The organism is Serratia sp. NCCP-200 (assembly GCF_059697885.1).
In genome coordinates, this window is record NZ_BAAKUJ010000010.1 from 1 (window position 1) to 57,671 (window position 57,671).

Genomic DNA, 57,671 nt, shown 5'->3' on the forward strand with positions numbered 1-57,671 from the left:
GGGCGATCGGGTGGATCTGAAAACTCGGTGACGCTCCTTGGATAAGTGGGCGATCGGGTGGATCTGAAAACTCGGTGACGCTCCTTGGATAAGTGGGCGACCGGGTGGATCTGAAAACTCGGTGACGCTCCTTGGATAAGTGGGCGATCGGGTGGATCTGAAAACTCGGTGACGCTCCTTGGATAAGTGGGCGATCGAGTTTGCTGAGATTACCTCTTTATTGCCAAAAGAGTAGGAGCTAACAGCTCCCTCTCCCTGTGGGAGAGGGTTGGGGTGAGGGGTAATTAATATAAGTCTCAAATTTTAAATTTATATAAATCATTACTTATCAGGAGCGAACTCTATGTCTACCAAGGCAAAAGCATGGGTATGGATGTTATTGGTCATCTTCTCCGAGACCTCGGCCACCTCAACCTTAAAAATGTTTGATAACAGCGAAGGTACCACCAAGACGTTATTACTCGGCTTGATCGTCGTGTTGTACTGCGTTTGTTATTACTCGTTATCTAACGCGGTGAAATACATTCCTGTCGGCCTGGCTTACGCCACCTGGTCAGGCACCGGGATTTTACTGGTCTCAAGCCTGGGTATGGTGTTTTACGGCCAGCACCCTGATATGCCAGCCATTATCGGCATGATCGTGATTGCCAGCGGCATCGTGATCATGAACCTCTTCTCCAAAATGGGCTCCTCCGAAGAATAAGGGTATCAACTATGTTTAATATTGGCTTCTTGTGGCTGGCTCTGTCGATCGGTTCAGAAATCACCGGGACCTCGATGATCAAAAAAACCAACAACTTTAAAAAGCTGGGGCCTTCGGTGCTGGTGATTAGCGCTTACTGCCTGTGCTATTTCGCCCTGACCAAGGCGATGGGGTTTATCCCGGTGGGCGTCGCCTACTCGCTGTGGTGCGGCTTTGGCATTGTCGGGGTGACCTTCGTTTCCATGCTGCTCTACAAGCAGAAACCGGATCTCCCTGCCATCTTCGCCATGGCGCTGATCATCGGCGGTGGCGTCATTATGAATATCTTCTCGCAGATGTAAGATCTTAGCCCCCAACAGCGCAGCGGCAACGTTGCGCTTTTTTTTTGATGCGCTATAGTTATGCGCATAAATTATGCTTAGGAGGTACTATGGGTGCCGTTTCAGTAATAAAAAAACGCAATACTAACGTATACTTGCGTGTCGACCTGATTGAACAGGCTAAAGCATTAGACCTAAACTTATCGGCTACACTAAACCACGCATTAGAACTCGCAGTGAAGAAGGGGCAACGTGAACGTTGGTTAGCGGAAAATCGTGCTGGTCTTGAAGCATTGAATGGCTTCGTTGAGGAGAACGGCCTTTTTTCTGATGATGCTGACTTTGGTGTCCTGTAATGAAACAATTTTCTGTTTATAAAAATCAATCTAAAAACAAAAAAAACTATCCTTTCTTTATCGTTGTTCAGTCCGATTTACTCGATCACCTTAGCACTCGTTTGGTCATGCCCTTGGCTTTAAAGCATGCAACAAACTCACAGGTCAAAGCACTGACTCCTGTTTTGTCTGTGGACCAACAAGATTACGTGATCCTTACTAGTTTACTGACGACTACGGATGTCAAAAATCTTAATGCAGATTGCCTGGTTACCAATGCAGCCCATCTGCGTGATGAGCTGGTTGCGGCCATCGACCTGTTAGTTTTGGGCATTTGAAAAACTGCCCCACTGACTATGAACAAATTGGGCCTGTTCAACAAAGAGGTGGAAGCAACCGTTATTTCTGTTTCAGCAACAGGCCTGAAAGCAACGCCCCAAGATCGGCGGCATGCTGAATAGAGGTATATGCAGGCTAATGATTTGATACCGCATAATCCTGTCATGTAACAGTTGCGGCAACGTATTTTGCAAGACAATATCTAATTTCGGAACGCCGTTTCATTATTAGGGATAAATCATGCAAAGAAATATCAAGTCATTATCAGCTATGGCGATTTTTCTGCTGGCCCTGACGGGTTGTGATAACTCGGATGGTAGTATCGCCTCTCCTGTTGAGCCAGTTAAACCCGTTGTTCCCCCCGCAACTGAGAAACCTGTCGCTGACCGCAGTGGTGCCTGGCCAGCCTCTGCCCTTAACGATCCCGAATTGGCCGGGAAAGAACCGGTAATGCCTGAAGTCTGCCAAACACTCTCAGCCGAACTGAACCAGAATGCCAAAGGGCTACTGGATGAAGCCATTGATGCTGACGTGAATAATTCCCAACCCGATACCCAACGTATTCAAGCCGCGATCGACGCCTGCACCACCGGTGCCGTTAAACTGGTCGCTGGCAGTAACGAAGAGAATGCGTTCTTGAGCGGCCCACTTACACTAAAAAGTGGCGTCACGCTCTGGGTAGATCAAGGGATCACCCTGTTTGCCTCACGTAGCCCAGTGGATTACCAGATTGCCGGTAAGAATAACTGCGGCGAAACCGCCAGTGCCGATAATGGCTGTAACGCATTGATTACCGCCACCGATACAATAAACAGCGGCGTGATTGGCGAAGGTATCATCGACGGACGGGGGGGAGCAGTGCTCACCAGCGGAAAATATGCCGATATCCTAACCTGGTGGGATGTGGGCGCATTAACCAAAACCGTTTCCGGCGCCAATCAGAACAACCCGCGGCTAATTCAGGTCACCAACAAGAATTCCGCCAAGCCGACCAGCCAGAACTTCACGCTGTATAAGATCACCTTACAGAATGCACCCAAATTCCACTTTGTCCCCAGTGGGGTCAATGGAGTGGTCGTCTGGGGCGTGAAGGTGTTAACGCCTTCACTGGCCTATACGGTTCCAGGCTATGATTGCCCGAAAGGGACAACCCCTGCGACATCGGGTTCCCCTAACTATACCCGGGCAAGCACCTGCTTTACCCCGGATACGACCAAGAACACCGACGCGATCGATCCTGGCCAATCGCAGAATGTCCTGATTGCCTATAACCACATCAGTACCGGTGATGACGGTATTGCCATCAAAGCCCATAGCAGCAATGCCTGTGTCCCACCGATTGCCGAAAAGTATGCAGGGCAGTTGCCTATTTATACCGTCAGCAACGTCAAAATTCTGCATAACCGCCTCTACTTCACCCATGGTATGTCAATCGGCAGTGAAACCGACTGCGCGGTCAAAGACGTGGAAATTCGGGATATGAGCATTGACGGCCATGATGCTGACTTTGCCGTCGGCGTGCGTATCAAAACCGACATGAGCGTTGGAGGAGAAGTGAGGAACATCAACTATGATGGCATTTGTATCCGCCGCGCTCAGGAAGCGCTGACCATTGATACCTACTACAGCAAAAAAACCGGCCAGGCCTACCCCGATATTCAAGATGTCACCATCAAGAATTACCACTATGTGGATACGCCAGACTCCATTTATAACGGAGATAACGTTCGGGTCACCTTACGCGGCTTCAGCTCTGATGGCCAGGATCTGCCATTAAGAAATATTGTGCTCGATAACACCGTGTTTGACAGCTCACCACAGTTGGCTAGCAAAGCCTCGGCAACAATCCCTGCCGCGCCTTCTTATGCCCAGATCCTGATGGGACCTGGCCCGGTATCCTTGGCGGATCTGCTGTTGGAAGCCGCGGACAACGGTGCCGCAGAGTTTGAAGTGCTGGATAACCGTAATGGATCCGAAGAGCCTTACGATTGCAGCGAAGCCTTTGCACTGTTCCCTTCTAGCGCCTCTGCACTCTAAGCGAAAAACGGGTAGGATCTCTCCCACCCGTCTTTCCTCTGCTGCGGTGACTAACACATCGCGGCTTTGATTTGCATACAGGCCCAGTCTATTGGGCCTGACTATTTCCGCTTCAGCAGCAAAACAAGGCTGATCAACAGGAACAGCAAGCTTGGCAACAGGGCACCCAGAATTGGCGGCATGCTGTACACCATGCTCAGCGGGCCGAAAATCTGATCCAGCACGTAGAACAGGAAGCCGAAGCTGATACCGATCACCACTCGCACGCCCATCGGCACGCTACGCAGCGGGCCAAAGATAAACGACAGCGCCATCAGCATCATCACCGCCACCGACAGCGGCGAGAAGATCTTGCTCCACATATTCAGCTGATAACGGCTGGCCTCTTGGCCACTCTGCTTGAGGTACTTCACATAGTTGTGCAAGCCGCTGATGGAAAGCGAATCCGGATCCAACGCCACCACGCCCAGCTTGTCCGGGGTCAGGTTGGTTTTCCACACCCCGGTCAGCGTCTGGGTACTGGTGACCTGATTCGGATTGGTCAGATCGGAAGTATCCACCTGCGAAAGCTGCCACGCGCCGTCTTCAAAATCTGCGGTACCGGCATAGCGAACCGTCTCTAACCGGCGCTGATCGTTGAAGTGGTAAATGTTGACGCCAGCCAGCTCTTTTTCACCCGCCACCCGTTCGATGTAGATAAAGTCGTTGCCGTCCTTCGCCCACAGGCCGCTCTTGGTAGAGAGCAGCGAGCCACCGTACATCTGCTGCGCACGGTAGTTACGCGCCATCTGTTCGCCCTGCGGTGCCACCCATTCGCCGATTGCCATCGTCAGCAAGACCAGCGGAATAGCGGTTTTCATCACCGACCCAGCAATCTGCAGCCGAGTGAAGCCAGAAGCTTGCATTACCACCAGTTCGCTACGCGTAGCCAGGGTGCCCAAACCGAGCAATGCCCCTAGCAGGGCCGCCATCGGGAAGAAGATCTCAATATCCTTTGGCACGCTGAGCAGGGTATAAACCCCTGCGCCCAGCGCCGAGTATTCACCCTGCCCGACTTTACGCAACTGATCGACAAACTTGATGATGCCGGAAAGCGAAACCAGCATGAACAGCGTCATCATGATGGTGTTGAAAATCGTTTTACCGATATAACGGTCCAGTACACCAAACATCAGGCCGCTCCTCTCAGGCGTGCACGCAGTTTGCGCATCGGCACGGTATCCCACAGGTTAAGTGCCAGAGCAATCGCGAAGTACGCCAGGTTCACCAGCCACATCCACACCAGCGGATCCAGCTTGCCCTTACCGGCATTGGAACGCAGCGAGGTCTGCAGCAGGAAGAAGATCAGATACAGCAGCATCGCTGGCAACATGCTCAGCACACGGCCTTGGCGCGGGTTGACCACGCTAAGCGGCACCACCAGCAGCGCCATCAGCACCACGGAAACGACCAGCGTCAAACGCCAATGGAATTCGGCGCGCGCATCCGGTTCATTCGATTCCCAAAGCGTGCGCATCGACATCTGCTCGGACTGGGTATTATCGATAGTGACCGACTGATGGCCGATAACCGCTTTATAGTCTGTGAAGTCGGTAATGCGGAAATCACGCAGCAATGCGGTGCCTTCAAACCGGGTGCCTTTGTCCAGCGTGACAACCTGCGATCCGTCGCGGCCCTGATTGATCATTCCATGCTCGGCCACCACCACCGAAGGGCGTTGGTTACCGTTCGGGCGTAGCTGCGCCAGGAACACGTCGTTGAAGGTGTTGCCCTTTACGCTGCCGACAAACAGCACGGCGTTACCATCCTGTGAGGGCTGGAACTGCCCTTCAGCCAGCCCGGCAATGCTGGGGTTGGCTTTGGCTTCGGCAATCACTTCGTCCTGATGGCTGGCCGCCCATGGCCCGACCCAGAAGACGTTTACCGCAGCCACCGCCGAGGTAAAGATCGCCAACACCATAGCGGCAATGATCAGGGTCCGTTTCCCCAGACCGCAGGCGTGCATAACGGTGATTTCGCTTTCGGTATACAACCGCCCAAGCGTCATCAAGAGGCCAAGAAACAGGCTTAAGGGCAAGATTAGCTGCGCCATCTTCGGCACACCCAATGCAAGCAGGGATAAGACTAAATTTGTCGGGATATTGCCGTCGACCGCATCACCTAACACCCTGACCAGGTTCTGACAAAAGAAGATCAGAAGCAGGATAAACAGGATGGCAATTTGGCTCTTCAGCGTTTCCCGTACCAGATATCTAATGATGATCACGCTTATTACGCCTGTGAAAACTTGTCTTTTTGCAGGAAAATCGATAGTTTCATCGCTAATCCGCCATTTTTTCTCATCATGTGGCAACCTTCACAGCTAAAATAGTATTAGAACATCAAGCTGTTTGGCCTTCCTATAGGAACAGACCTATAGTAGCCAAAACAGAACGTTTACGCCGTTCAGGTTAACCTAGTTAGTTAACTCAATGACGGAAGATCTTGGCGGAGCAGATCATTCTAGCCGTAGCTTTCGTCGTTGTCTTTAAGATTCAGGAGAGTGCATGGAGTTCAGTGTAAAAAGCGGTAGCCCGGAAAAACAGCGCAGCGCCTGTATTGTAGTTGGTGTTTTCGAACCACGCCGCCTGTCACCTATCGCAGAACAGCTCGACAAAATCAGTGATGGTTATATCAGCGCACTACTGCGCCGGGGCGAACTGGAAGGCAAAGTCGGGCAGACGTTACTGCTGCACCATGTGCCGAACATTCTCTCCGAACGCATCTTGCTGATTGGCTGTGGCAAAGAGCGCGAGCTCGATGAACGCCAGTACAAGCAGGTGATCCAGAAAACCATCAATACCCTTAACGACACCGGTTCCATGGAGGCCGTATGCTTCCTGACCGAGCTGCACGTCAAAGGCCGCAATACTTACTGGAAAGTGCGCCAGGCGGTAGAAACCGCCAAAGAAACGCTCTACACCTTCGATCAGTTGAAGAGCAACAAGGTGGAGCCACGTCGCCCGCTGCGTAAAATGGTGTTCAACGTGCCAACCCGCCGCGAACTGACCAGCGGTGAACGCGCCATCCAGCACGGCCTGGCCGTGGCTTCTGGCATCAAGGCCGCCAAAGATCTCGGCAATATGCCACCAAACATCTGTAACGCCGGTTATCTGGCCTCACAGGCACGTCAGTTGGCCGATGCCTTCAGCACCCACATCACCACCCGCGTCATCGGCGAACAGCAGATGAAAGAGCTGGGGATGAACGCCTATCTGGCGGTCGGTGCCGGTTCGCAAAATGAATCGCTGATGTCGGTGATGGAATATAAGGGAAATCCTAACCCGGACGCTAAGCCGATCGTGCTGGTAGGTAAAGGGCTGACCTTCGATTCCGGCGGCATCTCGATCAAACCGGCCGACGGCATGGACGAGATGAAATACGACATGTGCGGTGCGGCAACCGTATACGGCGTCATGCGTGTGGTGGCAGAACTGAACCTGCCGCTGAACGTGATCGGCGTGCTGGCTGGCTGCGAAAACATGCCGGGCGGACGTGCCTATCGCCCAGGCGATGTGTTGACCACCATGTCGGGCCAGACGGTAGAAGTGCTGAACACCGACGCCGAAGGCCGCCTGGTGCTGTGCGATACCCTCACCTACGTGGAACGTTTCGAGCCAGAGCTGGTGATTGATATCGCCACACTGACCGGTGCCTGCGTGATCGCACTGGGCCACCACATCACCGGCCTGATGTCGAACCACAACCCGCTGGCTCACGAGCTGATCGGCGCTTCCGAGCAATCGGGTGACCGTGCGTGGCGCTTGCCGATGGCCGACGAGTATTACGAGCAGTTGGATTCCAACTTTGCGGATATGGCCAACATCGGCGGCCGCCCAGGTGGTGCCATCACCGCCGCGTGCTTCCTTTCACGCTTTACCCGCAAGTACAGCTGGGCGCACCTGGACATCGCCGGTACCGCCTGGCGCTCCGGCAAGGCCAAAGGGGCCACTGGCCGCCCGGTAGCCCTGCTGGCGCAGTTCCTGCTCAATCGTGCTGGTCTAAACGGCGACGATTAAATCCGCGCGGTAATTCAGGTATAATCACCGAGGGCACAGCACGCTGTGCCCTTACATTTTTTGGCCACGGTGAATTTAATCATGAAACAGGCAACGTTCTACCTTCTTGAACACGCAGAACCCGCTGGTGCGCTCAGTGCACACGAGGCTGTGGCCTGTGCCGTTGCCGCCGAAAGATGGCGCGCTGGCAAGCGGGTGCTGATCGCCTGTGAAAGCCAGGAGCAAGCCCAGCGGCTGGACGAAGCCCTGTGGCAACGTGAGCCACACCAATTTGTACCGCACAACCTGGCAGGCGAAGGGCCAAACTTTGGCGCCCCGGTCGAGCTGTGCTGGCCAGGTAAACGCGGCAATGCCCCGCGCGATCTGCTGATCGCCCTGCTGCCGCAGTTTGCAGATTTTGCTACTGCTTTCCATGAAGTGGTAGACTTCGTCCCTTACGAAGACACCTTGAAACAGTTGGCGCGCGAACGTTACAAAGCCTATCGCAGCGTCGGCTTCCATTTGACCACGGCCACGCCGCCAACTAACTGAACCTTGAAATAAAAATGGAAAAGACCAACACCGATCTCGATACCGCCTATGACCCAACCCAGATCGAACAGAAGCTGTACGATCACTGGGAAAGCCAGGGCTATTTCAAACCGAATGGCGATACCAGCCAGGAAAGTTTCTGCATCATGATCCCGCCGCCGAACGTCACCGGCAGCCTGCATATGGGCCACGCGTTCCAGCAGACCATCATGGACACCATGACCCGCTACCAGCGCATGCAGGGTAAAAATACCCTGTGGCAAGCCGGTACCGACCATGCCGGTATCGCGACCCAGATGGTGGTTGAGCGCAAAATCGCCGCAGAAGAAAATAAAACTCGCCATGATTATGGCCGCGACGCGTTTATCGACAAAATCTGGCAGTGGAAGGACGAGTCCGGCGGCACCATCACCCGCCAGATGCGCCGTCTGGGCAACTCCGTGGATTGGGAGCGCGAGCGCTTCACCATGGATGAAGGCCTGTCCAACGCGGTGAAAGAAGTGTTTGTCCGCCTGTACAAAGAAGACCTGATCTACCGTGGCAAACGCCTGGTGAACTGGGATCCAAAACTGCGCACCGCCATCTCCGATCTGGAAGTGGAAAACCGCGAGTCCAAAGGTTCCATGTGGCACCTGCGCTATCCGCTGGCCGATGGGGCAAAAACGGCGGAAGGCAAAGACTACCTGGTGGTTGCCACCACCCGTCCGGAAACCGTGCTGGGTGATACCGGCGTAGCGGTAAACCCGGAAGATCCACGCTACAAGGATCTGATTGGCAAAGAGATCATTCTGCCGTTGGTGGGCCGCCGCATCCGCATCGTGGGTGACGAGCACGCCGATATGGAGAAAGGCACCGGCTGCGTGAAAATCACCCCGGCGCACGACTTCAACGACTATGAGGTGGGTAAGCGTCACGGCCTGCCGATGATCAACATCCTGAGCTTCGACGGTGACATCCTCGAAGTGGCAGAGGTGTTCGACACCCTGGGCGAAGCCAGCACCGCCTACAGCGGCGAGCTGCCAGCCCAGTTCCGTGGCCTGGAGCGCTTTGCTGCGCGTAAAGCCGTGGTTGCCGCCTTTGACGAACTCGGCCTGCTGGAAGAGATCAAACCTCACGATCTGACCGTGCCTTACGGCGACCGTGGCGGCGTGGTTATCGAGCCAATGCTGACCGACCAATGGTACGTGCGTACCGCACCGCTGGCGAAAGTCGCGGTGGAAGCGGTTGAGCAAGGTGAGATCCAGTTCGTGCCCAAGCAGTACGAAAACATGTACTTCAGCTGGATGCGCGATATCCAGGACTGGTGTATCTCCCGTCAGCTGTGGTGGGGCCACCGCATCCCGGCCTGGTACGACGCCGAAGGCAAAGTCTACGTTGGCCGCACCGAAGAAGAAGTGCGCCGCGAAAACAACCTGGGTGCCGACGTGGCCCTGAACCAGGACGAAGACGTGCTGGATACCTGGTTCTCCTCCGGCCTGTGGACCTTCTCGACCCTGGGTTGGCCAGAGCAAACCCCGGATCTGAAGACCTTCCACCCGACCAGCGTGCTGGTCAGCGGCTTCGACATCATCTTCTTCTGGATTGCCCGCATGATCATGCTGACCATGCACTTCGTCAAAGATGAAAATGGCAAACCGCAGGTTCCGTTCAAGACCGTGTACATGACCGGCCTGATCCGCGACGACGAAGGGCAGAAGATGTCCAAGTCGAAGGGTAACGTCATCGATCCGCTGGATATGGTTGACGGTATCTCGCTGGAAGACCTGCTGGAGAAACGTACCGGCAACATGATGCAGCCGCAGCTGGCAGAGAAAATCCGCAAGCGCACCGAGAAGCAGTTCCCGAACGGCATCGAACCGCACGGCACCGACGCCCTGCGCTTCACCCTGGCAGCACTGGCCTCTACTGGCCGTGACATCAACTGGGACATGAAGCGCCTGGAAGGCTACCGCAACTTCTGTAACAAGCTGTGGAACGCCAGCCGCTTTGTGCTGATGAACACTGAAGCGCACGACTGCGGCTTCAACGGTGGCGAAATGCAGCTCTCCTTGGCCGACCGCTGGATCCTGGCCGAATTCAACCGCACGGTGAAAGCCTACCGTGAGGCGCTGGACACCTATCGCTTCGATATCGCGGCGGGCATCCTGTACGAATTCACCTGGAACCAGTTCTGCGACTGGTATCTGGAATTGACCAAACCGGTCGTGATCAACGGTAGCGAAGCGGAACAGCGTGGCACACGTAATACGCTGATCACCGTGCTGGAAGCGTTGCTGCGCCTGGCGCACCCAATCATTCCATTTATCACCGAAACCATCTGGCAGCGCGTCAAGCCTCTGACCGGTGAAACCGCAGACACCATCATGCTGCAGCCGTTCCCGGCCTTCGACGCCGCGCTGGAAGACCAGCAGGCATTGAACGATCTGGAGTGGATCAAGCAGGCGATCATCGCGGTGCGTAACATCCGCGCCGAGATGAACATCGCGCCAAGCAAACAGCTGGAAGTGCTGCTGCGTAACGCCAATGGTGATGCCCAACGCCGCGTACAGGAAAACCAGAGCTTTATCGAACGCCTGGCACGCCTGAGCTCTATCACCCTGCTGCCTGCGGGCGAGAAAGGCCCGGTTTCGGTCACCAAGCTGGTGGACGGTGCCGAGTTGCTGATCCCGATGGCTGGCTTTATCGACAAGGATGCGGAAATCGCGCGCCTGTCGAAAGAGATGGGCAAGCTGGATGGTGAGATCGCGTCTATCGAAGGCAAGCTGTCCAACGAAGGCTTTGTGGCTCGCGCTCCGGAAGCGGTAGTGGCCAAAGAGCGTGAGCGCCTGGCAGCCTGCAAAGAAGGCAAGCTGAAGCTGCAGGAACAGCAGGCGACTATCGCCGCGCTGTAATCTACGAGCTACCGATCAAAAACAGCGGGTGATTTTTCCCCGCTGTTTTTTTATCGGCATTGCCAAGAGCCAGGCTTAAGTGTTATTACAAAGTAATATTGATGCAGTGCATTCCGTAATAACAACGAAATTCCGGGGCCCTTCAGGTTCCCTTTGATGGTGAGTGTAAACATGACAACAGCCACCCCAGTGCGTCTTCTGGTACGCCCAATCACGGCCGACGACAACGCCGCGATTGCGCACGTCATTCGCGAAGTCTCCGCCGAGCATGGCCTGACGGCGGATAAAGGCTATACCGTTTCCGATCCCAATCTGGACGCCTTGTTCCAACTCTATAGCCAACCGCGCAGTGCCTACTGGGTGGTGGAGATAGACGGTCAGATTGCCGGTGGTGGTGGCGTTGCGCCGCTGCAGGGCGGTGAGATCGACGTCTGCGAATTACAGAAAATGTATTTCCTGCCGGTGCTGCGTGGCAAAGGTTTGGCAAAACGCCTGGCGCTGCAGGCGCTGGAGTTTGCCCGCCAGCAGGGGTTCAGCCGTTGTTATCTGGAAACCACCGCCACGTTGCAGCAGGCAATTGGTCTGTATGAGCATCTTGGTTTTGAGCATATCGACTGTGCCATGGGTAATACCGGCCACGGCGACTGCGAAGTCACCATGCTGAAAGCGCTTTAACATTAGCAATCTACATACCCCTCACCCTAACCCTCTCCCACAGGGAGAGGGGACCGAATGTGCCACAACTTAATTACGGTATACACCCTCGATATCCCCCCTGTTACCAATTAACTTCTTTACCTGACAACTGCGCCTATCGGCTCCCTCTCCTTGGGGAGAGGGTTGGGGTGAGGGAGAGAGCACATCACTCACAGATAAAATTATTAATATCTACATCATTCGAAAAATTACACGGTAATTCTATATTTCAACCAGTTAAACTGATTCACTCAAGCAAAGTGTAAATTTATTGTGACATTCATTAATAAATTAACGATCGCAAATTGACCTACTATTCTTCTGAGTTACTCTGCCATGACAGTCTCTAACCATCACGCACAGGGAACGGTCATGTCAGAAAATAACTTCGATTACATCATTGTTGGCGCAGGCTCGGCGGGTTGCGTGTTGGCAGCCCAGCTCATCCGCCGTACCCAGGCCCGCATCCTGCTGCTGGAAGCCGGCGGCGACGACAATAATCTGTTTATCAAAATGCCCGCTGGGGTAGCCAAGATCATCGCCAAGAAAAGCTGGCCGTATGAAACCGAACCAGAGCCGCACGCCAATAATCGCCGCATGCAGATCGCCCAGGGCAAGGTGCTGGGGGGCAGCAGCTCGGTCAACGGTATGATCTATCTGCGCGGCCAACCGCAGGATTACGACGACTGGGCGCATCAATATGGCTGTTCCGGCTGGAGCTATCAGGACGTGCTGCCCTACTTCAAACGCGCCGAAGCCAATGAAAGCCTGGCGGATGAGTATCACGGCAACGAAGGGCTGCTGCCGGTCAGCGAGAACCGCTACCGCCATCCGCTCAGCATGGCGTTTATCCGCGCGGGCCAGGAGTTGGATCTGCCCTACCGCAACGACTTTAATGGTGAAAATCAGCATGGTGTAGGTTTCTACCAAACCACCACTCACAATGGCGAACGCGCCAGCACCTCCCGCACCTATCTGCAAGCCGTGCGCGATAACTCGCGGCTAGTGGTGAAACTCAACGCACTGGTGCATCGAGTCACCTTCGAAAACAACGTGGCAACTGGAGTGGTCTACAGCCTGAACGGTGGCAATGAGATCGCCGCCCGCGCCAGCCAGGAAGTGATCCTCAGCGCCGGGGCGGTTGGCTCACCAAAGATCCTGATGCTGTCCGGCATCGGCCCGCGCGAACATCTGGAGCAGTTAGGCATTACGCCGCTGGCCGATCTGCCGGTGGGCAAAAACTTCCACGATCACCTGCATATGTCGATTAACGTCAGCACCCGCGAACCTGTCAGCCTGTTCGGTGCCGACCGGGGATTACAGGCGCTACGCCACGGTGCAGAGTGGCTGGCGTTTCGCAGCGGCGTATTGACCTCTAACGTACTGGAGGGGGCCGCCTTTGCAGACTCCCTGGGTAATGGCAGGCCAGACGTGCAGGTACATTTCCTGCCGATTCTGGACAGTTGGGACGACGTGCCCGGCGAACCGCTACCGGCGATCCACGGCGTGTCGCTCAAGGTCGGTTATCTACAACCCAAAGCACGCGGCCAGGTGCAATTACGCAGCCGTAATCCCGCCGATCCCGTCAAGCTCCAGGCCAACTACCTTGGTCATCCAGACGATCTGGCAGGCAGCATTCGCGCGGTGAAATTTGGCCTGCGCTTCCTGGAAACCGCCTCTCTCAAGCCGTTGATTAAAGATCTGCTGATGCCACAACCGGCGTGGGTGAACGATGAAGCGCAGATGGAGGAGTTTGTACGTAACTTCTGCAAGACGGTCTATCACCCAGTGGGTAGTTGCCGGATGGGGAAAAATACGGATGACTCGGTGACCGACTTGCAGCTACGAGTGCATGGCTTTGAGCACCTGCGGGTGGTCGACTGTTCGGTGATGCCGCAGGTCACCAGCGGCAACACCAATGCCCCCACCATTATGCTGGCCGAAAAGGCAGTGGATTTGATATTGGGCCAATAGCCAAATAGACGGCAAGCCGATGTTGGCTTGCTGTCAGCTAACCATTGCTGCAAATCACGTTAAAAAATCCCCCCTGTTTACCTCCCGCCATATTCACCAACAACCAGAAAAAATGTGATTGCGCTCATTAATCCAGCAAAAAGGGTTGAATGAAGGATGAAACACGGCCAATATAATCACAATAGCGAACGCGATCCGAATATGCGGACAAAAAGGATAACTAATGAACAGCTTTATCTTCAACAACCCTGTCAAACTTCACGTTGGTCCAGGCAAATTTGCACTGCTTGGTAGCATCGCTCAACAGTACGGGAAGAAAGCACTGTTGGTCGTTTCCGATAACACCAAGTCCACAGGCCTACTCGCTCGGGCGCAGGAAACCCTGGCTGCCGCCGGGGTGGCATTTGCCGTCTATGACAAATTTATGCAAAACCCGCTCTCCACACTGGTGGAAGCCGGTGCTGAAATGGCACGCCAGGAACAATGCGATCTGGTGATTGGTATTGGTGGTGGCAGCGCAATGGATATGGCCAAAGGCATCGCGTTTTGTGCCTGCAATCCAGGCAGCATCTGGGATTATGTGTTTGGCAAAACCCAGGCACAGAACGCGCTGCCAAATATCCTGGTGCCGACCACCGCTGGCACCGGCAGCGAGGCTAACCGTACCGCCGTGTTCACCAACCCGGAAACCCATGATAAAAAAGGCTTGGTTAACCCGTTAATCTACCCGGTCGCCTCGATTGTTGACCCCGAACTGATGCTCACGCTGCCAAAACGCGTGATCGCCGGGCCAGGTGCCGACGTCTTGTTCCATGCCCTGGAGTCATATATCTCCCGGAATGCCCACCCAATCAGTGAAATGCTCTCGCTGCGTGCGATTACCCTGCTGACACAGAACCTGCCACGCGTGTATGCCAATGTGACCGATTTGGCGGCATGGGAACAGGTTTGCGTGGCGAGTACGCTTGCCGGAATGGCCATCGACTGTGCCGGTACGGCGCTGCCACATGCTCTGCAACATCCAATGGGCGGACTGCTGGACGTCGTACACGCTGAAGGGATCGCCGCGGTTTATCCTGCTTTTATGGAATACACCTGGTCGGCCGCTCCTGAAAAATTTGCCGCCATTGCCTACGCCATGGGGGTGGATACTCGCGATATGAGCCTTGAAGAAGCCGCTTACAGCAGCGTACAGGCCGTCACGTCATTACTGTCATCAGTCAATATGCTCCCTTCCTTGACTGAACTGGGGGTGAAAGAAGAGCACTTCGACTGGATCATCAATAACGTGCAAACCACCATGAAAGTGGTGCTGGAGAATAATCCGCGAGTGCCGGATGCCGACACCTTGCGTGACATTTTACAACGTAGCCTTTAATGAAAAACATCAGCCTCAACTGCGCTATTTAAAGGAGTGAGCATGTTTATTGTCATTGATTCAGGTTCGTCCACGACACGTATTTATCTGCTGGCATTCACCGACAATAAGATTATTGACAAGATCACAATCGGCGAAGGGGTCAACTCCACCGTCACTCATGGAAATAATAATCTATTACGTCAGGCGATGGTGCGTGGCGTAACCGAATTGTTGGCAAGAAACGGTAAGGCTCAGCAGGATATCACCTTTATTATTGCCTCAGGCATGATCACGTCAAACCTGGGTTTGCATGAGGTTCCCCATCTGGTTGCACCGGTCGGGATTGACGAATTGGCACGGCATACTGTGCCATTTGCTGCCAATGAACTCCTGGCGTTGGATATTCCCGTCATGCTGATACCTGGCGTTCGTAACCAGACGACTCCCTCATGGGAAAATCTCAGCGGTATTGACCTGATGCGGGGTGAAGAGACTCAGGCTGTCGGGTTGCTGTTGGGCTATCAGCCCAAGCTCCCCTGTATCCTGATCGAGCTGGGTTCCACCACCAAACTGATTTCGATTAATCAACAGGGGAAAATTGCCGGCAGTATTACCTCCTTAAGCGGCCAGGTGTATGCAGCAATCCTGAAGCAGACCTTTGTCGCAGCCAGTGTTGCCACCACGCCAGAAGAAGAGGCGCAGGCAAAAATAGAACCGCAGATTATTGATGCCGCCTGCCAGGCCGTGCAGGAGAGCGGTTTATTACGCACAATATTAATGAGCCGATTCTTACAATTCGCGTTTCCGACCACTGCGCCGCAACGCAAACTGTTCCTTGAAAGCGCCATGGCAGGCGACGATATCAACGTTTTCATCAATGCCCAACACCAGGGGTTTAATTTCCATGGCGAGATATTTTTAATTGGCCATGCGAAACGTTGTGAGATTTACCAGCACGTTATTCGACAGCAGTTAAAAATAGATAGCCCACAGCGAATAATTTCCGATGAACAGCAAATAGATCTGTTAGCGATAACCGGCGCCAGCGCTATTGCTAATACACTCCGCACCCTACGCTGATAATAATAACGAGAATGATATGTATATAATCACTATCGATACCGGCACCACCAACACCAGGGTATGTGCCTGGCAAGACGAACGGCTGTTGGCAGAAGCGGCACGCCCCATCGGCGTACGCGATACCGCCATCTCTGGCAGTACTGCAACGCTGATGAATGGCGTCCGCGAAGCCGTTCAGGAAGCCAAAAATCTGGCCGCGATACCGGCGGCTGAACGCGTGGTTTACCTATCATCGGGTATGATCACCTCCAACGTGGGATTATGCGAAATTCCGCATTTGTTGGCACCTGCCGGGCTTGGCGAACTGGCCCAAGGCATGGTCTGCGCCAATCTGCCAGAGATCGCCGAGGAACCTATCTGGTTTGTACCAGGCGTTCGCAATCATGATTCTGCCGTCACGCTGGGTAATGCCGAGCAGATGGACATGATGCGTGGCGAAGAGACGGAAGCTATCGGTGTACTCGCCAGCCTGGACATCCACGGTCCGGCGCTGATCGTGTTGCCGGGTTCGCACTCTAAGTTCGTCAAGATAGATGCGCAGGACCGCATCGAAGGTTGTGTCACAACTCTCGGGGGTGAACTGCTGGACGTGATTACCCGGCATACGATCCTGGCCAACTCCCTGGATCGGCAATTCGCCCAAGAGATTGAGGCCCCAGCCCTGCTGCAAGGGGCGAACCAATGTCGGCAAACGGGTTTGTCCCGCACCTGTTTCTCTGTACGCGTTCTGGATATGTTCAGCCAACTTACGCTCAACCAGAAAGCCAATGTCCTGTTAGGAGCCGTGCTACAAGATGACCTGCAGGCGGTCAAAAATAGCGAGGCCTTTACGGTTACCCCGGATACTCACGTCGTGGTATGCGGCAAAGACACGCTTAAATTCGCCTTCGCTACCCTCATTGAAAATGACCCGTGGTTTAACGGGGAAGTTACCCTGGCATCGGTAGATCGTTCACTTTCCAGTTCTGGATTATTTGCCCTGGCTCACCACCGACAGATTATTTAATTCCTTTGTATCCTACACAAAATTAAAAGGTCTGATTATGAACACCATCGTTAATGAAAAAGTTATAACAAAAAAACGAGGAAATAAGCGCTGGTTTGTTGTATTCCTCTTATTGATTGGCGGTATTGTCAACTACCTCGATCGTGCCAGCCTCTCCATTGCTGCGCCCGACATGATGAAAGAACTTGAATTATCGAATACGGATATCGGATTGCTGGGCTCGGTCTTTGCGCTGATCTACGCGCTTTGCCAACTCCCGGCCGGTTGGCTGGTTGACCGCTTCGGCCCGAAAAAAGTGTACGGTTGGGCCGTCGGCTTATGGAGCGGTGCCACCATGCTAACCGGTGCATGTAGCAGTATGGTGACGCTGATTTTTGCCCGTGGACTGTTGGGGATCACCGAAGCCCCATGCTGGCCGGGTGCGGCAAAAATTACCGCCTCATGGTTCCCAAAAAGTGAACGTGCGTTGGCAACCGGGTTCTGGGATGCCGCGTCCAAATGGGGGCCAGCCATCGCTCCGCCGATCCTGGTCGCTATTATTGTGCCATTCGGTTGGCGTGCGCTGTTTTATATTGCCGGAGCAATAGGTTTTGTTTTCGTTGTGTTTTTTATCTTCGCCTATCACCAGCCAGAGCGGCACCCAAACATTACCAAAGAAGAGCTGGATTATATTAAAGAAGGCGGCGGCGGCACAGCACAAAAACTGACGGGTGATGCTGAAAAAATCAGCTGGGGCGGCCTGTTTAAATATCGCTGTATCTGGGGAATGATTTTAGGTTGGTTCTGTTATGTGTGGATGATGAATATTTTCACCACCTTCTTACCGCTCTATTTAATGAAAACCCAAAATATCCAGTTCAAGGAATTAGGCATCTACGCCAGTATTCCCTATTTCGGTGGGATTGTCGGTGCCATTGCCGGTGGTTACATCTCCAAATGGCTGGTGGATAAACAGATTTTCACCGAATCCTTAAAAGCCAAGCGCGTCACCATCAGCGTCTCTGCACTGCTGGCCGGCGTCGCTGTTATTGCGGTGCCAATGGTGGATAGCCTTTCTGCCACCCTGACCTTGCTGGTGATTGCCATGGCGCTGCTCTCTTCACTTTCTGCCACTGGCTGGGCATTACCTGGCGATGTCGCCCCGGCGTCCATGGTGGCTTCGGTTGGCAGCATCCAGAACTTCGGTGGCTATTTTGCCGGATCGTTATCACCGCTGGTGACCGGGCTGATTGCCGATGTCACTGGCTCATACACCCTGGCCTTTGTCAGCGGTGGGATTATCGCAGCCTGTGCTGCACTGTGTTATTGGTTCATCGTCAAAGAACCGGTGACCGTAACGGATTGATGTCATCAGGGGGCCCGCTCCCTGATATTTCCCAAGAGGTTATCCATGATTAAACAACGCGTGATCCGCGCCATAGAAGAAACCGGCATGATTGCCATCGTTCGTGGCGTCGCGCCCGAGGGCATTATCCCCCTTGCCAATGCACTGTATGACGGCGGCATCCGAGTCATTGAGGTCACTTGTAACTCGACCCGGCACCTGGAAAGCATCAGCGCGCTTAAGCAGGAGATGGGAGACAGAATGTGTGTAGGCGCGGGGACGGTATTAAACCCGGTAATGGCACAGTTGGTGCTGGACGCCGGTGCCGACTTTGTCCTCTCCCCCGATTTCAACCCCGATGTGGTGATGATGGTGCACGAAAAGCAACGCCTGATGATCCCTGCGGTGATGACCCCATCAGAGATTTTGCAGGCCTGCCGCCTGGGGGTAGATCTGTTAAAACTGTTCCCAGCCAATAGCCTCGGCGTTGACTATATGAAAGAGGTGTTAGGGCCGTTGGATAACCTATCGATGATCCCGGTTGGCGGGATTACGCTTGAAAATACCCGCAAATTTGCCAAGGCCGGTGCGTTTGCAATGGGGGTGGGGAGCGCACTGACTAATAAACAATGGATTGAGGCAGGCAACTGGGCGGCCATCACCCAACAGGCACAAGCCTTTATCCAGGCATTTCATGAGGGAAAACGGTCCTGACATCAGGGCAGACAAGCTACGGTGAACAGCCGTAGCTTGGTTATTATTTAGCAGATCTGTATTCACCCTCGCTACCTCGTTATACTGCCAGCTATAACAATAACGGTGAGGTAAGCCCGTGTCTGAAAAGATAAATCGTTCGGTTGCCCGGGCGTTGGATATGCTGGAGTTGGTCGCAGCAAGCAAAAGCGAACTGACCATTACCGAAATCAGCAAGCAACTGGGCATCCCCAAGAGCACCACCTTTGATATTCTCTACACCCTGCTCGATAAAGGTTATCTGGAGCAAGCCAACGAAAAGCAGAAGTCGTTCAAGCTGGGCGTAAAACTGTTCCAGACAGGGGCCTGTTACCTGGAGCAAACGCCTTTCCACAACGTCGCACATGCAATGCTGGAAAAGCTCGCCGAAATCGCGGGGGAAACCGTGTTTCTGGCGTTGCTCAATAACGATGAGTTGGTTTATTTCGATAAAGTGGAAAGCCCCAACTCCGTCAGAACCTCCGCCAGAATTGGTTCGAACAACCCGCTGTACTGCACCGGGCTGGGTAAAGCGATCCTGGCAACCTTGCCTGACGATGAGGTTAAAACCATTCTGGCCCGCACCGGCGGGTTGCAGGCGATTACGCCATATACCGTGACTGATGAAGCGAAATTTTTCGCAATTTTAAATCAGGCACGCCAGCAGGGTTATGCCGTTGACGATCGCGAACATAATGCCGAGGTGTTCTGCCTTGCCGCTCCAGTCTATAACTTTCGGGGCAAGGTCTACGCCGCTATCAGCGTCGCCAGCCTGTTTAACAAAATTAACCAGCAACCCGAAAAAATCGCCGCATTGGGGCAAATGATCTCTGACACCGCGCTGGAGCTCTCACAACGTATTGGCTACCGTGGCCAGCAGTTGTACTCCGATTTTCGGTAGTAACCTGACCGGCCTCGCCTCTAGATGGGAAGGGCCGGATCGTGAGACTTTACGCCACCGGCACGCCGCTGTGGAAGCGGAACTCGGTGTCCGGTGAGCGGATCAGTTCCGCCTCCAACTGGCCAAAAAAAGCCACGCGTTCGCTGATATCGCCGCCGGCAATTTGCTCTGCCAGCGTCAGGTAATCCTGATAATGGCGGGCTTCGGAACGCAGCAGCGAGACGTAAAACCGGTTCAGCTCATCGTCCAGGAACGGGGCCAGCTTGGCGAAGCGTTCGCAGGAGCGGGCTTCGATATACGCGCCGCAGATCAGCTTATCGATCAGGGTAGCCGGATCGTGAGTGCGCACCTCGCGGATCATGCTTTTGGCATAGCGGCTGGCGGTGATCTTTCTATAAGGGATCTGCCGGGCCTGCATGATCTCCAGCACCTGCGAGAAGTGATGCAGCTCTTCTTTGATCAACAACACCATCTTGTCGACCAGATCCTGGCCATAGGCCGAGCCATTCTTCGGCAGGATCTTCCTGGTAAACGCGCTCTGGCGGAACAGCTCTTCTGGTACTTCCTGCGCCTCGTGCACAAACGCCTCATAGGGCCTGAGCAGTGCCAGCAGGGCATCTCCACTCTCTTTGTCTGCCACATAGCGGCGGATCAGCCACATGCCGGTCTGCGCCGCTTTCAGCTCGCATACCAGGTGGTCAGTTAGCAACAGTGGCAGGTTTTCCGGGCGACGGGCCGCTTCGATCCATCCATCCGGGGTTTCGCAGTGCAGGAAGTTTAAAATCGGGGATAACAGTGATTGGTATTTCATCGGGTTCTATCAGGGGCCAGCTTGCGCCAGCCCGCAGGATTTAATTAATGACGTTTGCCGTCGTCGTCTTCATCGATAAAGTCGCCGTCTTCTTCGTCGTCGCCTTCTTCACCGTTCGGATCTTCATAGTAGGTGCCCCAACCGTCGTAATTGACACCGCATTTTTCTGCCAGTGCCACCAGTTGTTCTACCTGGCTGTCGATCAGCTCGGCATTCAGCGCAACTTCGCTGATCACGTCACAGCACATCACCATGGAGCCATCTTCCACTTCCAGCTCTTCGGCATCGGTCACTTCGTAGCCCAACTTGAAGGCTTCCACGGCGGCCTGCTCCAAAACTTCAAACTTTTCGGCAGAGAAATGGTGCTCGATGGTGTAGAGCGCATCCGGATCGCTGCCGTCTTCCAGCAGTTCTTCGATGATCAGGCGGGTCTCTTCACGTTGTTCTTCCAGCAATTCGCGGTTTGCCATGCCTCTATCCTCAATAAAATGGGCTTCGTTACTTCTATTTTCACACACCGCTGTCACCGCTGCCACGATAAACGTGAAAGATTTCTGCCTTGGGGTTGAAATTGAATATTCATACATATAAAGTGAATTTAAATTCAATCAAAACGATAGGGATTTACGGAGATGAGCCAGATGAACCCGTTCTACAGTCGTCACTTTTTGAGATTAATGGATTTTACCCCCAGTGAGATCCAGTCTTTGCTGCAGTTGGCCGCCGATTTGAAGCAGGCCAAAAAGCAAGGCCAGGAAACCCGCCATCTGCAAGGCAAGAACATTGCGCTCATCTTCGAAAAAGACTCCACCCGTACCCGATGCTCTTTCGAAGTTGCCGCATTCGATCAGGGCGCTCAGGTGACCTACCTTGGCCCAAGTGGCAGCCAGATCGGCCATAAAGAGTCGATGAAAGACACCGCCCGCGTGCTGGGCCGGATGTACGACGGTATTCAATATCGCGGTTTTGGCCAGTGCCTGGTGGAAACCTTGGCAGAACACGCTGGCGTGCCGGTGTGGAATGGCCTGACCAATGAGTTCCACCCAACTCAGTTGCTGGCGGATCTGCTCACCGTGCGTGAACACCTGCCGGGGAAAGCGTTGAGCGAGGTGAAATTCGCCTACATTGGCGATGCACGTAACAATATGGGCAACACCCTGTTGGAAGCCGCCGCGCTGGTGGGTATGGATCTGCGGTTGGTCGCGCCAAAAGCCTGTTGGCCGCAGGCCGAGCTGGTCGCAGAATGCCAGGCGCTGGCGCAGCAGACCGGCGGTAAAATCACCCTGACGGAAGATATTGCCGAAGGTGTGCAAGGTGCCGATTTCCTGTATACCGACGTTTGGGTTTCCATGGGAGAAGCCAAAGAAGTCTGGCAGGAGCGGATTGCCCTGCTCAGGCCGTATCAGGTGAATATGGCGATGGTGAAACTGACCGGCAACCCACAGGTGAAGTTCCTGCACTGCCTGCCAGCATTCCATGACGATCAAACCACTCTGGGTAAACAGATGGCCGAGCAGTATGGCATGCACGGCGGTATGGAAGTGACCAACGAGGTGTTCGAGTCGGAGCACAGCATCGTGTTCGATCAGGCAGAGAACCGCCTGCACACCATTAAGGCCGTGATGGTCGCCACGCTGAGCAAAACCCTGTAAATCGCCCTCTCCAAAAACCCTTCTTATTGAAGGGTTTTTTCTGGTTAATCCCCCCTTCTGGCTCTATAGTCTTTTTCGTTATTGTTAATAACTTATTGGCCTTTGCCTGTTTTTTACCAACGTTCTACCGTGGCATTCTGGCGGCGGAAATGCCGTAAAAAACTAATGAGAACAACCTCTTCTCCGTTCTGGTTTACCGGCACATTTAAGGGAAAACGTCTATGAAAGCCAAAGTCTTGCCGCTGTTTATTCTTGCCGCCCTCTCCACCACTGCACTGGCCGCCACGCCGCCGAATACGCTGGTGGTAGTGCAATCACTGGATGATATTGTCAGCCTGGATCCGGCGGAGGCCAATGAGCTCTCCAGCATCCAGACCGTACCCAGCCTCTATCAGCGTCTGGTGCAGGCCGATCGTGATAATCCAGCCAAAGTGATCCCGGTGCTGGCCGAAAGCTGGCAGGATGATGCCGCCGCCAAGACTCTGACGATCAAGCTGCGCCCACAGGCAGCGTTTTCCTCCGGTAACCCGCTGACCGCCGACGACGTGATTTTCTCTTATACCCGCGCGGTAAAGATGAACAAGTCACCAGCGTTTATTCTCAACGTGCTCGGCTGGCAACCGGACAACATCGAACAACAGCTGAAAAAGATCGACGACCATACCGTACAACTGAGCTGGACGGCAGACGTCAGCCCGGCGGTGGCCCTGAATATCCTCTCGACGCCGATCGCCTCAATCGTCGACAGCAAAGCCGTGCAGCCTAACGTGAAGGGTGACGACTTCGGCAACGCCTGGTTGAAGATGCACTCTGCGGGCAGCGGCCCGTTCAAGATGCGGGTTTACCAGCCGCACCAGGCGATCGTGCTGGATGCCAACCCAACTTCACCGGGCGATAAGCCACTGCTAAGCAACATCATTATCAAAAACGTGCCAGACCCAAGCGCGCGCCGCCTGCTGATCCAGCAAGGGGATGCCGACGTGGCGCGTGAACTCGGCCCGGATCAAACCGCCGCGCTGAAAAGCCTGGCGGGTGTGAAGGTGCTGGAAATCCCTTCCGCCGAGCAGAACTATCTGGTGTTCAACACCGGAAATACCGCCAACCCGCTGCTGAAGAACCCGGCCTTCTGGGAAGCGGCCCGCTATCTGGTGGATTATCAGGGCATCACCAAGGATCTGCTGAAAGGGCAATACTTCGTCCATCAAAGCTTCCTGCCGGTCGGCCTGCCGGGAGCGCTGGAAGATAACCCGTTCAGTTTCGATCCGGCCAAAGCCAGGGCGATCCTGGAAAAAGCCGGGATCACCAACGCCAGCCTGACGCTGGACGTGGAAAACAAACCGCCGTTCATCACCATCGCCCAGTCGCTACAAGCCAGCTTTGCCCAAGGCGGCGTGAAGCTCGATCTATTGCCCGCAGCCGGTAGCCAGGTCTATGCCCGCGTACGCGCCAAGCAGCATCAGGCAGCGATCCGCTTGTGGATCCCGGATTACTTCGATGCGCACTCCAACGCCAGCGCCTTCGCCTATAACGATGGCAAAAGCAGCACGGTAGCCGGGCTGAACAGCTGGCAGATCCCTGAGTTGAGCAAACAAACTCTGGCAGCAGTCGCAGAAGCCGATCCGGCCAAACGCACCGCGCTCTATACCGCGATGCAGCAGGAATTGCAGCGTAGCTCACCGTATGTGTTTATCGATCAGGCTAAAACGCAGGTGGTGCTGCGCGATAACGTCAAAGGCTATCAACAGGGCCTGAATGCGGATATGGTCTATTACGATCGCGTTAGCAAATAATCAGGATTGCCATGTCGGTAGCAATAAAATCCACGCCGGGAAGCCGTTCCCGGCGTCGTCTTTGGGGATTGGCTCAGGGGCTGCTCACGCTGGCGCTGACCCTATTCGGCCTGTTGTTGATCACCTTCTTACTGTCTGCGCTGTCGCCGGTGGATCGCGTGTTGCAGATCGTCGGCGATCACGCCAGCGCCGCCACCTATGAGCAGGTAAAACAGCAGCTTGGCCTGGATCGCTCTTTGCCGGTGCAGTTCTGGCACTATCTGGAACGACTGGCCCATGGCGATCTCGGCACCGCCAGCGCCACCGGCCAGCCAGTGTTGCTGGATTTGCTGCATGCCTTCCCGGCCACGTTGGAACTGGCCACGCTCTCGTTGGTGATTGGTGCCCCGCTCGGCGTGCTGGCTGGCATCTTGTGTGCGCGTTTTGCCGGCAGCAAGCTGGATATCGGCGTGCGCTTTATTACCCTCCTCGGCAACTCGGTACCCATCTTCTGGCTGGGGCTGCTGATGCTGTTGCTGTTCTACGCCAAGCTACAGTGGAGCGCTGGGCCGGGCCGGTTAGACGATATCTACCAATACACCGTGGAGGCCAAAACCGGCTTCGCGCTGATTGATACCTGGCTTTCCGGCGATGCGGGGGCCGTGCGCAATGCGTTGGCACATCTGGTGCTGCCGGTTTGCCTGCTGGCTTATTATTCGTTAGCCAGCATTACCCGCCTGACCCGTTCCGCCTGCCTGAGCGAACTGAATAAAGAGTACATCACCCTGGCGCGCGCCAAAGGGGCCAGCGAAATGCGCATCATGTTCCGCCACGTGCTGCCCAATATCAGCGGCACCCTGCTGACGGTGATCGCTCTTGCCTATACCAGCATGCTGGAGGGGGCGGTATTGACCGAAACCGTGTTCTCCTGGCCGGGTATTGGCCGCTATCTGACCACTGCGCTGTTTGCCGGGGACACCACCGCCATCATGGGCGGCACGCTGCTGATTGGCCTGTGCTTTGTGATTATCAACAACCTCACCGACCTGCTGGTGCGTGTGCTTGATCCGAGGGCGCGCCAATGACTATGACACTACTTAAACGTTCGCCTTCCGCCACCTGCGGAGCCACCATTCTGCTGTTACTGGTGCTGATAGCGCTCTTCGCGCCTTGGTTGGCACCTGTTGATCCCAACTGGCAAAACGCTGCCAACCGCCTATTGCCGCCAGGAGCTGGCCACTGGCTTGGCACCGACAGCTATGGCCGCGACGTGCTTTCCCGCCTGATCTACGGCACCCGACCAACCCTTGGGCTGGTGCTGTTGGTCACGGCCATCACCCTGCCGCTCGGCCTGCTTATTGGCGTGCTATCCGGCTATTACGGCGGCTGGCTGGAGCGCGTGCTGATGCGTTTTACCGACGTGGTGATGTCGATGCCACGGCTGATCCTGGCCTTCGCCTTTGTGGCGATGCTCGGCCCTGGGCTGGTCAACGGTGCGCTGGCGTTAGCACTCACCACCTGGCCCGCCTATGCCCGCCAAGCCAGAGCCGAGATCCAACTGCTGCGTAAAAGCGACTACCTGGCCGCCGCTGAGATGATGGGCATTCAGGGGCCGCGCCTGCTGTGGGGCCATATTCTACCCATGTGCCTGCCCTCTGCCGTCGTCCGGCTAGCACTGGATCTGGCAGGGATTATTCTGGCCGCCGCCGGGCTGGGATTCCTAGGGCTAGGTGCCCGGCCGCCGATGGCGGAATGGGGATCGATGGTGGCCGATGGTATGCAGGTGATCTTCGATCAGTGGTGGATCGCCGCGATCCCTGGCTGTGCGATCCTGATCAGCAGCCTGGCGTTTAACCTGCTGGGCGACGGCCTGCGCGACTTACTGGATCCGCATCATGACTGAACCACTGCTGACAGCACAGAACCTGAGTATCGAATTTAACGGCCACAAGGTGGTAGATAGCCTTTCTTTCAGCATTGGCCGGGAGAAAGTGGCGCTGGTGGGGGAGTCCGGCTCTGGCAAATCCATGACCGCCCGCGCCCTGATGGGGCTGGTGCGTAAACCGGGCATAGTCACCGCCGATAAGCTGCACTATCGTGAGAACGATTTACTGAAGCTGCAGCCACGCCAATGGAACAAGGTACGCGGCGCCAAAATCGCCATGGTGCTGCAAGATCCACGCTACGCATTGAATCCGGTTCGCAGCATTGGTAAGCAGATCGAAGAATCGCTGGTGCTGCACAACGCACTAACCCGGGCCGATCGCCATGAGCGTGTGCTGAACTCACTGGCCGCCGTCGGCTTGCCGGAGAGCCTCTATCACAGCTACCCCGGCCAGCTTTCCGGCGGCATGGGGCAACGTGCGATGTTGGCGATTGCGCTGGTCAACGATCCGCAACTGCTGATTGCCGATGAGCCAACCTCGGCGCTGGATGCCAGATTGCGTAATCAGATCCTCGATCTGATCGTCGAACAAACCACGCGCCGTAACATGGGGCTGTTGCTGATCAGCCACGATCTGCCGCTGGTGGCCGAGCGCTGCGATCGGGTGTTGGTGATGTATCAGGGCAAGCTGGTGGATCAAGGGATCGCGGCCAACCTGCCGCTAGCCACCCATCCTTACACCCGCACACTGTGGGCCTGCCGCCCCAATGCCAGCACCTACGGCCAGGATCTGCCAGTGCTGGATCGCAGCATCGATTTTACCCGGAGCGAACATGGCGCTGATTGAAATTGAAAACTTGCAGGTCAGCTTCCCCCAGGGCAACGGCCATAAGATCGCCGTGGAGTCGGTAAGCTTTGGCGTCGAGGCCGGGGAAACCTTCAGCCTGATTGGCGCTTCCGGCTGTGGCAAGTCTACCGTGCTGCGCGTGCTGGCCGGTTTGCAACGTGAATGGCGTGGAGAAATACGCTTGCTCGGCCAGCCTCTGCAACCACAGCAACGCTTCACCGGCCAATTACGCCGCGACGTGCAGATGGTGTTCCAGGATCCCTATGCTTCGTTACATCCGCAACATCAGATTGCCCGTACGCTGGGTGAACCGTTGAAGATCCACGGTGAAAAACACATTGCAGCGCGGATCGACGAAGCCTTGCGGCAGGTAGGGCTGAGCGCGGCCACGGCACAACGCTATCCCCACCAGCTTTCCGGTGGCCAGCGCCAGCGCGTCGCTATCGCCCGTGCCTTGCTGCTGCGGCCTAAGCTTCTGCTGTTGGATGAGCCCACCTCGGCGCTGGATATGTCGGTGCAGACGGAGATCCTCAACCTGCTCAACCACCTGAAACGCGAGCATGGCATGACCTATCTGCTGGTCAGCCACGACGGTGACGTGATCGCCCATATGTCCGAACGCGCCGCCCTGATGGAGAACGGCCACATCGTGCAGCATTACGACCGGGCTGCCTTACAGGCCGGTGAGCATATGCGGGATTAAGCGCTACCGGCAACATGGTCAAACAACCTGACACCGAGTTCTACTCGCAGCGGTAATCGCCAAGCCAATCGATTGCGAAATCGCAAAAAGTGGTGTTTTTACCCTTGCAGAGAAAAAAAGCGCGAGTATAATGCGCGACAATTTGCCAGGAGAAAGCATGAAAAACGACCTTTGTTTTGTTCGCCACACTCGACAAAACCGCCAGCCAATCGGCGGGCAACTGCCGTTATTTCCCCTGTTGCATGAACCATCATTTAAAGCCCCTCGTTGAGGGGCTTTTTTTTGTCCAAAGCATTGCTATTACATTGAAAAGCCCCGCGCCAAGGGCACGAGTCGAGGAGAGTGAACATGGCCAATCCGCTGTATCGCAAGAACATCATCTCTATTAACGATCTCAGCCGTGAAGATCTGGAGCTGGTGCTCAGCACCGCCGCCAGCCTGAAAGCTAACCCGCAGCCGGAGCTGCTCAAACACCTGGTGATCGCCAGCTGCTTCTTTGAAGCGTCTACGCGTACCCGCCTGTCGTTTGAGACCGCCATCCAGCGCCTGGGGGCTTCGGTGGTCGGCTTCTCCGACAGCAGCAACACCTCCCTCGGCAAAAAGGGCGAAACGCTGGCCGATACCATCTCGGTGATCAGCACCTACGTTGATGCCATCGTGATGCGTCATCCGCAGGAAGGCGCTTCCCGTCTGGCCGCTGAATTCTCTGGCGGTATCCCGGTGTTGAATGCCGGTGACGGCTCGAACCAGCATCCGACCCAAACGCTGCTGGATCTGTTCACCATCCAGGAAACCCAGGGCCGACTGAGCAATATCAATATCGCCATGGTCGGCGACCTGAAATATGGCCGCACCGTGCATTCACTCACCCAGGCGCTGGCAAAATATGAAGGGAACCACTTCTTCTTCATCGCGCCAGACGCCCTGGCAATGCCGAGCTATATCCTGAAGATGCTGGACGAGAAAGGCATCTCCTACAGCCGCCACAACAGCATTGAAGAAGTGGTGCCGGAACTGGATATTCTGTATATGACCCGCGTGCAGAAAGAGCGCCTGGATCCTTCCGAATACGCCAACGTGAAGGCGCAGTTCATCCTGCGTGCGTCTGACTTGGCCGGTGCTCGTGACAACATGAAGGTGCTGCATCCGCTGCCGCGCATCGATGAGATTGCCATTGAGGTGGACAAGACACCGTATGCCCACTATTTCCAACAGGCAGGCAACGGTATTTACGCCCGTCAGGCGCTGTTGGCACTGGTTTTAAACGCAGAATTGGCTCTTTAAAGGGGGAACCGTCATGACTCACGATAACAAACTCCAGGTTGAAGCGATTAAGTGCGGCACGGTGATCGACCATATTCCGGCGCAAATCGGCTTTAAGCTGCTCTCGCTGTTCAAACTGACCGCCACCGATCAGCGCATCACCATCGGCCTGAACCTGCCCTCCAAAGAGCTGGGCCGCAAGGATCTGATCAAGATCGAGAACACCTTCCTGACCGAGCAGCAGGCCAACCAGTTGGCGATGTACGCGCCCAAGGCTACCGTCAATCGTATCGATAACTATGAAGTGGTGCGCAAGCTGACGCTCAGCCTGCCGGATCATATCGACGGCGTACTGACCTGCCCGAACAGCAACTGCATCAGCCGCAGCGAGCCGGTAGCCTCCAGTTTCAGCGTCAAATCCCATGCCGGGGAAGTGCACCTGAAGTGCCGTTACTGCGAGAAAGAGTTCGATCATCAGGTGGTGTTACAGACGGACTAAAATTGGGGTGGTGGCGCTGTCAATCTGGCGGGCACCCTTTATAATGGTGCGTCGTAGGGGCGCTGCATGCTGCGTCCATGTGAGTTTACGGCGGGCCGACTCGCCGTTTGAACAACAACAGGATATCAGGAGAAAAAATGTCACGTAATATCAGCACTGAACTCGCGCCAGCCGCCATTGGTCCTTACGTGCAGGGCGTTGACCTGGGCAGCATGATCATCACCTCCGGCCAGATCCCGGTCGATCCGAAAACCGGTGCCGTACCCGATGACGTAGCCGCTCAGGCGCGCCAGTCATTGGCCAACGTGAAGGCGATCGTGGAAGCCGCGGGCCTGAAAGTGGGCGACATCGTTAAAACTACCGTTTTCGTCAAAGACCTCAACGACTTCGCTACCGTTAACGCGGCCTATGAAGCGTTCTTCACCGAGCACAACGCCTCGTTCCCAGCGCGTTCTTGCGTTGAAGTGGCACGTTTGCCAAAAGACGTGAAAATCGAGATCGAAGCCATCGCCGTTCGCCGTTAATCGGCAACCCGGTGCGATCGAACGCGGCCAGCCTTTGCTGGCCGTTTTATTTCGCGGTCACTGACTCACCATAATATCCCGGCTAGCGCATTCAGGATCGGCCTGCGCGGAAACGGCCTCCATCATAAAACCGCCGACAATCGGCTGAATAATAAAATAGGCCTGTTGCTCCGCAACCGCAGGTGTTAAGTGGGATGCATCGCGTGCGCTAAACAGCATTTCGACCTGATAACGCTCCGGCTTACCCTTGCATAACCGTACCGCTCCGTAGTTGCCATAGCGGTTTTTCAACAACAGGTGTTGTTCTGCCAATGCGCTGGCGGCCTGTGGCATACTCCAGCGGTTCGCCGTCTCGTCGTCAACCTGTAGCCATTCATCCACAAAATCGCGCCCGTTCATAGCCGCTGGTTGAATCCGCTCTACCCGCTCGCCATTGATGCGATAGCGGAAGATTCCTTGGCGCGTCATCACGTCCGAATCCAACATGCCTACCTCTGCCCGCACTTCAAATCCTTGCGGAGTAGTTTTAACACGTAGGGCCGGCGTGTCGTCGTCCGTAAAACGGACATAATCTTCCTGGGTGTGGAATAACGTGCGCTGTTCCGCATTCTGCGTTGCCAATTCAATCAAGTTGAGCTGAAACACGCTCCACCGAGACGTGCACCAGGGCGTACCCTGTGCCACTACCATTCTAGGCGTTGTGGCTGGCTGTGGGGAAGGGATCAGGTGGTAGGTAAAGTTGTCGCCAAAGGCACCCGAAATCTTATGATAGTCATCGCTTTGCCAGCGCAGAATGCGGCTCCATTTCCCCTCGCGCCGCTGATAGGCCAGCAGCACATTGTCGTCGCCGCAAGGAATTGCGAAACCACTGCGGATCAGCACAATATCGGGGAATTCAGGCTGGCGGGTGACTTCAAAACCTGGCTCTGAGCCATAGAAGTTCGATTCCGGCGCTTGTATTGGCAAAGCAACCATGGGCAACAGCGCTTGCTGAAGTGAGGCGTCATCGCTGTCTATGGGGCTGCAACTGAGATGGCCATCGATCCCCTTCACCAGGGCATCCTTGTACTTATGGAGTTGTTCGCGGGCAATGGAGGAAACGGCAATATCACCGCCCTCTTCCCCATCTTCCTTGACGGCCTGTAGCTCTGTCAGTGCGCTTCTGGTGGCTTGATTGAGGCGTTCAAGCGATTGCGGGGTGCAATCGGCCTGCGCCAGTACGCTGGCGGCTAACCCGAGGCACAGCAGCACGATTTTCTGCAACATGACGGATCCTTGTCATTGAAGCCATATTGATGATAGGTGAAGCTAGCCTACACCTGGGGCTTTCCTCTCTCAATAGAAATTCCTGGCCAGTTTAAATGCCGCTAATCGGTGTGGGAAAGATGATTGAAATGTTCTGGTTTGGCCATGGTGAATTCTCCCTCACCCCAACCCTCTCCCCAAGGAGAGGGAGCCAGTTCAGTGCTGTTATCAGGTGCGGGAGTTAGTCTGTGACATGTAAACCGATCATAGTCAATCTGTGGCATGTACAGTCCCCTCTGCATTTCCCCAAGGAGAGGGAGCTGATAGCCTCTGCTCTTTTGGAAGTAAAAAGGTAATAGCGCCCAGCAGGGCCAAGGTAAGTGACTACAATTTCAAACACACTCGGTCGGTCCCCTCTCCCTGTGGGAGAGGGTTAGGGTGAGGGGTCACTTCAGACGCGCAAAGCCCGCTTCCAGATCGGCGATCAGGTCGTCAATATTCTCAAAACCAATATGAACACGCACTAATGTGCCACTAAAGTCCACCTTGGCTGCCGGGCGGATCTCGTTCAATTCTTCCGGCTGGTTGGCCAGGATCAGCGATTCAAACCCGCCCCACGAATAGGCCATGCTGAAATGCTCAAAATGGTCCAGATAGTGGGCAACCTGCTCATTGGTCAGCCGTGCTTTCAGCACAAAAGAGAATAACCCGCAGCTGCCGCTGAAATCCCGCTGGAAGAATTCATGCCCTTTACAAGAAGGCAGCGCCGGATGGTTGACCCGCTCCACCTCTGGCCGCGCCGCCAACCATTCGGCAATGGCAATGCTGCTGATCTCATGCTGCTTGAGGCGCACACCCAGCGTTCTCAGGCCACGGCTACCGTTATAGGCGGTATCCGCGTCGGCCATTTGCCCCATCAGGTAGGAGTTTTCACGCAGTTGGTCCCAGCAACGAGCGTTCGACACGGCGGTACCCAACATGGCGTCGGAATGGCCAATGATGTATTTGGTTCCGGCCTGAATAGAGATATCCACGTCAAAATCCAGCGCCTTGAACAGAATGCCCGCCGCCCAGGTGTTATCAATCATGATGACGATATCTGGGTTCACCGCCCGGGCCGCCTTCACCATCGCCGGTACGTCCTGGACTTCCATGGTGATAGAGCTTGGGGATTCAAGGAACAGCACTTTGGTATTGGGCTGGATCAGCTCGGCAATCCCGGCACCGATCAGCGGGTCATAATAGGTGGTTGCCACGCCCAGCTTGCTCAGGATCTTGTTGCAGAAATCCTGCGTCGGCTCATAGGCGGCTCCGGTCATCAGGATATGGTCGCCACTGGCAACAAACGCCAGGATAGCATTAGTGACAGCCGCCGCCCCACAAGGGTAAAGCGAGCAGCCTACCCCGCCTTCCAGCTCGGCCATCGCATCCTGGAATGAGAAATGCGTCAGGGTGCCGCGACGCCCGTAGAATAGCTCACCTTTAGCACGGTTGGCGGTGGCAAACTTTTTGGCCTTCACCGTATTAAAGGTTAAGGAAGAGGCGCGTTGGATCACCGGGTTGACCGATCCTTGGGTGAATCGAGGCTTACGGCCAGCGGTGACCAGGGCGGTTTCTATTTTTTTAGCTGTCATAACAATTTGCCTGCTTTTATCGTTAATCAAAAATAATAGGGCTATGCAGCGGCCCTTACGCGATTTTTTCTGCTACATCCGTAAGACTTGCGTTTTCAGAGACCGGTTGCGGCTTTTTGCCCGCAAAGCGTTCAACAATTTGTGCGGCGTTCAGATCGTGGATCACGTTGATCAGCGTGGCCGGAGCGTCGGTTATAGTACCCAGCACCACCAGCATCGGGATGGTTTCCAACGGCAGCCCCAACGTGGTGACAATGAAGATCTCGCCCAGGAAAGCCCCGCCGGGTACGCCACCGACGATAATTGCCGACAGTACGGAAATCAGCATCGTCAGGAAGAAGGTCTCCATCGTGAAGTCCAACCCCAGCACCGCGAAGATAAACACGATCTTCAGGGCCGCAATCATTGCCACGCCGCCCTTATTCAGGTTTACCAGCAGCGGCAGGGAGATGTCCACGATTTCCGGATTAATCCCCATCGCTTTGGCAGCGCGGATATTGGCAGGCAAGGTGCCCAGAGAGGAGCAGGTGCCCAATGCGGTGGCCGAAGGCTCGATGGCGTTACGCCAGAAGGCACGTATCGCAGGCACGCCGCCACCAATCCAGGAGTAGAAGATGGAACCAAAAACGTAGTACAGCAGCGTAGCGGCAAAGAACAGACCAATCGCTCTGGCAAAGGTGACCAGCAACTGCGAGTCTTGGCTGGCCATGGTGGAGGCAAAATAGCAGCCCAGCCCGACTGGCGCGCCCTTCATGATGATAGAGACAATCTTCATGATGATGGTGTTGAGATCGTTGAGCGAGTTTGACACCCGCTTGCCCTGCTCACCCGACTGGCCGATGGCGATGCCGGCAATCACGGACATGATAATCAGCGCCAGAATGTTGGATTTGGACAGCAGCCCGACAAAGTCGTTGGTGGTCACCATACTGACAAAGTCCATGCCTCCGCCACCAGCATTAAACTTTTCAGCCAATTCAATGGTGACGCCCTGCGCAGGGTTGAATAAGGTGGCCAGGCCGACGATACCGGCTGCAGGTATCAGCGCCATCACAATGGAAACGGCAAAAATCACCCCCATGATGCGCCCGAGCTTTTTCAGGTCGGTCATGCCGGCGATTGAGGACATCACGCTGACACTGACCAAAGGCACGATGATCATAAACAACAGGTTAAGGAATATCTTACCGATTGCCTGTAATTTCAACGCAATATCGGGGGCGTATATACCGACGATCCCCCCGAGCGTTAAGGCAAATAACAGAATAAAAGATGACTTGTAGGGTTCTAGACGTTTCCACATATTCAGTTCCTTATTATTATCTTTTTTGTTCATGTGACTTATGTCACTTTTTTATTTTTCTCAACAATAGTATGTGACTTGTGTGAGACAGGTCACCCCTTGGTGTTTGGTTGTGATCTGGTACGGTACAGCGTATTCTGCGATTAATAATGGCATCTTGTTTCCAGCGATGTAATAGCGCATTCGTACCGTTTAAAGAAATCACTCGTGAATTAAAGGAAAAAATGAGCAGCCCAGCGTCGTTAAAGCAACTGGAAGTCCTGGTCAAAATTGTGGAATGTGGTGGGCTGTCGGAGGCTGCCGCACACCTCAACGTCTCACCCTCTGCGGTCAGCAAGAGCCTGTCGCAGCTAGAAAGTCAGTTGGGCACCACCTTAATCAAGAGAACTACCCGCAGCTTTACGCTCACCGAACCTGGCCAATACTTATACAATCGTGCGACACAACTGTTGCTGGATTTTAATGAATCGCTCAATACCACCGCCGGTTACTATAATCACCCCAACGGTGAATTACGGATAACCTGCTCGATGGCTTTTGGTTATTCCCATTTGGCAACATTGGCGAATCATTTTCGTGAGCGTTGTCCCGATGTTGATTTATATATTAACCTTAATGACAACTTTGTTAATCTTAATGAAACCAACTTTGATATCGCTTTGCGCATTTCCTCCGAACCGCCTATTAATTACGCAATGCGTAAATTAGCCACGGTTAATTGGGCCTATTGCGCCAGCCCAAAATATCTCGCAAAGTACGGTACGCCGCATTCCATTCAGGATTTAAACCATCATCAGTGCCTGATTTACCCTGGCTTGACTCCGGTGTGGAAGACTATTGATGAGCAGGGCGTCGCCCACCACTTGAAGACACGTACCCCGATCCAGGCCAACAGCAGCCTGGTGTTATTGAAATCGGTGCTGGAAAATCAAGGTATTGCCTATCTGCCAACTTACCTGTTGGGCGATTTAATTGAGCAAGGCGCATTGGTTCCGCTAACGCTGGACGGCACACTGACCCACCCGACCCACGGCCTGTATGCCCTGTATTTTCCCAGCCGCTACAGCAACCCCAAGGTGCGTGCCTTTATCGATTTTCTGCTGGAGCAACTACAGCCGGTACCCATCTGGGACAGTTGGTTGGCGCAGTCTTAACCGCGCCATCCCCTGTCAGGATTACTGCACCTTTACGGCGCGCAACAGCGTTTCAAGCGGATACACCGCCGCAATCACCACTTCATCCCGGATCTGTGCTGCCGCGTCCAGCTGTTGCTGAGCCTGTTCCGCCTCGGCTTTACTCAAAGGCTTCCCTTGCTGATAGCGTTCCAACAGCATCAAGCCCAGATCGGCCAACGCACTGACATCCTGTACCACCGGAGCCAAATCCTTCATCACCACGTTACCGGCTATCACCTGCTTCACCGGTGCACCGTTACGTTGCCAGCATTGTAGACGTTCACGGATCGCCTCTGCCGCCGCCCGATGGTTCTTGTCTTTGAGCAACAACGCCACCTGCTGATCGAGATCGCGTACCGCCGCACTTTCCGGTGGGATGGCATCGGCAAAGCGGTTCAGCGGCTCAAATTGATGGTAATTACCTGCCTTGAACTTCAGGTGCTGACGGGTGTAATACTGCCCCGGCTCCACCGCTTCGGCCAAGACCTGCAATGGAGTGATATCCACGCTGTTAGCCAAACGGGTAAACTCACGCGCCGTTTCGGCGTGCTGTTGCAGGCCAACAGACACCACCGACCAGGCATCTATCGCCGCCAGGCGTTGGTACATATTGTCCTCATTGGTCACATCCTTGGCCGACCACATACGTTCCGCCACGGCAAAGGTTCTTGGCCACAGCTTGAGATCGAGCACCGGTGCGCGGATGTTTTCCGCCCAGAAGGCGGCTTCGCCCCCCAGAATATTGGCCTGATGCTGCTCATCCGGCACCACAGGCATCACGCCCGCCGGGATCGCCGTCAATTTACTGCCGCTGGTTGGGTAGCGCACGTTGCCCACCAGCGTGTAACCGCTCAATTGGTCCTGCTGCAAAGTAAATACCGGACGTGTGTCACCCATCCAGGTATCAATGCGGAAGGTCACCTGTTCTGGCGTACGCCACTCGATATCCCGTACAGCACGGCGCGATTTGTCTTTGAAATCGATAAAGCCACGCCATCCCTGCTTGCCTTCGATCAGCGTGAAGGTGCCTTCCACCGGGCTCCCCTTGAAACGCGGCATGCTGAACTGCCAGCTCTGCGCCTGCTCCCCCGCCTGCACGTTGGTATCTACCCCCAGCGGCTGCGGCAAAATTTCATTGCGATAGTGGTAGGCGGTGCTGTGCGGCTGATCGAGATAGAAACCGGTGGAGAGAATGCCTTGATAGCCATCCTGGGCGCTGGCCCCTAGCGAATCTGGCCCACGCCAGGATTGGATCACGATGGTGCGCGGCAAGGTCGGGTGGTAAATCTCATCCCAACCCACCATGCGGCGCTGATGCTTTTCGAGGATTTTTTCCAGCTTCTGGTTGAAGAAAGCCTGCAGCGCATGGGCATCCGCCAGCTGGTTCTGCTCCATAAACGCCTGGATAGTTTTGGACTCTTTCCACTGGGTGGCATCCACCTCATCCCCGCCGATATGCAAGTAAGGATCGGGGAAGATCGCCACCAGTTCGCCGATGATGCTATCGACAAACTGATAAACCTTGTCATTCGAAGGATCGAGCGTCGGCTTGTGGACGCCCCAATGGCGTTCCATTTGATACGGCCCTGGCGCACTAAGCAGCTCAGGATACGCCACGGCAATGGTAGAAGCATGGCCCGGCAGATCGATTTCTGGCACCACGCGGATACCCCGCGCCGTGGCGTAGGCGACTACCTGCTGCATCTGTTCACGGGTGTAGAAATGACCGTCACTGGCCAGTTGCTGTAGCTTTGGATAGTGCTCGGAAGCAAAGCGCCAGCCCTGATCGTCGGTCAGATGCCAGTGGAATACGTTGAGTTTTGCCGCTGCCATACCATCAAGTTGGCGCAGAATATCCTCGACTGGCAGGAAATGGCGCGCCGAATCCAGCAGTACCCCACGCCAAGGGAAGCGTGGGACGTCGGTAATGTTCACCAACGGCATAAAGGTGTTTTCGCCGTCGGTCTGCACCAATTGCAGCAGCGTTTCCATGCCGCGTAGCGCACCGAAGCGAGTGTTGGCCGTTAGCGTCGCGCCCTGCGGCGTCACCTTGAGCTGGTAGCTCTCGTCGCTGTCCGGTAGCGGCTGAGCTGCAACCTGATGTTTGATGATGATGCTGATCGTTGCCGCCTGGTTTTTCTCGCCCTGTGGAGCCAGCGTCCAACCGGTTTGCCGTTCCAGGCGATCGCGCCAGCGAGCCTGCGCTTCGCTCAAGTCATCGCCCTGAACGTTGAACGATAAGCGGTAATCCAGCACCAGCTTGCCTTGCGGCTGAGCTAACTCAACCTGCTGCGGCCAGGGCATCAGCGGCAGATCGCCAGCCGGTTTAGCCAGCGCATTAAGGGAAAATAACAGCGAAGAAGCCAGTAGCGTATAACTGAAGGGTTTGTGCATCGGAAATTCCTCAGAGGAAAAATCAATCTAGCCAAGGAAGTAGATAAAGACTGAGCCGGAGGGAGATGTCCAACCGCAGGGGCAGAACAGTGCGATTGATCACAAATTGATTTGGTGGTGAAGGTGAGGAGATTTCCCTCCTCACCTTCACCACCAGCAAAATTACTGCCAGCCATACCGGCGGACAAACCAGCCTTTCACGCACTGGGTCAGCACCATGTAACCCGCCAGGATCAGCACCAGCCAAGGGAAATAGCTCAGCGGCAACGCCTGCAGCTGCAGGAAGCCCGCCAGCGGCGAGAAGGTCAGGCCGATACCGACGGCGATCACCGCCAGTGTCATCACGCACAGCGGCCAAGATGGGCGGCTCTGGATAAATGGAATTTTGCGCGTACGGATCATATGGACGATCAGCGTCTGCGACAAAAGCCCTTCCACAAACCAGCCAGACTGGAACAGCGTCTGCATTTCCGGCGTATTGGCCTGGAACACGTACCACATCAGGGCAAAGGTCAGCACGTCAAAGATCGAGCTGATCGGCCCAAAGAACACCATAAAGCGCCCCAGATCGCCAGAGTTCCAACGCTGTGGCTTGGTGATCTGATCGTCATCGACGTTATCGAACGGGATGGCAATCTGCGAAATATCGTACAGCAGGTTCTGGATCAACAGATGCAGCGGCAACATCGGCAGGAAGGGTAAAAAGGCGCTGGCGATCAGCACGCTGAAGACGTTACCGAAGTTGGAGCTGGCCGTCATCTTGATGTATTTCAGCATGTTGGCAAAGGTGCGACGGCCTTCGATCACCCCCTGCTCCAGCACCATCAGGCTTTTTTCCAACAGGATGATATCCGCCGCTTCCTTGGCGATATCCACTGCAGAATCTACCGAAATACCGATATCCGCTGCACGCAGTGCCGGGGCATCGTTGATACCGTCACCCATAAAGCCCACCACGTGGCCCTGCTTACGCAGCAGTTGGACGATGCGCTCTTTGTGCAGCGGCGTCAGCTTGGCAAACACCGTGGTACGCGCCGCCGCGGCGACCAGCGTGGCGTCATCCATCAGTTCGATCTCGCTGCCACGCAGGATATGCTCCGCATCCAGCCCCACGTCCTTACACACCTTGGCGGCGACCAGTTCGTTGTCGCCGGTGAGGATTTTGACGGTTACACCATTCTTTTTCAGCGCAGCCAACGCCGGTGCGGTGCTCTCCTTCGGCGGATCGAGGAAGGCGATATAGCCTTCGAGGATCAGATCCGATTCATCCGCCACGCCATACTCATGATCCGTCGCTGGCAGGATCTTGTTGGCCACCGCCACCACGCGCAGCCCTTGCTGGTTCAGCTCGTCGGTAACACGACGGATGCGCGCCAGCAGCGCTTCGTTGAGCGGGATCACTTCATCTCCCTGCCGCACGTGGCTACAGATCGACAGCATCTCTTCCAGTGCGCCCTTACAGATTAGCTCGTGGTATTGCGCCTCTTTGGCAACGACTACCGACATGCGGCGACGTTCGAAATCGAACGGGATCTCGTCCACTTTGCGGTAATGCTGCAACGCGTCCGGCTGCTGGCTTTCGTCGGCACAGGTCAGCACCGCCACATCCAGCAGGTTTTTCAGCCCGGTCTGGTAGAAACTATTCAGCCAGGCGTAGCGCAGCACCCGCTCGCTGTTAGCACCAAACACATCGGTATGGCGCTCCAGCACAATTTTGTCCTGGGTCAGCGTGCCGGTTTTATCGGTGCACAGTATATCCATCGCGCCAAAGTTCTGGATCGCGTCCAGACGTTTGACGATCACCTTCTGGCGCGACAGCTTGACCGCCCCTTTCGCCAGAGTAGAGGTGACGATCATCGGCAGCATTTCCGGCGTCAGCCCCACGGCCACCGAGAGCGCAAACAGCGCCGCTTCCCACCAGTCGCCTTTAGTAAAGCCGTTAATCAGCAGCACGATCGGCGTCATCACCAGCATGAAGCGGATCAACAGCCAGCTTACTTTGCTGATACCGGCCTGGAAGGCGTTGGGCTGCTCATCCTGGCTGGTCACCCGCTGTGCCAACTGGCCGAAGTAGGTTTCGCTGCCGGTGCCGATCACCATGGCCAGCGCGGTACCGCTAACGACGTTGGTGCCCATGAAGCACAGGTTTTGGCACTCCAACGGATCGCTCACCTGGCTACGGGGATCTGCCACTTTTTCTACCGGCAGTGACTCACCGGTCAACGCTGCCTGGCTGATAAACAGATCCTTGGCAGACAACAACCGCAGATCCGCCGGGATCATATCCCCAGCCGATAGCTTGATGATATCGCCCGGCACCAACTGTGAGATCGGCAGTTCGCTATGTTCGCTTTTACCGGTATGCGCATCGCTGCGGTACACCGTTGCGGTGTTGCTGACCATCGCCTTCAGCGCGTCCGCCGCCTTGTTGGAGCGGGCTTCCTGGATAAAATGCAGCAACGTGGAGATCAGCACCATCAGCCCAATCACCAGCGCGGCAATCAGATCTTCGGTGGCGTAGGAAATCAGCCCCAGTACGGTCAGCAGCAGGTTGAACGGGTTGCTGTAGCAGTGCCACAAATGCTTCCACCAACTTTCAGCACGCTGGTTTTCGATGGTGTTGCTACCAAACTGGCCGCGGGCGGTTTCTGCTTCCTGCTCGGTGATGCCTTCCGGGTGGCTGTTGAAACGCTCATACAGTTGCATCGCGCTGGCGGCGGCACATTCCAGACGTTGTTGCGCCAAACCGGCAGGCAACTCTTGCGCCGATCCACTGACGCTTTCCAACAGCGCATCACGCCGAACCAGTCGGCGTGGCAAATTGCGGCTGAGCAGACCCAGCAGCCGACGGGGGATTTGTTTAAATTTCATCGTTCGCACCTCATTGCCCAGCGCCTCACGGCAGTGGGTGAACGGCGGACCGGCTCACTGGCTTGATTTTCGGACGCGCCAAAAATCCTCCGCCGGAGCAGATCACTGATTTTCAATCACAACAGAGGCGAACTATCGAACAAGTGCCGCTGCTTACCTAAACCGGTAAAACAGCAACGCAGAGCGGAGAGGTTTTACCGGGGAACCGAATGAGTAGTGTCGGGGCTCGGATCAGGATCCATTCAGGGATTTACCTCAAGTCAAAGAAAAAGTGGGAACGGCAAAGGCGGCCATTCCGTTTTGCAACACTATGGGCTGCGCACCAAGATCCGCGCGTTAAAATGCGCTATGGTAGCGAGCATAAGTGGGATGTTGTAAGTTTAAGCCTCATAACCTAAACGATAAGTAAACCATGCAAAACCGGCTGACAATCAAGGATATCGCCCGCCTGAGCGGGGTAGGCAAGTCTACCGTCTCACGCGTGATGAATAACGAAGGCAGCGTAAGCCCGCAAACCCGTGAACGGGTGGAGGCGGTGATCCGCAGCCAGGGGTTTACCCCATCAAAATCGGCGCGAGCCATGCGCGGCCAGAGCGACAAAGTGGTCGCCATTATCGTTTCCCGTCTGGATTCCCCTTCGGAAAATCAGGCCGTGCGCACCATGCTGCCGCTGCTGTATCAGCAGGGCTTCGATCCGATCGTGATGGAAAGCCAGTTTGAAACCCGGCTGGTAGAGGAGCACCTCAACGTACTGCGCCAGCGCAACGTCGACGGCGTGATCCTGTTCGGCTTTACCGGCCTGACCGCTGACATGCTCAAACCGTGGCAGGAAAAAATGGTGGTGGTCGCCCGCGAATATCCGGGGATCTCCTCCGTTTGTTATGACGATGAAGGAGCCGTGAGACTGCTGATGCAGCGCTTACGCAAGCAGGGTCATAGCCATATCAGCTACCTTGGCGTACAGGAGTCCGATGCCACCACCGGGATGCGTCGTCATCAGGTCTATCTGGATACCTGTCGCGCGCAAAAAATCTCGCCGGTGGTGGCACTGGGAGAACTGAGCTATCAGAGCGGCTTCCAACAGGCCGCCAACGTGATTGAACCGCAAACCACCGCGCTGGTATGTGCCTCTGATACCATCGCGCTAGGTGCGATGAAGTACCTGCAACAGCAACAGATTACGCCAATCCAGGTGTGCGCCATCGGTAACACTCCAATGCTCAACTTCTTGTTCCCGGAGACCTTTTCCGTTGAATTGGGTTATGGCACCGCTGGGCAGCAGGCGGCCCTTCAACTGCTTGGCCAGTTGAGTGGTGAACTGAGCATCCGCCAAATCATTATCCCCTGCAAACTTGCCTGACAAGGGGCGCACCATGCGGCGCCCTTTCGTATCGTAGCCAGAATTCATTGTGACGCTATTTGCGGCTTTATTGTTCGTTTTGTGATCCTTACCGCAAGTTGGGAACGTTCCCATTTAATAACCACGGCCAAGTGACTAAGCTTAAACACATCAATACCTCTGAGCCTCACTGATAACAAAGGTGCCATAATGAGCAAAGTTCAGCAGCAGGACATCGATCGCCTGATCGTGCTGGTGGGTGGCCGCGAGAATATCGCTACCGTCAGCCACTGCATTACCCGCCTGCGTTTTGTCCTTAACGATCCCGCCAAGGCCAAGCCGAAAGAGATTGAGCAGTTGCGCATGGTCAAAGGCTGCTTCACCAACGCCGGGCAGTTCCAGGTGGTGATCGGCCCCGAAGTCGGTGATTACTATCAGGCGTTAATCGCTGCCACCGGCATCAACGAAGCCGATAAAGAACAGGCCAAGCTGGCAGCCCGCCAGAATATGACCTGGTTCGAACGTGGCATCTCCCACTTCGCCGAGATCTTCTTCCCGCTGCTGCCTGCCCTGATCAGCGGTGGTTTGATCCTGGGTTTCCGCAACGTGATCGGCGATATCCCGATGTCCGGCGGCCAAACGCTGGCCCAGATGCACCCCGCCTGGAAAACCATTTACGACTTCCTGTGGCTATTGGGCGAGGCCATCTTTATGTTCCTGCCGGTGGCCATCTGTTGGTCAACGGTGAAGAAGATGGGCGGTACCCCGGTGCTCGGCATCGTGATGGGGATCACCCTGGTCTCCCCGCAGTTGATGAACTCCTACCTGCTCGGCCAGCAAGTGCCGGAAGTGTGGAACTTTGGCTGGTTCACCATTGAGAAAGTGGGCTATCAGGCGCAGGTGATCCCGTCGATCCTCGCCGGTATGGCGCTGGGCTGGATCGAAACCCGTCTGAAAAAGATCGTGCCGGATTATCTGTATCTGGTGGTGGTACCGGTGGTTTCTCTGCTGCTGGCCGTGTTCTTGGCACACACGTTGATCGGTCCGTTTGGCCGCATGATCGGTGATGGCGTAGCCTGGGCGGTGAAGTGGGTGATGACCGGTAGTTTTGCCCCGATCGGCGCGGCACTGTTTGGCTTCCTGTATGCACCGTTGGTGATCACCGGGGTGCATCAGACCACGCTGGCCATCGATATGCAGATGATCCAAAGCATGGGCGGCACGCCAGTCTGGCCGTTGATTGCCCTGTCTAATATCGCGCAAGCCTCGGCGGTGCTGGGCATCATCATCGTCAGCCGCAAGGCCAACGAACGTGAGATTTCCGTACCGGCCGCCATCTCCGCCTACCTCGGCGTGACCGAGCCAGCTATGTACGGTATCAACCTGAAATATCGCTTCCCTATGCTGTGCGCGATGATCGGCTCCGCCTTCGCAGGCTTGATTTGTGGCCTGACCGGCGTGATGGCCAACGGCATCGGCGTAGGTGGCCTACCGGGCATCCTGTCTATCCAACCGCAGTTCTGGCTGATCTACTCCGTAGCTATCCTGGTGGCCGTAGTGATCCCGCTGCTGCTGACCATGATGGTTTACAAACGCAAAGCTAGCCGCGGCGAGTTACCGGTTTAAACTGAAAGGTATTTTTTTATGAGCAATATCATCCCTTGGTGGCAGAACGGCGTTATTTATCAAATCTATCCGAAGAGCTTCCAGGACAGCACCGGTAACGGCTATGGCGATCTGGCTGGGGTGACACAACGGCTGGACTACTTGCAGGAACTGGGCGTCGATGCCATTTGGCTAACGCCGGTCTATGTCTCGCCCCAGGTCGATAATGGCTACGACGTGGCCGATTACTGCGCCATCGATCCGGCCTACGGCACCATGGCCGACTTCGAACACCTGGTGGCGCAGGCCCATCAGCGCAAGATCCGCATCGTAATGGATATGGTGTTTAACCACACCTCCACCGAGCATCCATGGTTTAAGGCTTCGCAGGATCCTGCCAGCCCGCTGCGTCAGTTCTACATCTGGCGCGATGGCGAAGGTGACGCCCTGCCCAATAACTGGCGCTCCAAATTTGGCGGTAATGCCTGGCAATGGCACGCCGACAGCGGCCAATATTACCTGCACCTGTTTGCTACCGAGCAGGCCGACCTGAACTGGGAACACCCGCCGGTGCGCGAAGAGCTGAAGAAAGTGTGCCAGTTCTGGGCAGATAAAGGCGTGGACGGGCTGCGTCTTGACGTAATCAACCTGGTGTCCAAACAGCAGGACTTCCCAAGCGATAGCCAGGGCGATGGCCGCCGTTTCTACACCGACGGCCCGCGCATTCACGAGTTTTTGCAGGAGATGAGCCGCGACGTGTTTCAGCCACGCGGCCTGATGACCGTGGGCGAGATGTCTTCAACCTCGCTGGAGCATTGCCAACAGTATGCGGCGCAAAGCGGTGCCGAGCTGTCGATGACCTTCAACTTCCACCATCTGAAAGTAGACTATGCCAACGGGCAGAAGTGGACGCTGGCCGCGCCGGATTACGTCGAGTTGAAGCAGATTTTCCACCACTGGCAGCAAGGCATGCATAACCGCGCCTGGAACGCGCTGTTCTGGTGTAATCACGACCAGCCACGCATCGTTTCGCGCTTTGGCGACGAGGGCGAGCTGCGAGTCACCGCTGCCAAGATGCTGGCGATGGTGCTGCACGGTATGCAGGGCACGCCGTATATCTATCAGGGTGAAGAGATCGGCATGACCAATCCGGGCTTCCAGCAAATCGAAAGCTATCGCGATGTGGAAAGCCTGAATATGTACGCCGAACTGCTGGCTCAGGGAAGAAACAAAGACGAACTGTTGGCTATTCTGGCCAGCAAATCACGGGACAATGGTCGTACGCCGATGCAGTGGGACGCAACAGCCCACGCTGGTTTCACCACCGGTACGCCTTGGATTGCCTGTGCAGAGAACTACCCGCAGATTAATGCCAAGGCAGCACTGGCCGATCGGGATTCGGTGTTTTATGCTTATCGCCATCTGATCGCCCTGCGCAAGCAGTATCCGCTGCTGACTCACGGTGACTATCAGGATCTGGCCCCGGCTCACCCGGCATTGTGGTGTTATCAACGGAGTTGGAATGGACAACGGTTGCTGGTCGTTGCGAACCTGAGCCGCGAACCTTTGGCATGGGATGCCGCTGGCGTTGAATTTTCAGAACTGTGGCGACCGCTGATTAGCAACTATATGGATGCTGCCGAGCAGCCACGGGCCGGAGTTTTGCGGCCTTTCGAAGCAAGTTGGTGGCTGCTGGAGTCCTGATTGGTCACCGGGAGTTGTTTGCTACAACCCATACGTAATCGTTTGAAAAATAATGATTTTGTAGGACTTTAACAATGAAATTGGCGCTGAGAACACTTCCTCTGTTACTCAGCGCCAGGCAGAGGCCAAAAGGCAGCGGATCTAACCGCAACGCCCTGCCGTTGAATCATATATTTAACACGTAGTACCTGACCTTTATTATTCCCCGTATAAATAAGTCACCCGGCACAATTACACTTAACTCACCTATATTTCTTCCCAAATCATTATTACGCTATTTCAGGCGTAAAAAGATCTGCATCCAAGATTAAAATGTGAAGGATATCCCAAATTGTAAATAGATTTATTTCACGCTGTAAAAAAAACATGCAATAATAGGTTAAAACCAGATTAAAAACATAAATAAATAATAAATATAACTATTTTAATTAAACCGCCAGACTGATTTTTCCCATCGGCCTTTTTACCTCTCGTGAAATGGAGCACTCTTTATGACCATCAAAAGGAAGTCGATATTTATAGTCAGTGGTTTATTCGCCGCCGGATTGACCGGCTGTGACAATAATGATACCCAGATTACTCCGAGTAAGCAGGCGGAGCTGGAGAGCAGAAATATTCCCACGCTTACCGTCGACGGGCTGAAGTTTAAAGATCTGAATAAAAACGGCCAGCTAGACCCTTATGAAGACTGGCGTCTTGATAGCGCCACCCGCGCCCGCGATTTGACCGCCCGCATGAACGTGGAAGAAAAAGCTGGTGCCATGATGCATGGTACCATTGGCCTCGATGGTGCTGGCCGCGTCGATATCAGCGCCGCCGAAGAAGACGTGAACCAACGCTTCGTCAACACCTTCATTACCCGCATGGCGGGCGATCCACAGCATATTTCCGCCGATAACAATGCGCTGCAGGAAATGGCCGAGAAGTCTCGCCTCGGTATTCCAGTGACCATCAGTACCGACCCACGCAACCACTTCGTTAACGATCCGAATGCCACCAGCGTCGCGGCAGGCAGCTTCTCACAATGGCCAGAGCCGCTCGGCCTGGCGGCAATCGATGATACGGCACTGTCCAAAACCTTTGGTGATATTGCCCGCCAGGAGTACCGGGCCGTTGGGATCCATATGGCGTTGTCACCGCAGGCCGACCTTGCCACCGAACCGCGCTGGGGCCGTATCAACGGTACTTTCGGCGAGGATAACCAGCTCGCCAAACGCCAGGTGCAAGCTTATATCGAAGGCTTCCAGCACGGTGATAAAGGCCTGACCCAAGACAGCGTCATCACCGTAGTAAAACACTTTGCCGGTGGCGGACCACAGCTTGGCGGGTTGGATCCGCACAATATCTTCGGCAAAGAGCAGGTCTATCCGGGCGATAATCTGGAATACCACCTGGTTCCGTTCGAAGGGGCATTTGCCGCCAATGTGGCCTCGGTGATGCCCTATTACGGCCAACCGATCAACCTGTGGTACCAGGATCAGCTGATTGAAGAAGTGGGCTTTGGCTTTAATAAGCAGGTGTTGACCGAGATGCTGCGTGGCCGCTTTGGCTTCACCGGCGTAGTGCTGAGTGACTGGGGCATCCTGGAAAGCTGCGAAGGTAAATGCGCCACCGGCATCAGCGATGCCGACATCGCCGCCGGAGTCTCACCTTGGGCTGCCGGGATCGGCATGTCGTGGGGCGTTGAGAATCTCACCCGCCAGGAACGCGTAGTGAAAGCGGTGGAAGCCGGCATCGATCAGTTCGGCGGTACCAGCGATCCTAGCGATCTGATAGAAGCCATCAACCAGCAACAACTGCCGATCGCTGCCATCGATGCTTCCGTCACTCGTATTTTGCAGCAGAAGTTTGAGCTGGGGCTGTTTGAGAAACCTTACGTGGACGAAGCCAAAGCGGTGAAAATCGTCGGCAACGCGGAATTCCAACAGCAAGGGGATGACGCACAGCGCCGTGCGCAGATCCTGTTGCAGAATAATAATTCCCTGCTGCCATTGGCGCTGAGCGGCAAGAAGGTGTTCCTGCATAACGTCAACGCTACCGTGGCGGCACGCTATGGGTTGGAAGTCGTCGCTACGCCGGAAGAGGCGGAGATCGCCATCCTGCGAGTAGATACGCCACATCAGAACGATCCGCACTACCCGTTTGGCGTTTCGGTCAACTTTGGCCAACTGGGCTTTGACGATGCCGAAACCGTGGTGCTGGATCAGAAAGCTGGCACTTACAGCGGCAGTGAAGACTATAGACTGATCAAACAGGTGAAGGCGCTCAACCTGCCAACGGTGATTTCCGTTTACCTCGATCGTCCGGCGATCCTGACCAACATCGTGGATAAAACCGACGTACTGCTGGCCAACTTTGGCGCATCCGATGAGGCGGTGCTGGATGTGATCACCGGCAAGAGCAAGGCACAGGGTAAGTTACCGTTTGAGCTGCCATCCAGCTGGCAGGCGGTGCTGGATCAGAAAGAGGACGTGGCGCACGATTCTGTCGATCCTCTGTTCCCAATCGGCGCGGGTATTCTGTAATACGGCCCTCATCCCAACCCTCTCCCAAAGGGAGAGGGAGCTGATAGCCCCTGCTCGTTTGGTAGTAAAGCGATAACCTCAGCAAACACGCTCGATCGGTCTCCTCCCACAGGGAGACGGATTATCAAACAGTTGCCACGCTTAACACCGAGCAGCAAACTTCGGTGTTAAGTGTTCAGGATGTCCCCGAACTTAAAAACTTTTCACCAGCTTCACTACGTCCGCCGCTTCCTCTGCCAGCTTCTCATCGCTCATATCAAATACGCCCTGCACCAGATGCGGCGGCAAATAATCCATACCGGTCAGATTGGCGACGGCGTTAAACGGCCGCAGCAGGTCGGCTACCGGATAGCGGTTATAGCCCGCCGGTGAATAGGCCTGCGCGTTGCCCCCGGTGCTGACCACCAGTTGCAAAGGCTTACCCTGCAGCTGATTACCTTCGCTACCATAGGCGAAACCGTGGGTTAATACCGCATCCTGCCATTCGCTGAGGATCGCCGGTGAGCTGTACCAATAAAACGGAAACAGCATCACTACCACATCGTGCGCTTGCAGCAGTTCCTGCTCGCGGGCCACGTCAATCTGGTAGTCCGGGTAAACGCGCATCAGTTCATGCACGGTGACGTCAGGTAAAGGACGCAGCGCCTCGATCAGCGCCTTATTGATGCGGGATTCGTCGGGGAAACGGTGGGCGGCCAACACTAAAATACGCGACATGGGGAAATCCTTGTTTATCGAAAGTAAGCCATTTTTTCATTTCCTCCGTTTCCGGTGTAGTCTGTAAACGGTCACATTAACTTCAACCTAAAGTATCAACCATTATGTCGCTGCCCATTGACGTACACCGCCTGTTACCGGCGTTTCTCAGCGCCGCTCAGACAGAGAACTTCTCCGCCGCTGCACGCCAGCTGGGCGTGACGCCAGCGGCGATCAGCAAGAATATCCGCGTGCTGGAAGAGAAGCTGGCGCTGCGGCTGTTCCAACGTAACACCCACAGCGTGGTGCTGACTGACGAAGGCAAAGCCCTGTTGCAACAGGTGGCACCGCTATGGCAAGCGCTGACCGCCACGTTAGAGCTGGCTGGAGGCACACAACTCCCTCCCGCCGGTAGCGTGCGCGTCAGCATGATCCCAGGCTTTGGCCGCCAGGTACTGATGCCGCTGATCCCTGAGTTTTTACAACGCTACCCGATGATCGATCTGGATCTGTCACTGGATGCCCGGGTGGTGAATCTCGTTGGTGAAGGCTTTGATGTGGGCATCGGCAGCCAGGTCGATCCCGATAGCCGGCTGGTAGCACGACCGCTCTACGCGATGCAGATGCTCTTGGTCGCTGCCCCCGGTTACCTTGCCCAACATGGCACACCGCAGGTGCCGGAAGATCTGCTGCAACATAGCTGCCTGCTGCACCGCAATCCGGCCACCGGGCGTAATGTAAAGTGGCCTCTGGCACACAAAACGCTGGATTTGCATGGCCGCCTGACGGCCAGCAGCCCGGAGATGTTGCTAGATTCCGCGCTGGCCGGGCTGGGCATTGCTTGCCTGTCGCGCTGGTATGTGGAACAGCACTTTGCCCAGGGAACATTGCTACCGGTGCTGCCAGATCACTGGCCTAAACCCACGCAAATCTGGCTCTACTACGCCTCTGCAGATTTGCCGCCACGGGTGCGCGTCTGGGTCGATTTTTTACTGGCGCATTTTCGCCGCTAACCGGCATGATGCGATCGCAATCACGCTTTAACGATCTTTCGGATAATCGGCATTTTCCATTCAAGCCGCTGATAGCAAGGGTTACAAATATTCCTGTAACGGGTAGCTGTACAGCGTTCAAACTGCTCCCCCCATTCTTTGACCCACGTCAAAAAAAGCGGCACCACACCCATATATAGTGCCCATAGATATTCAACCACCTATATGTAGTAGTTATCCACAATATCATCCACACCCTCCGCAGCCCTTGCGCCCTGCGGTTTTGCCCTGTGGATAAGCCGACGCTCCCCCATGGGGACAGGAGTTACAACGTGAAACCAGTAGTGATTAAACGGGACGGTTGCCAGGTATCTTTTGACGAGATACTGATCAAGCAGGCCATCGAGCGGGCCGCTTTGGCCGCTGAAGTTGTCGATGCCGACTACTGTGCTACCGTCGCCCGCGTGGTCGCTCAACAGATGGAAAACCGACCGCGAGTCGATATCCACGAAATCCAGCAGGCGGTAGAAAACCAGCTGATGTCTGGCCCGTATAAGCAACTGGCACGTACCTACATCGAATATCGCCACGATCGTGACGTCTCGCGTGAGCTGCGCGGGCGGCTGAACCAGGAAATTCGTGGCCTGGTGGAACAAAGCAACGTTGCGCTGCTCAATGAGAACGCCAATAAAGACAGCAAGGTGATCCCTACCCAGCGCGATCTGCTGGCCGGTATCGTCGCCAAGCACTACGCCAAACAGCATATCCTGCCGCGCGATGTGGTGCTGGCGCACGAGCGCGGCGAAATCCACTATCACGATCTCGACTACTCACCGTTCTTCCCGATGTTCAACTGTATGCTGATCGATCTGAAAGGCATGCTGACCAACGGCTTCAAGATGGGTAACGCCGAGATCGAGCCGCCGAAGTCGATCTCCACCGCCACCGCCGTAACCGCTCAGATCATCGCTCAGGTTGCCAGCCATATTTATGGCGGCACTACCATCAACCGCATCGATGAGATCCTGGCCCCCTTCGTTACCGAGAGCTTCCACAAGCATCAGCAGGTAGCGCAGCAGTGGCAGATCCCAGACGTGGCAGGCTATGCGATGACCCGCACCGAGAAAGAGTGTTACGACGCCTTCCAGTCGCTGGAATATGAAGTCAACACTTTGCATACCGCCAACGGCCAGACGCCGTTTGTCACCTTCGGTTTCGGCCTGGGCACCAGTTGGGAATCGCGCATGATCCAGCAGTCGATCCTGAAAAATCGTATCGCCGGGCTGGGTAAAAATCGTAAAACCGCCGTGTTCCCAAAACTGGTCTTCGCCATCCGCGACGGCCTGAACCACAAATTTGGTGACGCCAACTACGACATCAAACAGCTGGCGTTGGAATGTGCCAGCAAACGCATGTATCCGGACATTCTCAATTACGATCAGGTGGTCAAGGTCACCGGTTCGTTTAAAACACCGATGGGTTGCCGCAGCTTCCTCGGCACCTATGAAGAAAACGGCGAGCAAATCCACGATGGCCGCAACAATATCGGCGTGATCAGCCTGAACCTGCCACGTATTGCTCTGGAAGCCCAGGGTAACGAAGACCGCTTCTGGCAGTTGCTGGATGAGCGCCTGCTGCTGGCCAAGAAAGCCCTGATGACCCGCATTGCCCGCCTGGAAGGTATCAAGGCCCGCGTGGCACCGATCCTGTATATGGAAGGAGCCTGCGGCGTACGGTTGAAAGCCGACGACAATATTGCGGAGATCTTCAAGAACGGCCGCGCATCGATTTCGCTGGGCTACATCGGCGTGCATGAAACCATCAACGCGCTGTTTGGCGCAGAAAAACACGTGTACGACGATGAGCAACTGCGCGCCAAAGCTATCGCCATCGTTGAGCGCCTGAAAAACGCAACCGAAAGCTGGAAAGAAGAAACCGGCTACGGCTTCAGCCTGTATAGCACGCCAAGTGAGAACCTGTGCGATCGCTTCTGCCGCCTGGATACCAGCGAGTTTGGCGTGGTCGCCGGGGTGACTGACAAGGGTTATTACACCAACAGTTTCCACCTCGACGTGGAGAAAAAGGTTAATCCGTACGACAAGCTGGACTTCGAAGCGCCATACCCACCTTTGGCCAACGGCGGTTTTATCTGTTACGGCGAATACCCGAACCTGCAGCACAACCTGAAGGCGCTGGAGGACGTGTGGGATTACAGCTACACCCGCGTGCCTTATTACGGCACCAACACGCCGATCGATGAGTGCTATGAGTGTGGCTACACCGGTGAGTTCTCCTGTACCAGTAAGGGCTTCACCTGCCCGAAATGTGGCAACCATGATTCGGCAAAAGTGTCGGTGACCCGCCGCGTATGTGGCTATCTGGGCAGCCCGGATGCCCGGCCGTTCAACGCCGGTAAGCAGGAAGAAGTGAAACGCCGGGTGAAACATCTGGGCAACGGGCAGATCGGTTAATTTCAGACAGCGGCCCCTCACCCTAACCCTCTCCCACAGGGAGAGGGGACCGAATGTGCCACAACTTAACGACGGCATTCGTCCTCAACATAGCTTCTGGGCACAACATCGGGTCAGCTCCCTCTTACTAAAGGAGAGGCTTGAGATGAGAGGATGGGGCCAAATACGTCACGGGTGACTTCCATACCTAACTGCCGCACCGTACCTGCTCCTTCTCCCACAGAGAGGGGGACAGAAAGTGCCACAACTTAATTACTGCACTCGCCCTTGGTAACAAGTGAGAGGATGGGGCCATATACGTCACAGGTGACTTCCATACCTGACTGCCGCACCGTACCTGCTCCTTCTCCCACAGAGAGGGGGACAGAAAGTGTCACAACTTAATTACTGCACTCGCCCTTGGTAACAATGTTGCAGAGTAACTTCTGCACCTGAGCACAACGCCGGACCAGCTCCCTCTCCCTATGGGAGAGGGTTGGGGTGAGGGGCCATATAAAAGAACGCAACATTATGAATTTTCACCAGTATTATCCTATCGACGTGGTCAACGGCCCCGGCACCCGCTGCACGCTGTTTGTCGCAGGCTGCGTGCACCAATGCCCCGGTTGCTATAACAAAAGCACCTGGCGGCTGAACTCTGGCCTGCCGTTTACCCAGCAGATGGAAGATCAGGTCATAGCCGATCTCAACGACAAGCGTATTCCACGCCAAGGGCTGTCGCTGTCTGGTGGCGATCCGCTGCACCCGGCCAACGTCGCCGCCGTATTGCAGTTAGTCAAGCGAGTACACGCCGAATGCCCCGGCAAAGATATCTGGCTGTGGACCGGCTATAAGCTGGATGAACTGAATAGCGAGCAGATGCAGATCGTCGATCGGATTAACGTATTGATAGACGGCAAGTTTGTGCAGGATTTAAAAGACCCGTCGCTGATCTGGCGCGGCAGCGCTAACCAGGTGCTACATAAACTGCGCTAATGTTGATGTCCGTCCGGGGTTCCGACTGGCTTCGATTTGACGCTGTTTCCATGTCCCTAATAGCCACAACCAGCTGCGGGTTTTTTCGCGATGGCTCCAGTTCAAAATCCCCTGGTCTTAGTGCAAGTGCTTCATTCAATCTTGCGCTGGTGTTCCATAGAGTATCAAAAAACATGCGCCGAGTTAGACCGTCAAAGTAGCTCAGCAATACGGCCACCTCTGGAGCTAGTAGATATTTCGGTAATCCTGCGCCCAACTGTGCGGCGTAATCACGCATCGATCGGACGATATCAAGCAACAGGTATCCCAGCCCCTGGGAAGTGTCGCTACATGAATTCTGTAAAAGTTCGCGGAGCGGCCACCGGCACAGAACGGGAAAGGAAAGAAGAAGAGGGCCAGCCCGATACACTACATATTGTGCGCTGGTCAGCTGCGATCGAAACCAGATGTTAATTTTTTGGGGATGGCCAAGAACGAAATGATCAACAAAGGATGTGAGCAAGTAAGCCGTACAAGGCGACATTTTAAGGCAGACAAAGAGCCTCAATTTAGAGGACTAAATTTTTGGTTTGCCGATGACATATAAATAACTAATAAATTAAAATCAAAAAATACATCATGTGAATGAAAATTTCGATCTTATCCATGCATATCAAACTATAACCTCATTTTTTCGTAAGGCTAGCTTTGAGGAATGCATTAGAGATATAATGTTTTTTTAGTACCAAATGCCGTATAAATAAAAGGAGCTTGTTAAATGGACTATAGTTACTTTCTTAGACAACAAATGCAGGCTGAAAGAAAAATGGCATTATCCCTTGATAAAGGTGTTGAGGGTGTCTATGAGAAAGCAATTGATACAACCGAGGCAATATATGATGGATTTGAAAGGCTATCATGGAGAACATCATGTTTCATAGATAAATATGAAGATGTTTGTCAAGAAATAAAAATAGAAGACGAACGGTATTTTTATGGTATTTTGGAGTTATTTGGAAAGAGAGATATACTTCTGCATATGCTGATTTTATATGTTGAGTTTGTTTTAGATGATGAGGATAGAACCCAAAGAGAAGCTAAATCAAGAACAAGAGGGACAAGTAAATTATTTGCTGCGTTTACTTCTGGAGTGCTAACTAAGAAAGCTATTGCTTATACAATAGGTAAATCTTTATCTGGATCGCCTGAAATTTTAGCCTCAATCAGGAAACAAACATATAAGAAAGGCCCATGGGCTTTAACAGGTGTTGCATTGTATGGGCAGCTGCTATGGCAGCAAGAAAACTAAGAACGCTTGAACCTCGCTATTATAACATACTATATAATAATAGAATTGAGATGCTATATATATATGTAGATCCAATTATAACGGCGTTAATAATGAAGCTTAAAAGTAAACATAACGCTACGCTTGAAGGAAAAATTGAAATTTTAGAAGAGGTAATTGGCTTATGATTATCGAAATATTAGAAATAATAAAAATCATGATTGGTTTTGTTTTAAAATACGTCAAACTAATTATATTTACTATATTTTTTAATTTCCTTCCAACTGCTGTCGTTGTTTTATTGTATTTGCTGTATTTGGCATTCATACCAGAATATAGCGGGAGGTTATTAATAATATCAATTATTGTAGTCTTCTATTTATCTTGGAAGTATATCCCAGACAAGTATACATAAAAAGGCCGTTTAAAACGGCCTTCAATAACTAGAATACGCGCTCATCCCATATGCTGTATCCTGACGTGCCAGCTACATGAGTCCAGTCAATACTTTTATATGCTATGGATATGATTTCATAAGGCTGAACATCACTCTGTAATAGTGAGTTTGGACAGTGCTGACTAATGCTAACAATATATGCATCCTTTAGCTTTATAGTGTAAAATTTTTCAATCCTTCCAGTTGAATCTATTCGGTGCATATAAATTATAATTTGAAGTCTTTCATTTCCATCTAATGCAACCCCCAAAAGAGGCGATGACTTGTCAATAGGCTTGTTTATTACAATCGGATGGTGACAGACGTTTTGATCTCTTGTAAGGTCATGATCAAAAGAATAGATAAAAGCTTGGTCTTCATGCCCTTTTTGACTCCTATTGCCAATGGATGGTACTGATGAACAACCTGCGGAAATATGCCCTTGCTTTTCACCTTGAATATCTGCATAAATAGTTGTGGCCATTTAAATCTCCATTTTAATTAAGCGATTTAATAAAATCGAAGTTCCAGAGTAACAATCCACTCTGTGTATAATACTAGAAAGCCCAACAGTATACTTAGAGATTTACAAATGGATTTCATGAATGAAAGCTTTTTAATTATATGTTTTTATTATTGAATAATTGTGCGCTAACAAAGCTTGTGAGCCTAACCATTTCTGGGTTTTCTAGCAGCGACTCAACGGCAAGTTCAATCTCATCATCAACTTGTTCCGCGGCCAATGGAGTGAGTGGATAAAGAAATTCAAAAATGCGTTCCCGATCTTGCAACGCAACGTCGTCCCATTCGATGCGCATAATAATCCTTATTTGGTTGCGTATTTCGCCCTGACTTTGGCTTTAAAGTCGCTCATTCTCTCCTCAGCTTGCCGCTGGGTAAGATAAACAGCCTCTCCTTCATGCAAACGGGCAAAGGCTGCATCAACCTTATCTTTCAACCAGTTTTCGTGTTCTTCAGCAGCACGTTGATCGTCCGCCATTTGTTGCGCTAAACGCCGACAGGCTTCACTTAAGGTCGTCCCTTTCGCTTCAGCAGCTTTCTGTGCCAACAGTTTAGTTTCATTTTCAATGCGAAACTGGATACGGCTTTCCATCTTCAAAACTCCTACATACTCCGTATTCAACATCCATAAACGTTAGCACGTTTGTGACAACAAAATAAGCCTCATTGGTGTTTTTTCACTCAAACCAGCACCCACTCTTTACATCAATCTAAGCCATCATCTCCCTGTCCCAAATTGTTCATCAGTTCGCCACCTGCGCGTCACCTGATTGTCATCTGCCCCCGGCAACATTAGCCCAACTTTGTTACCGAGTGCCGATCATGAATGCTATCGCCGCTTTTTCGCTTTCTCCCCCAACCGAAGTGCCGAGGTATTGGCTATGACGCACTTATCTAGACATCCGACCAGTTACCCTACCCGATATCAGCAGATTGCCGCCCAACTGGAGCAGGAGCTGTGCAGCCAATACCGTTGCGGAGATTATCTGCCTTCAGAACAACAACTTGCCGAGCGTTTTGAGGTCAATCGCCACACGCTGCGCCGCGCCGTAGACGAGCTGGTAGAGCGGGGTTGGCTGCAGCGCCGCCACGGCATCGGCATTCTGGTGTTGCTACGCCCGTATAATTATCCGCTGCACGCCAACACCCGCTTCAGCCAGAACCTGTTCGAGCAGGGCAGTCACCCCACCAGTGAGCGCTTACTTGCTGTTTTACGTCCGTGTAATGGGCATATCGCCAGCGCGCTCAGCCGTGAAGAGGGGGAAACTATTATCCACTTACGCACCCTGCGCCGGGTGAACGGCGTTCCCCTCAGCGTGATCGACCACTATCTGCCCGATCTGGACTGGTGGCCCGCCTTACAACAGTTCCACAGCGGCTCGCTGCATGAGTTTATCCAACAACAGATCCACCAGCCGCTGACCCGCCGCCAGACCCGCATCAGCGCACGGCGTGCCCAGGCCAAAGAGAGCCGCCTGCTGGAGATAGCAACCCATGCCCCTTTGCTATGCGTGCGCACGCTAAATACCTGTATCGGCAGCGATTTGGTGGCGGAATACTCCGTCAGCCTGGCGCGCGCCGACATGATCGAACTGACGATGGAGCACTGAATGCAATCCTTACAGCAGAGACAACGCTGGATGTCGGTCCTGGCGCATAGCCAACCCGCCCAGTTGCGCAGCCACTGGCAGGCGCTGAACCTCAACCCAAGCTACCAGCGCCTGCGCGCCCCTGAGATTGGCCTGACACAGCTGCTAGGGCGGATGGGAGCGACCGGCCGCCGCTTTGTACTGGGCGACATGACCGTCACCCGTGCCGTGGTGCAGTTGGAAAACGGTGGCCAGGGCTACAGCTACGTTACCGGACGTGACAAGGAGCATGCCGAACTCTGTGCGCTGATCGACGCTTTGCTACAACAACCCGCCAACCATGAATTGCTACAGCTTCAGCTGATTGAGCTCCTGGCCGCACTGCAGCAGGAGCAGCGCCAACTGCGCGCCCGTGCCGTAGCAGCCAGCCGGGTAGACTTCTTTACGCTGGTACGAGGGGATTAAGCCATGACGTTACTAGCCGGTTTTGACCAGCCGATTGAGCAATCTCAGTCTGCTTTCCGTTTGATTTTAAAGGCGTTGAGTGAGCCTGGCGTGATTGTTGAACTGCCAAATTGCCCGGCATGGGGTGCGCTGAACGCCGCCAGCACTGCTGTGATACTGACGCTGGCAGATCAGGAAACCCCGCTCCAGCTCTGTGCCGACCTTAAAAGTGAGCAAGTGC

The 57,671-nt window shown here is 54.4% G+C and carries 50 protein-coding genes and 1 pseudogene (1 of these 51 running past the window's edge); 37 read left to right on the forward strand and 14 right to left on the reverse strand.

Annotation, left to right across the window (positions count from 1 at the left end):
• The first annotated feature begins 343 nt into the window (after positions 1–343).
• The 5 genes from AC6HVW_RS23385 (at position 344) to AC6HVW_RS23405 (ending at position 3,734) form a co-directional block, all read left to right on the forward strand.
• On the forward strand, positions 344–703 hold the full coding sequence (locus tag AC6HVW_RS23385) for a DMT family transporter (protein WP_024529409.1): 360 nt from the start codon (positions 344–346) through the stop codon (positions 701–703).
• A gap of 11 nt (positions 704–714) precedes the next feature.
• Positions 715–1,044: a DMT family transporter gene (locus AC6HVW_RS23390; RefSeq protein WP_021179117.1), complete on the forward strand. Its 330-nt coding sequence runs from the start codon at positions 715–717 to the stop codon at positions 1,042–1,044.
• An 89-nt stretch (positions 1,045–1,133) separates the two neighbouring features.
• The gene (locus AC6HVW_RS23395; RefSeq protein ID WP_024486363.1) at positions 1,134–1,379 is read left to right on the forward strand and encodes a type II toxin-antitoxin system CcdA family antitoxin; all 246 of its coding nucleotides are present in this window, start codon (positions 1,134–1,136) and stop codon (positions 1,377–1,379) included.
• A complete protein-coding gene (locus tag AC6HVW_RS23400; protein ID WP_071681289.1) occupies positions 1,379–1,696 on the forward strand; it encodes a CcdB family protein in 318 nt (105 codons plus the stop codon). Before AC6HVW_RS23395 ends, AC6HVW_RS23400 begins: the two co-directional genes overlap by 1 nt.
• A gap of 241 nt (positions 1,697–1,937) precedes the next feature.
• Positions 1,938–3,734: a glycoside hydrolase family 28 protein gene (locus AC6HVW_RS23405; protein WP_497569710.1), complete on the forward strand. Its 1,797-nt coding sequence runs from the start codon at positions 1,938–1,940 to the stop codon at positions 3,732–3,734.
• 101 nt (positions 3,735–3,835) lie between these two features.
• On the opposite strand, the gene lptG is transcribed toward AC6HVW_RS23405, so the two are convergent.
• Together lptG and lptF are read right to left on the reverse strand one after the other, a co-directional pair.
• Entirely contained in the window at positions 3,836–4,906 is a 1,071-nt protein-coding gene (gene lptG, locus AC6HVW_RS23410) for an LPS export ABC transporter permease LptG (protein WP_021807815.1), read from the reverse strand.
• The gene (lptF, locus tag AC6HVW_RS23415) at positions 4,906–6,000 is read right to left on the reverse strand and encodes an LPS export ABC transporter permease LptF (RefSeq protein ID WP_021807814.1); all 1,095 of its coding nucleotides are present in this window, start codon (positions 5,998–6,000) and stop codon (positions 4,906–4,908) included. The genes lptG and lptF overlap by 1 nt, the downstream gene beginning before the upstream one ends.
• A 280-nt stretch (positions 6,001–6,280) precedes the next feature.
• Between lptF and pepA the strand changes: the two genes are divergently transcribed.
• The 11 genes from pepA (at position 6,281) to AC6HVW_RS23470 (ending at position 20,290) form a co-directional block, all read left to right on the forward strand.
• Positions 6,281–7,792: a leucyl aminopeptidase gene (gene pepA, locus AC6HVW_RS23420; protein WP_021179114.1), complete on the forward strand. Its 1,512-nt coding sequence runs from the start codon at positions 6,281–6,283 to the stop codon at positions 7,790–7,792.
• A gap of 81 nt (positions 7,793–7,873) precedes the next feature.
• Positions 7,874–8,323: a DNA polymerase III subunit chi gene (locus AC6HVW_RS23425; RefSeq protein WP_021179113.1), complete on the forward strand. Its 450-nt coding sequence runs from the start codon at positions 7,874–7,876 to the stop codon at positions 8,321–8,323.
• Between the two features lie 14 nt (positions 8,324–8,337).
• Positions 8,338–11,214, forward strand: a complete 2,877-nt coding sequence (locus tag AC6HVW_RS23430; protein WP_024529413.1) for a valine--tRNA ligase — start codon at positions 8,338–8,340, stop codon at positions 11,212–11,214.
• A gap of 171 nt (positions 11,215–11,385) precedes the next feature.
• Positions 11,386–11,889 (forward strand): GNAT family N-acetyltransferase, encoded by a 504-nt coding sequence (locus AC6HVW_RS23435; protein WP_071681287.1) that lies wholly within the window; start codon positions 11,386–11,388, stop codon positions 11,887–11,889.
• Positions 11,890–12,282: 393 nt separating this feature from the next.
• Positions 12,283–13,884, forward strand: coding sequence for a GMC family oxidoreductase (locus AC6HVW_RS23440; RefSeq protein ID WP_071681286.1), 1,602 nt, complete (start codon positions 12,283–12,285; stop codon positions 13,882–13,884).
• A gap of 223 nt (positions 13,885–14,107) precedes the next feature.
• The gene (locus AC6HVW_RS23445) at positions 14,108–15,262 is read left to right on the forward strand and encodes an iron-containing alcohol dehydrogenase (RefSeq protein WP_071681285.1); all 1,155 of its coding nucleotides are present in this window, start codon (positions 14,108–14,110) and stop codon (positions 15,260–15,262) included.
• A gap of 42 nt (positions 15,263–15,304) precedes the next feature.
• Positions 15,305–16,324, forward strand: a complete 1,020-nt coding sequence (locus tag AC6HVW_RS23450; RefSeq protein WP_071681284.1) for a 2-dehydro-3-deoxygalactonokinase — start codon at positions 15,305–15,307, stop codon at positions 16,322–16,324.
• A 19-nt stretch (positions 16,325–16,343) separates the two neighbouring features.
• Positions 16,344–17,333: a 2-dehydro-3-deoxygalactonokinase gene (locus AC6HVW_RS23455; RefSeq protein WP_447888164.1), complete on the forward strand. Its 990-nt coding sequence runs from the start codon at positions 16,344–16,346 to the stop codon at positions 17,331–17,333.
• Positions 17,334–17,370: 37 nt separating this feature from the next.
• Complete coding sequence (locus tag AC6HVW_RS23460) at positions 17,371–18,678, forward strand: MFS transporter (RefSeq protein WP_071681282.1); 1,308 nt, start codon at positions 17,371–17,373, stop codon at positions 18,676–18,678.
• Between the two features lie 45 nt (positions 18,679–18,723).
• Positions 18,724–19,371 (forward strand): bifunctional 4-hydroxy-2-oxoglutarate aldolase/2-dehydro-3-deoxy-phosphogluconate aldolase, encoded by a 648-nt coding sequence (locus tag AC6HVW_RS23465; protein ID WP_071681281.1) that lies wholly within the window; start codon positions 18,724–18,726, stop codon positions 19,369–19,371.
• Between the two features lie 118 nt (positions 19,372–19,489).
• Positions 19,490–20,290 carry an IclR family transcriptional regulator gene (locus AC6HVW_RS23470; RefSeq protein WP_071681280.1) on the forward strand — a complete coding sequence of 267 codons (801 nt, stop codon included), beginning with the start codon at positions 19,490–19,492 and terminating at the stop codon, positions 20,288–20,290.
• Between the two features lie 49 nt (positions 20,291–20,339).
• On the opposite strand, the gene miaE is transcribed toward AC6HVW_RS23470, so the two are convergent.
• Positions 20,340–21,101, reverse strand: coding sequence for a tRNA isopentenyl-2-thiomethyl-A-37 hydroxylase MiaE (miaE, locus tag AC6HVW_RS23475; RefSeq protein ID WP_021807809.1), 762 nt, complete (start codon positions 21,099–21,101; stop codon positions 20,340–20,342).
• A 44-nt stretch (positions 21,102–21,145) separates the two neighbouring features.
• On the reverse strand, positions 21,146–21,571 hold the full coding sequence (rraB, locus tag AC6HVW_RS23480; protein ID WP_166733982.1) for a ribonuclease E inhibitor RraB: 426 nt from the start codon (positions 21,569–21,571) through the stop codon (positions 21,146–21,148).
• A 162-nt stretch (positions 21,572–21,733) separates the two neighbouring features.
• On the opposite strand from rraB, the gene argF reads away from it, so the two are divergent.
• The 9 genes from argF to ridA all read left to right on the forward strand — a co-directional run bounded on the left by argF (position 21,734) and on the right by ridA (position 30,243).
• On the forward strand, positions 21,734–22,753 hold the full coding sequence (gene argF / locus AC6HVW_RS23485; RefSeq protein WP_024485837.1) for an ornithine carbamoyltransferase: 1,020 nt from the start codon (positions 21,734–21,736) through the stop codon (positions 22,751–22,753).
• A gap of 221 nt (positions 22,754–22,974) precedes the next feature.
• Positions 22,975–24,543, forward strand: coding sequence for an ABC transporter substrate-binding protein (locus AC6HVW_RS23490; protein WP_071681278.1), 1,569 nt, complete (start codon positions 22,975–22,977; stop codon positions 24,541–24,543).
• A gap of 11 nt (positions 24,544–24,554) precedes the next feature.
• Positions 24,555–25,607: an ABC transporter permease gene (locus AC6HVW_RS23495; protein ID WP_071681277.1), complete on the forward strand. Its 1,053-nt coding sequence runs from the start codon at positions 24,555–24,557 to the stop codon at positions 25,605–25,607.
• Complete coding sequence (locus AC6HVW_RS23500; RefSeq protein WP_024483417.1) at positions 25,604–26,425, forward strand: ABC transporter permease; 822 nt, start codon at positions 25,604–25,606, stop codon at positions 26,423–26,425. Before AC6HVW_RS23495 ends, AC6HVW_RS23500 begins: the two co-directional genes overlap by 4 nt.
• Positions 26,418–27,254, forward strand: coding sequence for an ABC transporter ATP-binding protein (locus tag AC6HVW_RS23505; RefSeq protein ID WP_497569711.1), 837 nt, complete (start codon positions 26,418–26,420; stop codon positions 27,252–27,254). Before AC6HVW_RS23500 ends, AC6HVW_RS23505 begins: the two co-directional genes overlap by 8 nt.
• Positions 27,241–27,957: an ABC transporter ATP-binding protein gene (locus AC6HVW_RS23510; RefSeq protein WP_071681275.1), complete on the forward strand. Its 717-nt coding sequence runs from the start codon at positions 27,241–27,243 to the stop codon at positions 27,955–27,957. The genes AC6HVW_RS23505 and AC6HVW_RS23510 overlap by 14 nt, the downstream gene beginning before the upstream one ends.
• A gap of 348 nt (positions 27,958–28,305) precedes the next feature.
• Positions 28,306–29,241 (forward strand): aspartate carbamoyltransferase, encoded by a 936-nt coding sequence (gene pyrB, locus AC6HVW_RS23515; protein ID WP_021179101.1) that lies wholly within the window; start codon positions 28,306–28,308, stop codon positions 29,239–29,241.
• Positions 29,242–29,254: 13 nt separating this feature from the next.
• Positions 29,255–29,719 carry an aspartate carbamoyltransferase regulatory subunit gene (gene pyrI / locus AC6HVW_RS23520; RefSeq protein WP_021807800.1) on the forward strand — a complete coding sequence of 155 codons (465 nt, stop codon included), beginning with the start codon at positions 29,255–29,257 and terminating at the stop codon, positions 29,717–29,719.
• A 137-nt stretch (positions 29,720–29,856) separates the two neighbouring features.
• Positions 29,857–30,243, forward strand: a complete 387-nt coding sequence (ridA, locus tag AC6HVW_RS23525) for a 2-iminobutanoate/2-iminopropanoate deaminase (protein ID WP_021179099.1) — start codon at positions 29,857–29,859, stop codon at positions 30,241–30,243.
• Between the two features lie 57 nt (positions 30,244–30,300).
• Here ridA and AC6HVW_RS23530 read toward each other — a convergent pair whose 3' ends face one another.
• From AC6HVW_RS23530 to AC6HVW_RS23540, 3 genes are all read right to left on the reverse strand, one after another.
• Positions 30,301–31,509, reverse strand: a complete 1,209-nt coding sequence (locus AC6HVW_RS23530) for a hypothetical protein (RefSeq protein ID WP_497569712.1) — start codon at positions 31,507–31,509, stop codon at positions 30,301–30,303.
• A 425-nt stretch (positions 31,510–31,934) separates the two neighbouring features.
• The gene (gene metC / locus AC6HVW_RS23535) at positions 31,935–33,122 is read right to left on the reverse strand and encodes a cystathionine beta-lyase (RefSeq protein WP_497569713.1); all 1,188 of its coding nucleotides are present in this window, start codon (positions 33,120–33,122) and stop codon (positions 31,935–31,937) included.
• A 55-nt stretch (positions 33,123–33,177) separates the two neighbouring features.
• The gene (locus tag AC6HVW_RS23540) at positions 33,178–34,425 is read right to left on the reverse strand and encodes a dicarboxylate/amino acid:cation symporter (protein ID WP_071681272.1); all 1,248 of its coding nucleotides are present in this window, start codon (positions 34,423–34,425) and stop codon (positions 33,178–33,180) included.
• Positions 34,426–34,649: 224 nt separating this feature from the next.
• Here AC6HVW_RS23540 and AC6HVW_RS23545 point away from each other — a divergent pair, with 224 nt between their 5' ends.
• Complete coding sequence (locus tag AC6HVW_RS23545) at positions 34,650–35,579, forward strand: LysR family transcriptional regulator (protein ID WP_071681271.1); 930 nt, start codon at positions 34,650–34,652, stop codon at positions 35,577–35,579.
• A 21-nt stretch (positions 35,580–35,600) separates the two neighbouring features.
• On the opposite strand, the gene AC6HVW_RS23550 is transcribed toward AC6HVW_RS23545, so the two are convergent.
• Together AC6HVW_RS23550 and mgtA are read right to left on the reverse strand one after the other, a co-directional pair.
• On the reverse strand, positions 35,601–37,994 hold the full coding sequence (locus AC6HVW_RS23550) for a beta-N-acetylhexosaminidase (protein WP_071681270.1): 2,394 nt from the start codon (positions 37,992–37,994) through the stop codon (positions 35,601–35,603).
• A gap of 162 nt (positions 37,995–38,156) precedes the next feature.
• Positions 38,157–40,865 carry a magnesium-translocating P-type ATPase gene (gene mgtA, locus AC6HVW_RS23555; RefSeq protein WP_497569714.1) on the reverse strand — a complete coding sequence of 903 codons (2,709 nt, stop codon included), beginning with the start codon at positions 40,863–40,865 and terminating at the stop codon, positions 38,157–38,159.
• A 412-nt stretch (positions 40,866–41,277) separates the two neighbouring features.
• Between mgtA and treR the strand changes: the two genes are divergently transcribed.
• The 4 genes from treR (at position 41,278) to AC6HVW_RS23575 (ending at position 48,038) form a co-directional block, all read left to right on the forward strand.
• Positions 41,278–42,225 (forward strand): trehalose operon repressor TreR, encoded by a 948-nt coding sequence (gene treR, locus AC6HVW_RS23560; RefSeq protein WP_497569715.1) that lies wholly within the window; start codon positions 41,278–41,280, stop codon positions 42,223–42,225.
• A 189-nt stretch (positions 42,226–42,414) separates the two neighbouring features.
• The gene (treB, locus tag AC6HVW_RS23565) at positions 42,415–43,830 is read left to right on the forward strand and encodes a PTS trehalose transporter subunit IIBC (RefSeq protein ID WP_021179093.1); all 1,416 of its coding nucleotides are present in this window, start codon (positions 42,415–42,417) and stop codon (positions 43,828–43,830) included.
• 18 nt (positions 43,831–43,848) lie between these two features.
• Positions 43,849–45,513 (forward strand): alpha,alpha-phosphotrehalase, encoded by a 1,665-nt coding sequence (gene treC, locus AC6HVW_RS23570; protein WP_497569716.1) that lies wholly within the window; start codon positions 43,849–43,851, stop codon positions 45,511–45,513.
• A gap of 491 nt (positions 45,514–46,004) precedes the next feature.
• Positions 46,005–48,038: a glycoside hydrolase family 3 protein gene (locus tag AC6HVW_RS23575; protein ID WP_497569717.1), complete on the forward strand. Its 2,034-nt coding sequence runs from the start codon at positions 46,005–46,007 to the stop codon at positions 48,036–48,038.
• Between the two features lie 192 nt (positions 48,039–48,230).
• Here AC6HVW_RS23575 and AC6HVW_RS23580 read toward each other — a convergent pair whose 3' ends face one another.
• Positions 48,231–48,755, reverse strand: a complete 525-nt coding sequence (locus AC6HVW_RS23580) for an NAD(P)H-dependent oxidoreductase (RefSeq protein WP_071681265.1) — start codon at positions 48,753–48,755, stop codon at positions 48,231–48,233.
• Positions 48,756–48,859: 104 nt separating this feature from the next.
• Between AC6HVW_RS23580 and AC6HVW_RS23585 the strand changes: the two genes are divergently transcribed.
• The 3 genes from AC6HVW_RS23585 (at position 48,860) to nrdG (ending at position 53,172) form a co-directional block, all read left to right on the forward strand.
• Positions 48,860–49,747 (forward strand): LysR family transcriptional regulator, encoded by an 888-nt coding sequence (locus AC6HVW_RS23585; protein ID WP_071681264.1) that lies wholly within the window; start codon positions 48,860–48,862, stop codon positions 49,745–49,747.
• Between the two features lie 311 nt (positions 49,748–50,058).
• A complete protein-coding gene (gene nrdD, locus AC6HVW_RS23590; protein WP_071681263.1) occupies positions 50,059–52,197 on the forward strand; it encodes an anaerobic ribonucleoside-triphosphate reductase in 2,139 nt (712 codons plus the stop codon).
• A 510-nt stretch (positions 52,198–52,707) separates the two neighbouring features.
• Positions 52,708–53,172, forward strand: a complete 465-nt coding sequence (nrdG, locus tag AC6HVW_RS23595) for an anaerobic ribonucleoside-triphosphate reductase-activating protein (protein WP_186486545.1) — start codon at positions 52,708–52,710, stop codon at positions 53,170–53,172.
• On the opposite strand, the pseudogene AC6HVW_RS23600 reads toward nrdG, so the two are convergent.
• Positions 53,173–53,464: pseudogene (locus tag AC6HVW_RS23600) on the reverse strand (tyrosine-type recombinase/integrase); the annotation flags it as partial.
• 465 nt (positions 53,465–53,929) lie between these two features.
• Between AC6HVW_RS23600 and AC6HVW_RS23605 the strand changes: the two are divergent.
• On the forward strand, positions 53,930–54,460 hold the full coding sequence (locus tag AC6HVW_RS23605; RefSeq protein ID WP_497569718.1) for a hypothetical protein: 531 nt from the start codon (positions 53,930–53,932) through the stop codon (positions 54,458–54,460).
• A gap of 422 nt (positions 54,461–54,882) precedes the next feature.
• Here AC6HVW_RS23605 and AC6HVW_RS23610 read toward each other — a convergent pair whose 3' ends face one another.
• The 3 genes from AC6HVW_RS23610 to AC6HVW_RS23620 all read right to left on the reverse strand — a co-directional run bounded on the left by AC6HVW_RS23610 (position 54,883) and on the right by AC6HVW_RS23620 (position 55,989).
• Entirely contained in the window at positions 54,883–55,359 is a 477-nt protein-coding gene (locus AC6HVW_RS23610; RefSeq protein WP_094981869.1) for an Hcp family type VI secretion system effector, read from the reverse strand.
• Between the two features lie 136 nt (positions 55,360–55,495).
• Positions 55,496–55,693, reverse strand: coding sequence for a type II toxin-antitoxin system RelE/ParE family toxin (locus tag AC6HVW_RS23615; RefSeq protein ID WP_186486543.1), 198 nt, complete (start codon positions 55,691–55,693; stop codon positions 55,496–55,498).
• 8 nt (positions 55,694–55,701) lie between these two features.
• Positions 55,702–55,989 carry a type II toxin-antitoxin system RelB/DinJ family antitoxin gene (locus AC6HVW_RS23620; RefSeq protein ID WP_021179086.1) on the reverse strand — a complete coding sequence of 96 codons (288 nt, stop codon included), beginning with the start codon at positions 55,987–55,989 and terminating at the stop codon, positions 55,702–55,704.
• Positions 55,990–56,278: 289 nt separating this feature from the next.
• Between AC6HVW_RS23620 and phnF the strand changes: the two genes are divergently transcribed.
• The 3 genes in view from phnF to phnH are tightly spaced (at most 3 nt apart) and all read left to right on the forward strand, a layout consistent with a single transcriptional unit that may run on beyond the window.
• Positions 56,279–57,007: a phosphonate metabolism transcriptional regulator PhnF gene (gene phnF / locus AC6HVW_RS23625; RefSeq protein WP_021807487.1), complete on the forward strand. Its 729-nt coding sequence runs from the start codon at positions 56,279–56,281 to the stop codon at positions 57,005–57,007.
• A complete protein-coding gene (phnG, locus tag AC6HVW_RS23630; protein ID WP_071681260.1) occupies positions 57,008–57,451 on the forward strand; it encodes a phosphonate C-P lyase system protein PhnG in 444 nt (147 codons plus the stop codon).
• Positions 57,452–57,454: 3 nt separating this feature from the next.
• Positions 57,455–57,671, forward strand: partial view of a phosphonate C-P lyase system protein PhnH gene (gene phnH, locus AC6HVW_RS23635; RefSeq protein ID WP_059199560.1) — the beginning only. Its footprint extends 365 nt past the window's final position; 217 of the gene's 582 nt are visible here — the first part of the coding sequence; it begins with the start codon at positions 57,455–57,457; the stop codon falls past the right edge of the window.

Excerpts from the sequence above, each read along its gene's own strand:
- AC6HVW_RS23385 (WP_024529409.1), top strand. The coding sequence starts at position 344 with ATGTCTACCAAGGCAAAAGCATGGGTATGGATGTTATTGGTCATCTTC.
- AC6HVW_RS23390 (WP_021179117.1), top strand. The coding sequence starts at position 715 with ATGTTTAATATTGGCTTCTTGTGGCTGGCTCTGTCGATCGGTTCAGAA.
- AC6HVW_RS23395 (WP_024486363.1), top strand. The coding sequence starts at position 1,134 with ATGGGTGCCGTTTCAGTAATAAAAAAACGCAATACTAACGTATACTTG.
- AC6HVW_RS23400 (WP_071681289.1), top strand. The coding sequence starts at position 1,379 with ATGAAACAATTTTCTGTTTATAAAAATCAATCTAAAAACAAAAAAAAC.
- AC6HVW_RS23405 (WP_497569710.1), top strand. The coding sequence starts at position 1,938 with ATGCAAAGAAATATCAAGTCATTATCAGCTATGGCGATTTTTCTGCTG.
- lptG (WP_021807815.1), bottom strand. The coding sequence starts at position 4,906 with ATGTTTGGTGTACTGGACCGTTATATCGGTAAAACGATTTTCAACACC.
- pepA (WP_021179114.1), top strand. The coding sequence starts at position 6,281 with ATGGAGTTCAGTGTAAAAAGCGGTAGCCCGGAAAAACAGCGCAGCGCC.
- AC6HVW_RS23425 (WP_021179113.1), top strand. The coding sequence starts at position 7,874 with ATGAAACAGGCAACGTTCTACCTTCTTGAACACGCAGAACCCGCTGGT.
- AC6HVW_RS23430 (WP_024529413.1), top strand. The coding sequence starts at position 8,338 with ATGGAAAAGACCAACACCGATCTCGATACCGCCTATGACCCAACCCAG.
- AC6HVW_RS23435 (WP_071681287.1), top strand. The coding sequence starts at position 11,386 with ATGACAACAGCCACCCCAGTGCGTCTTCTGGTACGCCCAATCACGGCC.
- AC6HVW_RS23440 (WP_071681286.1), top strand. The coding sequence starts at position 12,283 with ATGTCAGAAAATAACTTCGATTACATCATTGTTGGCGCAGGCTCGGCG.
- AC6HVW_RS23445 (WP_071681285.1), top strand. The coding sequence starts at position 14,108 with ATGAACAGCTTTATCTTCAACAACCCTGTCAAACTTCACGTTGGTCCA.
- AC6HVW_RS23450 (WP_071681284.1), top strand. The coding sequence starts at position 15,305 with ATGTTTATTGTCATTGATTCAGGTTCGTCCACGACACGTATTTATCTG.
- AC6HVW_RS23455 (WP_447888164.1), top strand. The coding sequence starts at position 16,344 with ATGTATATAATCACTATCGATACCGGCACCACCAACACCAGGGTATGT.
- AC6HVW_RS23460 (WP_071681282.1), top strand. The coding sequence starts at position 17,371 with ATGAACACCATCGTTAATGAAAAAGTTATAACAAAAAAACGAGGAAAT.
- AC6HVW_RS23465 (WP_071681281.1), top strand. The coding sequence starts at position 18,724 with ATGATTAAACAACGCGTGATCCGCGCCATAGAAGAAACCGGCATGATT.
- miaE (WP_021807809.1), bottom strand. The coding sequence starts at position 21,101 with ATGAAATACCAATCACTGTTATCCCCGATTTTAAACTTCCTGCACTGC.
- rraB (WP_166733982.1), bottom strand. The coding sequence starts at position 21,571 with ATGGCAAACCGCGAATTGCTGGAAGAACAACGTGAAGAGACCCGCCTG.
- argF (WP_024485837.1), top strand. The coding sequence starts at position 21,734 with ATGAGCCAGATGAACCCGTTCTACAGTCGTCACTTTTTGAGATTAATG.
- AC6HVW_RS23490 (WP_071681278.1), top strand. The coding sequence starts at position 22,975 with ATGAAAGCCAAAGTCTTGCCGCTGTTTATTCTTGCCGCCCTCTCCACC.
- AC6HVW_RS23495 (WP_071681277.1), top strand. The coding sequence starts at position 24,555 with ATGTCGGTAGCAATAAAATCCACGCCGGGAAGCCGTTCCCGGCGTCGT.
- AC6HVW_RS23500 (WP_024483417.1), top strand. The coding sequence starts at position 25,604 with ATGACTATGACACTACTTAAACGTTCGCCTTCCGCCACCTGCGGAGCC.
- AC6HVW_RS23505 (WP_497569711.1), top strand. The coding sequence starts at position 26,418 with ATGACTGAACCACTGCTGACAGCACAGAACCTGAGTATCGAATTTAAC.
- AC6HVW_RS23510 (WP_071681275.1), top strand. The coding sequence starts at position 27,241 with ATGGCGCTGATTGAAATTGAAAACTTGCAGGTCAGCTTCCCCCAGGGC.
- pyrB (WP_021179101.1), top strand. The coding sequence starts at position 28,306 with ATGGCCAATCCGCTGTATCGCAAGAACATCATCTCTATTAACGATCTC.
- pyrI (WP_021807800.1), top strand. The coding sequence starts at position 29,255 with ATGACTCACGATAACAAACTCCAGGTTGAAGCGATTAAGTGCGGCACG.
- ridA (WP_021179099.1), top strand. The coding sequence starts at position 29,857 with ATGTCACGTAATATCAGCACTGAACTCGCGCCAGCCGCCATTGGTCCT.
- AC6HVW_RS23530 (WP_497569712.1), bottom strand. The coding sequence starts at position 31,509 with ATGTTGCAGAAAATCGTGCTGCTGTGCCTCGGGTTAGCCGCCAGCGTA.
- metC (WP_497569713.1), bottom strand. The coding sequence starts at position 33,122 with ATGACAGCTAAAAAAATAGAAACCGCCCTGGTCACCGCTGGCCGTAAG.
- AC6HVW_RS23540 (WP_071681272.1), bottom strand. The coding sequence starts at position 34,425 with ATGTGGAAACGTCTAGAACCCTACAAGTCATCTTTTATTCTGTTATTT.
- AC6HVW_RS23545 (WP_071681271.1), top strand. The coding sequence starts at position 34,650 with ATGAGCAGCCCAGCGTCGTTAAAGCAACTGGAAGTCCTGGTCAAAATT.
- AC6HVW_RS23550 (WP_071681270.1), bottom strand. The coding sequence starts at position 37,994 with ATGCACAAACCCTTCAGTTATACGCTACTGGCTTCTTCGCTGTTATTT.
- mgtA (WP_497569714.1), bottom strand. The coding sequence starts at position 40,865 with ATGAAATTTAAACAAATCCCCCGTCGGCTGCTGGGTCTGCTCAGCCGC.
- treR (WP_497569715.1), top strand. The coding sequence starts at position 41,278 with ATGCAAAACCGGCTGACAATCAAGGATATCGCCCGCCTGAGCGGGGTA.
- treB (WP_021179093.1), top strand. The coding sequence starts at position 42,415 with ATGAGCAAAGTTCAGCAGCAGGACATCGATCGCCTGATCGTGCTGGTG.
- treC (WP_497569716.1), top strand. The coding sequence starts at position 43,849 with ATGAGCAATATCATCCCTTGGTGGCAGAACGGCGTTATTTATCAAATC.
- AC6HVW_RS23575 (WP_497569717.1), top strand. The coding sequence starts at position 46,005 with ATGACCATCAAAAGGAAGTCGATATTTATAGTCAGTGGTTTATTCGCC.
- AC6HVW_RS23580 (WP_071681265.1), bottom strand. The coding sequence starts at position 48,755 with ATGTCGCGTATTTTAGTGTTGGCCGCCCACCGTTTCCCCGACGAATCC.
- AC6HVW_RS23585 (WP_071681264.1), top strand. The coding sequence starts at position 48,860 with ATGTCGCTGCCCATTGACGTACACCGCCTGTTACCGGCGTTTCTCAGC.
- nrdG (WP_186486545.1), top strand. The coding sequence starts at position 52,708 with ATGAATTTTCACCAGTATTATCCTATCGACGTGGTCAACGGCCCCGGC.
- AC6HVW_RS23605 (WP_497569718.1), top strand. The coding sequence starts at position 53,930 with ATGGACTATAGTTACTTTCTTAGACAACAAATGCAGGCTGAAAGAAAA.
- AC6HVW_RS23610 (WP_094981869.1), bottom strand. The coding sequence starts at position 55,359 with ATGGCCACAACTATTTATGCAGATATTCAAGGTGAAAAGCAAGGGCAT.
- AC6HVW_RS23615 (WP_186486543.1), bottom strand. The coding sequence starts at position 55,693 with ATGCGCATCGAATGGGACGACGTTGCGTTGCAAGATCGGGAACGCATT.
- AC6HVW_RS23620 (WP_021179086.1), bottom strand. The coding sequence starts at position 55,989 with ATGGAAAGCCGTATCCAGTTTCGCATTGAAAATGAAACTAAACTGTTG.
- phnF (WP_021807487.1), top strand. The coding sequence starts at position 56,279 with ATGACGCACTTATCTAGACATCCGACCAGTTACCCTACCCGATATCAG.
- phnG (WP_071681260.1), top strand. The coding sequence starts at position 57,008 with ATGCAATCCTTACAGCAGAGACAACGCTGGATGTCGGTCCTGGCGCAT.